Annotated in this window: 45 protein-coding genes (2 of these 45 only partly in view); 27 read left to right on the forward strand and 18 right to left on the reverse strand. The window is 40.4% G+C overall.

Annotation, left to right across the window (positions count from 1 at the left end):
* From HC246_RS17140 to HC246_RS17180, 9 genes are all read left to right on the forward strand, one after another.
* Window positions 1-422, forward strand: the 3' portion of a protein-coding gene (locus HC246_RS17140; protein WP_169364692.1) for a CIS tube protein. Its footprint begins 25 nt before the window's first position; only the last 422 of its 447 coding nucleotides appear in the window; the start codon falls outside the window, past its left edge; it ends in the stop codon at window positions 420-422.
* 87 nt (window positions 423-509) lie between these two features.
* Window positions 510-2,414: a VgrG-related protein gene (locus tag HC246_RS17145; protein ID WP_169364693.1), complete on the forward strand. Its 1,905-nt coding sequence runs from the start codon at window positions 510-512 to the stop codon at window positions 2,412-2,414.
* Window positions 2,415-2,456: 42 nt separating this feature from the next.
* Entirely contained in the window at window positions 2,457-2,849 is a 393-nt protein-coding gene (locus HC246_RS17150) for a DUF4280 domain-containing protein (protein WP_169364694.1), read from the forward strand.
* A gap of 24 nt (window positions 2,850-2,873) precedes the next feature.
* Window positions 2,874-3,281 carry a GPW/gp25 family protein gene (locus HC246_RS17155; protein WP_169364695.1) on the forward strand — a complete coding sequence of 136 codons (408 nt, stop codon included), beginning with the start codon at window positions 2,874-2,876 and terminating at the stop codon, window positions 3,279-3,281.
* Between the two features lie 470 nt (window positions 3,282-3,751).
* Window positions 3,752-5,983 carry a putative baseplate assembly protein gene (locus HC246_RS17160; protein WP_169364696.1) on the forward strand — a complete coding sequence of 744 codons (2,232 nt, stop codon included), beginning with the start codon at window positions 3,752-3,754 and terminating at the stop codon, window positions 5,981-5,983.
* A 171-nt stretch (window positions 5,984-6,154) separates the two neighbouring features.
* Window positions 6,155-7,240, forward strand: coding sequence for a phage tail protein (locus HC246_RS17165; RefSeq protein WP_169364697.1), 1,086 nt, complete (start codon window positions 6,155-6,157; stop codon window positions 7,238-7,240).
* Window positions 7,237-8,673: a hypothetical protein gene (locus tag HC246_RS17170; RefSeq protein ID WP_169364698.1), complete on the forward strand. Its 1,437-nt coding sequence runs from the start codon at window positions 7,237-7,239 to the stop codon at window positions 8,671-8,673. The genes HC246_RS17165 and HC246_RS17170 overlap by 4 nt, the downstream gene beginning before the upstream one ends.
* A 66-nt stretch (window positions 8,674-8,739) precedes the next feature.
* Entirely contained in the window at window positions 8,740-10,119 is a 1,380-nt protein-coding gene (locus HC246_RS17175) for a PDC sensor domain-containing protein (RefSeq protein ID WP_169364699.1), read from the forward strand.
* 12 nt (window positions 10,120-10,131) lie between these two features.
* Window positions 10,132-12,297 (forward strand): WD40 repeat domain-containing protein, encoded by a 2,166-nt coding sequence (locus tag HC246_RS17180; RefSeq protein ID WP_169364700.1) that lies wholly within the window; start codon window positions 10,132-10,134, stop codon window positions 12,295-12,297.
* Between the two features lie 217 nt (window positions 12,298-12,514).
* Here HC246_RS17180 and HC246_RS17185 read toward each other — a convergent pair whose 3' ends face one another.
* Genes HC246_RS17185 through HC246_RS17195 form a run of 3 tightly spaced genes read right to left on the reverse strand, consistent with a single transcriptional unit; the run spans window position 12,515 to window position 15,379 of the window.
* Window positions 12,515-13,912 (reverse strand): MFS transporter, encoded by a 1,398-nt coding sequence (locus HC246_RS17185; protein WP_169364701.1) that lies wholly within the window; start codon window positions 13,910-13,912, stop codon window positions 12,515-12,517.
* Between the two features lie 38 nt (window positions 13,913-13,950).
* Window positions 13,951-15,147 carry a serine hydrolase domain-containing protein gene (locus HC246_RS17190; protein ID WP_169364702.1) on the reverse strand — a complete coding sequence of 399 codons (1,197 nt, stop codon included), beginning with the start codon at window positions 15,145-15,147 and terminating at the stop codon, window positions 13,951-13,953.
* Window positions 15,148-15,193: 46 nt separating this feature from the next.
* Window positions 15,194-15,379: a hypothetical protein gene (locus HC246_RS17195; protein WP_169364703.1), complete on the reverse strand. Its 186-nt coding sequence runs from the start codon at window positions 15,377-15,379 to the stop codon at window positions 15,194-15,196.
* 175 nt (window positions 15,380-15,554) lie between these two features.
* Between HC246_RS17195 and HC246_RS17200 the strand changes: the two genes are divergently transcribed.
* From HC246_RS17200 to HC246_RS17230, 7 genes are all read left to right on the forward strand, one after another.
* A complete protein-coding gene (locus HC246_RS17200) occupies window positions 15,555-19,013 on the forward strand; it encodes an NB-ARC domain-containing protein (protein ID WP_169364704.1) in 3,459 nt (1,152 codons plus the stop codon).
* A gap of 26 nt (window positions 19,014-19,039) precedes the next feature.
* On the forward strand, window positions 19,040-19,183 hold the full coding sequence (locus HC246_RS17205) for a hypothetical protein (RefSeq protein WP_169364705.1): 144 nt from the start codon (window positions 19,040-19,042) through the stop codon (window positions 19,181-19,183).
* Between the two features lie 56 nt (window positions 19,184-19,239).
* Entirely contained in the window at window positions 19,240-21,528 is a 2,289-nt protein-coding gene (locus tag HC246_RS17210; RefSeq protein ID WP_169364706.1) for a DEAD/DEAH box helicase family protein, read from the forward strand.
* A gap of 134 nt (window positions 21,529-21,662) precedes the next feature.
* Window positions 21,663-21,872 carry an antitoxin gene (locus HC246_RS17215; protein WP_169364707.1) on the forward strand — a complete coding sequence of 70 codons (210 nt, stop codon included), beginning with the start codon at window positions 21,663-21,665 and terminating at the stop codon, window positions 21,870-21,872.
* A 42-nt stretch (window positions 21,873-21,914) separates the two neighbouring features.
* Window positions 21,915-22,229 carry a DUF4258 domain-containing protein gene (locus HC246_RS17220; protein ID WP_169364708.1) on the forward strand — a complete coding sequence of 105 codons (315 nt, stop codon included), beginning with the start codon at window positions 21,915-21,917 and terminating at the stop codon, window positions 22,227-22,229.
* Window positions 22,217-22,429 (forward strand): DUF2283 domain-containing protein, encoded by a 213-nt coding sequence (locus tag HC246_RS17225; protein WP_169364709.1) that lies wholly within the window; start codon window positions 22,217-22,219, stop codon window positions 22,427-22,429. Before HC246_RS17220 ends, HC246_RS17225 begins: the two co-directional genes overlap by 13 nt.
* Before the next feature lie 8 nt (window positions 22,430-22,437).
* The gene (locus HC246_RS17230; RefSeq protein WP_169364710.1) at window positions 22,438-22,725 is read left to right on the forward strand and encodes a hypothetical protein; all 288 of its coding nucleotides are present in this window, start codon (window positions 22,438-22,440) and stop codon (window positions 22,723-22,725) included.
* An 18-nt stretch (window positions 22,726-22,743) separates the two neighbouring features.
* On the opposite strand, the gene HC246_RS17235 is transcribed toward HC246_RS17230, so the two are convergent.
* The 4 genes from HC246_RS17235 to HC246_RS17250 form a co-directional block, all read right to left on the reverse strand.
* Entirely contained in the window at window positions 22,744-23,355 is a 612-nt protein-coding gene (locus HC246_RS17235) for a hypothetical protein (RefSeq protein ID WP_169364711.1), read from the reverse strand.
* Window positions 23,356-23,448: 93 nt separating this feature from the next.
* Window positions 23,449-25,947: a CHASE2 domain-containing protein gene (locus tag HC246_RS17240; RefSeq protein ID WP_169364712.1), complete on the reverse strand. Its 2,499-nt coding sequence runs from the start codon at window positions 25,945-25,947 to the stop codon at window positions 23,449-23,451.
* Window positions 25,948-27,147 carry a DUF1822 family protein gene (locus tag HC246_RS17245; protein WP_169364713.1) on the reverse strand — a complete coding sequence of 400 codons (1,200 nt, stop codon included), beginning with the start codon at window positions 27,145-27,147 and terminating at the stop codon, window positions 25,948-25,950. It abuts the gene before it with no gap.
* A 71-nt stretch (window positions 27,148-27,218) separates the two neighbouring features.
* The gene (locus HC246_RS17250; RefSeq protein WP_169364714.1) at window positions 27,219-28,637 is read right to left on the reverse strand and encodes a hypothetical protein; all 1,419 of its coding nucleotides are present in this window, start codon (window positions 28,635-28,637) and stop codon (window positions 27,219-27,221) included.
* A gap of 181 nt (window positions 28,638-28,818) precedes the next feature.
* On the opposite strand from HC246_RS17250, the gene HC246_RS17255 reads away from it, so the two are divergent.
* Window positions 28,819-30,426 carry an NB-ARC domain-containing protein gene (locus HC246_RS17255; protein WP_169364715.1) on the forward strand — a complete coding sequence of 536 codons (1,608 nt, stop codon included), beginning with the start codon at window positions 28,819-28,821 and terminating at the stop codon, window positions 30,424-30,426.
* A gap of 1 nt (window position 30,427) precedes the next feature.
* Here HC246_RS17255 and HC246_RS17260 read toward each other — a convergent pair whose 3' ends face one another.
* From HC246_RS17260 to HC246_RS17285, 6 genes are all read right to left on the reverse strand, one after another.
* On the reverse strand, window positions 30,428-31,168 hold the full coding sequence (locus HC246_RS17260; RefSeq protein WP_169364716.1) for an FkbM family methyltransferase: 741 nt from the start codon (window positions 31,166-31,168) through the stop codon (window positions 30,428-30,430).
* A gap of 138 nt (window positions 31,169-31,306) precedes the next feature.
* Window positions 31,307-32,740 carry a serine/threonine protein kinase gene (locus HC246_RS17265; RefSeq protein ID WP_169364717.1) on the reverse strand — a complete coding sequence of 478 codons (1,434 nt, stop codon included), beginning with the start codon at window positions 32,738-32,740 and terminating at the stop codon, window positions 31,307-31,309.
* 22 nt (window positions 32,741-32,762) lie between these two features.
* The gene (locus HC246_RS17270; protein WP_225903041.1) at window positions 32,763-35,261 is read right to left on the reverse strand and encodes a protein kinase domain-containing protein; all 2,499 of its coding nucleotides are present in this window, start codon (window positions 35,259-35,261) and stop codon (window positions 32,763-32,765) included.
* Between the two features lie 227 nt (window positions 35,262-35,488).
* Window positions 35,489-36,349 carry a cytochrome c biogenesis CcdA family protein gene (locus HC246_RS17275; RefSeq protein ID WP_169364719.1) on the reverse strand — a complete coding sequence of 287 codons (861 nt, stop codon included), beginning with the start codon at window positions 36,347-36,349 and terminating at the stop codon, window positions 35,489-35,491.
* Window positions 36,350-36,363: 14 nt separating this feature from the next.
* Window positions 36,364-37,095: a thioredoxin domain-containing protein gene (locus HC246_RS17280; RefSeq protein WP_169364720.1), complete on the reverse strand. Its 732-nt coding sequence runs from the start codon at window positions 37,093-37,095 to the stop codon at window positions 36,364-36,366.
* 403 nt (window positions 37,096-37,498) lie between these two features.
* Complete coding sequence (locus HC246_RS17285; RefSeq protein ID WP_169364721.1) at window positions 37,499-37,822, reverse strand: YiaA/YiaB family inner membrane protein; 324 nt, start codon at window positions 37,820-37,822, stop codon at window positions 37,499-37,501.
* A 303-nt stretch (window positions 37,823-38,125) separates the two neighbouring features.
* On the opposite strand from HC246_RS17285, the gene HC246_RS17290 reads away from it, so the two are divergent.
* The 8 genes from HC246_RS17290 to HC246_RS17325 all read left to right on the forward strand — a co-directional run bounded on the left by HC246_RS17290 (window position 38,126) and on the right by HC246_RS17325 (window position 46,305).
* Complete coding sequence (locus tag HC246_RS17290; RefSeq protein WP_211167836.1) at window positions 38,126-39,985, forward strand: CHAT domain-containing protein; 1,860 nt, start codon at window positions 38,126-38,128, stop codon at window positions 39,983-39,985.
* A 17-nt stretch (window positions 39,986-40,002) separates the two neighbouring features.
* A complete protein-coding gene (locus HC246_RS17295) occupies window positions 40,003-40,848 on the forward strand; it encodes a hypothetical protein (protein ID WP_169364722.1) in 846 nt (281 codons plus the stop codon).
* A 73-nt stretch (window positions 40,849-40,921) separates the two neighbouring features.
* Window positions 40,922-41,824 carry a hypothetical protein gene (locus tag HC246_RS17300; RefSeq protein ID WP_169364723.1) on the forward strand — a complete coding sequence of 301 codons (903 nt, stop codon included), beginning with the start codon at window positions 40,922-40,924 and terminating at the stop codon, window positions 41,822-41,824.
* A gap of 74 nt (window positions 41,825-41,898) precedes the next feature.
* Window positions 41,899-43,671, forward strand: a complete 1,773-nt coding sequence (locus HC246_RS17305) for a vWA domain-containing protein (protein ID WP_169364724.1) — start codon at window positions 41,899-41,901, stop codon at window positions 43,669-43,671.
* A 53-nt stretch (window positions 43,672-43,724) separates the two neighbouring features.
* Window positions 43,725-44,102 (forward strand): hypothetical protein, encoded by a 378-nt coding sequence (locus HC246_RS17310; protein ID WP_169364725.1) that lies wholly within the window; start codon window positions 43,725-43,727, stop codon window positions 44,100-44,102.
* Between the two features lie 207 nt (window positions 44,103-44,309).
* Window positions 44,310-44,645, forward strand: coding sequence for a hypothetical protein (locus HC246_RS17315; protein WP_169364726.1), 336 nt, complete (start codon window positions 44,310-44,312; stop codon window positions 44,643-44,645).
* A 22-nt stretch (window positions 44,646-44,667) separates the two neighbouring features.
* A complete protein-coding gene (locus HC246_RS17320) occupies window positions 44,668-45,840 on the forward strand; it encodes a hypothetical protein (RefSeq protein ID WP_169364727.1) in 1,173 nt (390 codons plus the stop codon).
* A gap of 141 nt (window positions 45,841-45,981) precedes the next feature.
* Window positions 45,982-46,305 carry a cupin domain-containing protein gene (locus HC246_RS17325; RefSeq protein WP_169364728.1) on the forward strand — a complete coding sequence of 108 codons (324 nt, stop codon included), beginning with the start codon at window positions 45,982-45,984 and terminating at the stop codon, window positions 46,303-46,305.
* Here HC246_RS17325 and HC246_RS17330 read toward each other — a convergent pair.
* Genes HC246_RS17330 through HC246_RS17340 form a run of 3 tightly spaced genes read right to left on the reverse strand, consistent with a single transcriptional unit; the run spans window position 46,302 to window position 47,839 of the window.
* A complete protein-coding gene (locus tag HC246_RS17330) occupies window positions 46,302-46,988 on the reverse strand; it encodes a hypothetical protein (RefSeq protein ID WP_169364729.1) in 687 nt (228 codons plus the stop codon). The two genes, HC246_RS17325 and HC246_RS17330, sit on opposite strands and share 4 nt — an antisense overlap.
* Before the next feature lie 11 nt (window positions 46,989-46,999).
* Window positions 47,000-47,497: a hypothetical protein gene (locus HC246_RS17335; protein WP_169364730.1), complete on the reverse strand. Its 498-nt coding sequence runs from the start codon at window positions 47,495-47,497 to the stop codon at window positions 47,000-47,002.
* Between the two features lie 3 nt (window positions 47,498-47,500).
* The gene (locus HC246_RS17340; protein WP_169364731.1) at window positions 47,501-47,839 is read right to left on the reverse strand and encodes a hypothetical protein; all 339 of its coding nucleotides are present in this window, start codon (window positions 47,837-47,839) and stop codon (window positions 47,501-47,503) included.
* A gap of 323 nt (window positions 47,840-48,162) precedes the next feature.
* On the opposite strand from HC246_RS17340, the gene HC246_RS17345 reads away from it, so the two are divergent.
* Window positions 48,163-52,689: a PAS domain S-box protein gene (locus HC246_RS17345; RefSeq protein ID WP_169364732.1), complete on the forward strand. Its 4,527-nt coding sequence runs from the start codon at window positions 48,163-48,165 to the stop codon at window positions 52,687-52,689.
* A 64-nt stretch (window positions 52,690-52,753) separates the two neighbouring features.
* Window positions 52,754-54,550 (forward strand): EAL domain-containing response regulator, encoded by a 1,797-nt coding sequence (locus HC246_RS17350; RefSeq protein WP_169364733.1) that lies wholly within the window; start codon window positions 52,754-52,756, stop codon window positions 54,548-54,550.
* Window positions 54,551-54,582: 32 nt separating this feature from the next.
* Here HC246_RS17350 and HC246_RS17355 read toward each other — a convergent pair whose 3' ends face one another.
* Together HC246_RS17355 and HC246_RS17360 are read right to left on the reverse strand one after the other, a co-directional pair.
* A complete protein-coding gene (locus HC246_RS17355) occupies window positions 54,583-55,044 on the reverse strand; it encodes a Crp/Fnr family transcriptional regulator (protein WP_169364734.1) in 462 nt (153 codons plus the stop codon).
* Window positions 55,045-55,047: 3 nt separating this feature from the next.
* Window positions 55,048-57,671: the 3' portion of a HEAT repeat domain-containing protein gene (locus tag HC246_RS17360; protein ID WP_169364735.1), read on the reverse strand. 415 nt of this gene lie beyond the right edge of the window; the window shows 2,624 of its 3,039 coding nt (coding positions 416-3,039); the start codon falls outside the window, past its right edge; the stop codon is at window positions 55,048-55,050.

Here is a 57,671-nt window from a genome sequence, read left to right on the forward strand (position 1 = left end):
TGCTCACCACTACCGATGCAGGGGCAGCAGCGATAAATTTTCAGTTTAATCCTACTGAACTCCAATTTCAGAGATCGGTTAGCCTCAATCGTTCGGCAGGCGCACGTACAGCCTCAGGACTACCCAAAGTTACCTTTGCCTATCCTGAGCCAGTCAGCCTATCGCTGAGCAATTTAGTCTTTGACACTTACGAATCAGGTACAAGCGTCCTTACCTTAATCGAGCCAATTATTAAGGCTACTGACTTTACAGGACAGTTAGAGCGTCCACCCGTATATGTTTTTGCTTGGGGGCAAACTCAATATCTCAAATGCTTTGTTAAACAAGTTAGTTATAAATTAACAATGTTTCTGGCTGATGGTACACCTGTAAGAGCAACTGTTGATATGTCACTAGAAGAAGTGGACAGTACCCAACTCTAAAAAATTAAGATTAATAAATAGCGTTACGAAGCAACGTTATTTATCTCCTTAGCGATCGCTCCAACTTTAAACTAATACCAGTTGACAATGCCCAAATATATACCAACACCCTTACTGCAAATTGAAGGAACTGCTGCTTCCGCAGATTTACTTAATGATATTTTGCAAATATCAGTGGAAGAGAGTCTACATCTACCCGGGATGTTTACCCTAATTATCAATAATGATTATTTCCCAGGGAATGGCGACACTACATGGAAACATCAAGCATCATTTGCGATCGGGAAGAAAATTAAAATTGGCTTTACCTCCAGCACCACTGAGGATGCTGATTTTTCTACTGAGGAAACTGGATATGTCATAGACGGTGAAATTACTGCGATCGAGACAGAATTCAACGAAAAATCACAAGCTCCAATTATTATTCGCGGTTACGATATCTCACATCGGCTACATAGAGGTCGCTATAATCGTTCTTTCCAAGATGTTACCGATAGTGATGTAGTTTCTAAAATAATCGGTGAAGCTGGCATTTCTTCTGGAACTGTAACCGCAACCACACTTGTCCATGAGTATCTTTTTCAAGAAAACCAGACTAACATGGAGTTTTTAAGGGAAAGAGCGGCTCGTGTCGGCTTTGAACTATATGTCCAAAATGGCAAGCTCAACTTCCGTCAGCCCACTCAAGACCAAGAATTAACCCTTAAGTGGTTAGAGGATATTCATAGCTTTAGAGTGCGTGTTTCTAGCGCAGAGCAGGTCAGTTCTGTAGAAGTAAGAGGTTGGGACTATGCAACCAAGAAGGCTATTGTTTCCACTGCATCAACAGAACAAGTCATTACTAAGACTGATAGTGGAAAAGGTAGTGCAGCCAGCACCAAATTTACGGTTAGCCCCAAAATGATTGTTGTTGATCAGCCTGTATTCAGTACAGGCGAAGCTCAGAAAATAGCGCAATCATTATGCAATGAATTAGGTGGAGAATTCGTCAATGCTGATGCCAAAGGCGAAGGAAATCCGAGCATTAGAACTGGTAAGGTTGTGAAGTTAACGGACATGGGTAAATATAGTGGTAGTTACTATGTTACGGAAACTCATCATTTGTTCCATGAACGCAAATATATTACTCAATTTAGTGTTAGAGGCTTAAGAAGTAGTGGCGATATCGTTTCTATCTTGTCAGCAAAACCACATCTAGAACCTGGGCAAACCATGCTGGTTGGCGTAGTAAGTAACAACAACGATCCTAAAGGCTGGGGAAGGGTGCGGGTAAAGTTCCCTACTCTTACAGAGGAGCATGAAAGTAATTGGGCGAGAGTTGTCAGCGTTGGCGCAGGTCCCACAAGAGGGTTTGATTGCTTACCTGAGGTTAATGATGAAGTGTTAGTAGCCTTTGAACATGGGGATATTCATCGTCCCTATGTAATCGGTGGCGTATGGAATGGAACCGACGCACCACCTGAAACAGTTGCTAATACCGTTGTCGATGGGAAAGTCCGCTTACGCACTTTTAAAACTCGTGTTGGACATAAGCTCCAATTTGTCGAAGAGGATAAAGATACAAAAAAAGGAGTGTATCTTAATACGATAGGTGGTCACAATCTCCGACTAAACGATAGTGATAAATTTGCAGAACTAGAAACTACTGGAGGACATAAGTTCCGTGCTGATGATAGTAGTAAAGAAATTAGCTTAACTTCTACAGGAAACATTACTGTTAAAACTGGTACAAGTGGTTCAGCAAATGATCTCACGATTAATGCAGCAAATATTACATTAACGGCTACTACCAACATTACGCTCAAAGTTGGTAGTAATAAAATCGTAATTTCTAACTCTGGAATTGATATTGAAGGCATCAAAGTCCAAATAAAAGCTTCAACAACAGTAAATGTTGAAGCGACGGCAACTAATACAGTTAAAGGTACTGTCGTTAATGTTGATGGCAGTGGAATGGCAGTAATTAAAGGTGGTTTAGTTAAAATTAATTAGTCTGTTCTGCTATAAACTTCGAGGCTAGAGGAGAAATAAGTAATGGGTCAACAAGTAGTAATGGGAGCAATGATGCAATGCAGTTTTGGTGCTGCTCCAAGTTCATTGATCGTCATTCCTAAAGGACCGCCTACTATGGCGGGAGGACCTTTAGCCGCAACGATCATGGACTTTGCGCCGATCGCTAATATTCCACCATTCGGCATGTGTAGCTCTATTGCTAATCCTATGGTAGCTGCGGCTACTGCTGCGGCTTTTGGAGTATTAACGCCTATGCCTTGTATCCCTGTAACCGTTGCTCCTTGGGTTGTCGGCGCACCAACCGTATTGATCAATAATTTTCCTGCTCTCAACAATTCCGCTAAATGTATGTGTACTTGGGGCGGTGTAATTTCGATTAATATGCCCGGACAATTTACAGTACAAGTTCCATAACTATCCGTCAGTAACTATCAAATTATGAGCAAATCAGATCAAGATTATATTGGTAGAGGGATTTCGTTTCCCTTAAGGGTGAGCGTTCAGGGTGGACTGAAAATTGATGGGGGCGATCGCAATTTAGAGGAATCGATCGCCACAATTTTGAATACAAAATTAGGTGAGCGGGTATATCGTCCTAACTTTGGTAGTCGTTTAGCAGATTTGACCTTTGCACCGATGAATCCACAGACGATTTTGTTGGCAAGGGTCTATGTGGAAGAAGCTCTGAATCGATGGGAACCACGGATTAAAGTGACGGGAGTTTATGCTGAACCCGATCCGATTAAAGGTCGTCTCGATCTCAAAATCTTATATCGCCTCAAAGATGGGCATGATACCCGCAGTATGGTTTATCCATTTTATTTGCTGCCTCCTAGTGAAAAATAATACTTATTAAGCCGTGGCACACGCGCAGCGTGCGCCACAGCTTAGGGACTTGACGAGAAAAAAGGTAGCACCGAGTTTGTATGGCTTCGACTTCGCTCAGCCAACGTTGGCTGAGCGAAGTCGAAGCCGTAGGTACTTTAATTAATCGCAAGTCCCTTAATAAGTAACGTCAGTTCGGGTTAAGTTGGCAAATTTTAAAAGCCCAAAAGTAAAAGCATTGCTACGCAATGCTTTTACTTTTGGGCTTTGAGAGAGGGTTTGCGTAGCAAACCCTCTCTCAAAGCTCGTTTCAAATTATCCCGAACTCGCGTTAAGTATTATTACTGGTGATCTTTGGGGTGAAAAGCGCCGATTGTGAAAGTTAAGCCAGTTAGGTTTAAGCTTTTTTAAATAATTTGGTAGTTCATCGTTAAATGCTGCTCTAGCTAGTAAAATTCGGCAAGGCATAATTCACTAGAGAGCTTTGTGTAATGACCAGAGAGTTTGATTTTCTCCCTAATTTGCCCAAATCCGATCTTGACGATCGCACTTTTGCGGAGTTAGTGAATGAATGTCTGCTGCGAATCCCCCGCTATTGTCCTGAGTGGACAAATTATAATCCTAGCGACCCAGGGGTAACGCTCATTGAGTTATTTGCTTGGTTAACCGATCAAATGTTGATGCGGTTTAACCAAGTGCCGCGCCGTAACTACGTTGCTTTTTTAGAACTATTAGGGATTCGGTTACAACCACCAGCCCCAGCTCAAACTGAAGTTACCTTTTATTTGAGTGCATCGTTGCCTGAGCCATATACGATTCCTGCGGGGAGTGAGGTGGCAACGGTACGCACAGAGGAAGAGGATGCGATTATTTTTAGCACCGATCAACCACTGGTGATTGCCAAGCCGCGCATTTCCCATCTTCTTGCAGCATCAACAATCGAAGAAAAGCCTGAATCTTTGAGGGATCTCTTGCAGGATATCTGGTCGGAAGACAATGAAGAAGAATGGTCAGGTCAAGAAATCGCTTTATTTGGTGATCCACCTCAGCCGAATAATTGTTTTTATGTGGTTTTTGATGAAGAGCAACCGATTGATGGAAATGTAATTGCGCTCAAGTTTAAAGGGGAATCAGCAACCACTACAGGCATCAATCCCAATAATCCCCCAAGGTATTGGGAGGCATGGGATGGCTATGTATGGCAACCAGTATTGCTCAAAGATAGTGACGATCGCACTAAGGGGTTTAGCTTTAGTGAGCTAGCCAATGAGGGGACAAATCCTTTACAAGGAGCCGAAATAATCTTTCATCTACCGCTAACTTGGAATGTGTCACAGTTTTCGACCTATCGCGGACGCTGGTTGCGCTGTAGCTATGTGGAGCCGACAGGTAATCAATCGGGATACAGCCGATCGCCACATATTATCGGCATGAGTGCCCGTGCGATCGGGGGAACAGTGAAAGTCACACAATGCTATGCGATCGCTAATGAAGTGGTCGGCGAAAGTAATGGCAAATCAGGTCAAGTGTTTTATTTACTCAATAAGCCTGTGTTACCCCGTCAAGAAGATGAATATCTCTTAGTTAGTCCACCTGTAGGCTTGCCGCAAATATGGCGAGAAGTGAGCAACTTTTCGGAGTCAGGAGCCAATGATTTGCATTATGTGATTGATTCTACTTCTGGCATGATTCAATTTGGACCTTTTGTACAAACTCCCAATTATCAGAGTCAGCATACATTGCAACGCATGAGGCTACAGGGGGAACCAATGCAAAGGGTAATACCTGATGGGACTAATGCGATCGCTCTCAATCCCGAAGCCGCAGCGATCGCTTCCCGTTCTAGTGGCATCCAATATGGCGCGGTTCCGCCCAAAGGCTCGATCATCCAAATGGTGAAATATCGCACGGGCGGCGGCTTTCGAGGCAATGTCCAGCGCGGTAGTATTCAAATTGCGAAAAATGCAATCCCCTATGTGGCAAGCCTCACCAATCATCTCTCAGCCTGCAATGGCGCAGATGCCGAATCCCTTGATGATGTTGCTATCCGTGTCCCCAAAATGTTAAAGACTCGCGATCGCGCCGTTAACCAAGAGGACTTTGAATATCTCACTATGCTTGCGGGGGAAGGGACGGTAGCAAGGGTTCTCTGTACACCTGCGAAGAGAAAGGAAGATGCAGGGATTGTCAAACTGTTAATTGTGCCGCGAGTACGTACTTTAGGTATCGATCAGGGAGAGGGAATTGCACCTGAGCAGTTTGTATTAACTCCGCAATTAAGCGATCGCATCTTGAACTATCTTGATGAACGCAAAATGTTAGGGGTACAGATTCAGCTCGAATCACCGAAATATGTAGGTGTATGCGTTCAAACAGAAATTTCCCTAGAAACTGCCTATAGTAATCCTCAAGTACAGCAGGATATCATTCGACAATTAAAGGTGATGTTATATCGCTTTCTCAATCCAATTACGGGAGGTGTGCAGGGACAAGGTTGGGAATTTGGTCGCCCCGTCTATCCCTCTGATATTGTCAAACTATTACAAAATGTTCAAGGAGTAAGATTTTTGGGGACAGTTCAGCTTTTTGAATTGCGCTATGAAAATGGAGAATGGGTAAGGCGACTCTCACCACAACCAATTATTGATCCAAGTCCCACGGGGTTAATTTGTTCTTGGCGCAGTCCAAGGTTTCGCTCTAGTCACGTCATTAACATCGTATAAGGCTCTTGAGGATAAACAATGTCCCACCAAAGTTATCTAGCTTCGACTTCGCTCAGCTAACGTTGGCTGAGCGGAGTCGAAGCCACAGATAAATTACCCTAACCATGCTGCCTACAGAAACATGATGATGCCAACTCTTAAACTTTACCGATAAATACCAATCAATTCTCTATGCCTCCCAAAAGTAAGCTGCAAGCGCTCAGTGTCCGCCTCATTTCTATGAAAACTCCCGATGCTACGGAGGAATCTCTGGCTAGCGCCGATCTCAACATTCAGCAACAAGGTGAGTCAAAGTTAAATGAAGTGCGATCGCCCAATCCTTGCAAGCTACTGATCCATCCTAATGAGCCTAGTGAAATCGTCGTTAAGCTCAAAAATTCTAGTAATCGATCGCTCCTAACTGATTTACGAGTCGAGGGAAATTTCCCTGAGGAATGGTGTCAAATTGGCATGGAAGGGAACGAACTCCCCCCCCATGCGGAAATGGAAGCAGTGCTATATTTCCAAATACCTGCGGATTTCTTTGAGAGACAAGATGCGATCGCACCAACTCAATCATTAACCATTAACTATCATGGAATTCTACAGGTTTATGGTGGCTATGCCCAAAGTGCAGATACTAATGAGGAGGCAGAAACAACATCAACGCTAGTTTCCCGCCTAGAACTATTTGATATTGAATCCTTCCGCCTCTATGTGCGACCGACTAGCCTTTATCTAGATTTCCTGCCTGATACCTATCGCGAAGTCGATTTTGTGGGGCGAATGCTCAAAATTTTTGAAGAATGCCTTGAGCCTGATGTCCAGATTTCCGATGCTCTGTGGGCGTACCTTGACCCCATGCTTTCTCCAGAGACGATGTTGCCATTTTTAGCACATTGGGTGGGGTGGGAATTAACACCCGCGATCGATATGCAGCGTCAACGCTATCTGATCAAGCAGGCAATGCAAATTTACCGTTGGCGAGGAACCCGTCGCGGATTACGTTTTTATATCCATTTATTCACAGGACTACCTCTTGACGAGCATTTACCAGAACAGGAAAAACATATTAGCGTTTTTGAAGTGACAGGACGAGGCTTTGTGCTAGGAGCAGCACAATTAGGACTCAATACATCGGCGGGGGGACGTAGACCTTTTCATTTCATTGTGAGGATTCGTAACGATTTACAAAATAGGCTCGATTTAGCCCTAATTCATCAGATCATCGAACGAGAGAAACCCGCATTCTGTACCTACGACTTAGAAATTATATGAATGACTTTCCCTATCCCAAAATTCAGTCCTTTGAACGCTTACAGGTATCCGATGGACTAATGATTAATAGTGAGCGCTGGCGATTAGCTCATGAATATCATCATCAACGTCAAAACGTCCAGTTTCAATCCCTATTTCTCCCCGGAATAATCTGTGGCTTAGGAGTTGTGCCGATTGAGCCTCCTGCGGACTTACCTGCAAAATTTCGAGATGGACGTTGGGTACAGATTCAAGCTGGTATGGCGATCAATCTCCATGGCAACTTTATCGTTGTGCCCACACCATTAGATTTTCGGATTTCCACATCAGCCTTTGAGCAAGAAATTGAAACGGTATATCTCGTACTGAGCTATGTTGATCCAAGCAAGCTCAAGAGATCAAACGGTAATGAAGTGATTGTGGAAACTTTTCGAGTTAACGAAAAATCCACTTCCCTTGCAGATACTGATATCGAAATTTGTCGAATTGCGATCACGCAAGAAACATTAGAAATCAAAAAGCCTGCGGATTTATTTGCGCCTGCTGTATCTGAGTTAGATCTGCGCTACCGTCTACAGGCTAAATTACGCCCACAAGATACGATCCACTTTGCTTGTTTTAGTGCAGGTGCAAACTCAGTCGCAGAGACTAAACAAAACTTCAAATTTCTAGGACAAGCCCTAACTAGCTTAGCTCCTAGCCTTGGGATGGTAGAAATAATTCCCGAACTAAATATCCAATCAGAATTTACACCCGATCAGATACTTCCCTATCACTTAATTTATTTACATAGTTCTCACATCAATGCTTTAAACGAAAGCACTCAACTATCTTTACGAGAATATGTTGCTAATGGAGGATCAATTTTGCTCGAGATCCCCATTCGAGATACCAAGCTAGAGGATTTACTTGCAATTCAGTCAGAACTCCAAAACGCAAGAGCAAAACTGAAAAAGAATTTACCTCCACAAATTACTCCTAGATTTACTGATGGCTCAGATCCTTCTTTACGGTCAGAGTTGCAGGAAGAGCTAGATGCGATCGCGATCGAAATCCGCTCTCAAACTGATGAGTTATTAAACTCTTTTAAAAGCAACTTACCCATAGAAGCACCGTTACTAAATTTTGCCGAACTAGAGCGCAGTCATCCCTTACGCAGTCAGCCATTCCTATTCTCAATCTTACCGATTATCCTTGAACATCCCATTCAAATCCTAGCAGGTGACGGCATCATCGCTGTATTTGGCTCTCTCCCTTCACTTTTCGGGGGGATGATTGATGGTCAGGCGATTTCTAGAGAAGACATTCGAGTTTTCCAAGAACTAGGTATTAATATCCTGAACTATGCAACTCAACGCTATGCTATGTCTAGAGCTATGCAACTCAACCCTCAATCCCGCAATGACATGGCTCCATCAAGCGATCAACGACGTACTACCAATATGTTGCTCTAGCATCCCTAACATCAGTTTATGACTGACTTATGACTGATTTATTAAGCTTATTTAAGGTATCTAACTATGTCATCTATTCGTCATGTTGTTCCAATTGTTATCAGCATCCAAATTGTAGTTGCAGTTGGGATTACGAATATAATTTCCTTCTATAGTAGTGAACATACAGTTCAAAAATTAACTAAAAATCTTTGTGACAATTTAAGCCATCGTGTCGAACAGAATATTAATTCCTATCTTAAGGATTCAGTACAGATCAACCAAGCCTTAGCTACTGCCTTGACAAATGGGAGTGTCAATCCTAATGACATCAACCAAGTGCAAAGAGAGATATTCAATAAATCTAGGGAATTTAACACACAAAATATTCTCTTTTTTGGTCATGAAAAAGGCTCAATGGTCGGGATTGAACGCCAAGCACCATCAAGTTCAAAATTCCTCTTGCGAATTCGAGATGAGAGTACGATCCCCAATCGACCAACCTATGAACTTAGCAGCAATGGTGAACGTGGCAAATTAGTCACGAATGAAGTTTACGACCATCGAAATCGACCTTGGTATGTGGCGGCTAAGCAATCGGGGAAAGCCATCTGGAGTTCTATTTTTGTGAGTACCACTGATGGTGAACTCACTACGACCTATGCGACACCGATCTATAATTCCGATGGAATTTTGCAGGGAGTAACAGGTATTAATATTTCCCTAAAGCAGATTAAGCAGCATATGCTAGCAATCCGTCCTACAGATAAGTGGCAAGTGTTTTTAGTAGAAGAGAATGGCAACTTAGTCGCATCAACATCTGAGGAACCAATCTTTAGCAACCAAGGTAATCGTGTCGAGCGCTTTGAGATCTCCCAAAGCAAGAATTCTAAACTTCAAAAAGCAGGTTTATCTATCAAGGAAAATTTAGGAGGATTTAAAAATATTCAAGAAGAAGCTAAAGTGATCGAATTTGAGGTTAATGGTGAGAAATATATTGTTAGCACCCATAAACTATCCAAAGATTCTCAGCTAGATTGGACTGTGGGCATAATTGTGCCCAAATCTATCTTTATGAAAGAAATTGATGATAACAATCGTGTCACATTAATTATTATCGTCATTATGCTAGGCATAAATATTCTGATTGGTTTAGCGATCGCCTCATGGCTACTGGGACCAATTAAAAACCTGATGATTGCCGCTAAAGAGATCGAAGAAGATTCCTTTAATCCTGAAGGTTTAGAAACAATTACTACACGTAAGGATGAACTGGGGCAAATGGCAAGGGTATTTCAAGAAATGGGCAGTACAATCGCTGAACGCAATCACGGGCTGAAAACTCAATTAAACAAATTACGCGAAGACAATGACGAAGCGAAAAAAGCAGCAATGAATTCATCAATGGGAAGCCAAAATTCATTAAAATCAATTTTGAGCCGTTCTAGAGCCGCTCGCAGCAAATAGGAGAATATATCAATGTCAGCAAATCAAATTGGCTTAGAGATCCCGCAAAAAGAATTAAGTTTTAAAATTGGCTCTGAAAAGAATTCTTTTTCTGTAGTTGTCGTCAATAACAGCGATCAATTTGCCAGTTTTCAACTTGAACTCATTGCGGCGGGAGCAGATGTCCAAACGGTTGGATATGAGTGGTATAAAATCTCTCCAGATGTAAGCGTAAAAATTCCTCCTGGGGATTTAGTAGAATTTGTCGTTTCGATCATAGAAACTCCAATCCCAGGATTTATGGGGATTATGAATGTGACCGTACAAGCAGTTTCGATGGAGTTGCGGGAAGAAAATCGTGAAATCATCCGCATTAATCTACAAGCAGGCGGTACGCGATCGCAATTAAAAGTCGAAATCCCCTCACAAAAGCTACAAGTTACACCTCTAGAAAGTGTAGAAATCCCAATCGTAATTGGAAACACAACCCAACAGAGTACAAATGTTACTTTAAATTGTCTAGGATTGCCTGAATCATGGTTTCCGAAGGGGCATATTCAACAATTTGCCATTAAGCCTGGGGGAATATTTAAAACATCATTTTTATGTACTTTACCCTTCGATCACGAGGCAGTCTCCAAAATTTATCCCTTCGCTATTGATGTCATCCATACAAATGGCTTGCCGTCTCACTCTGAATGTAGTTTAGAAGTACTGCCGAAAGGTTCGTTAGAATTTATCTGCTCTGAAAAAGTCCTCACTATTCCTCCTAAGTCATCATGGAAAGAATGGAAATCATGGTGGAAATTTTGGCAAGCACCACCCGCAATATTTCCTCTAATCGCAAAAAATGCTAGCAACATTGCCCACAAAGTTAATTTCGATATCGAAAATATTGCTACAACTGAAGATTTTTCCTACGAAGTCTCTCCTAATGAAGCAGAAGTTGAACCATTTAGTGAGATCGATTTTAATCTACAAATTGATAAATCGCGACCTTGGTTTGGCAAAGCTAAGAAGTTAAATCTATTAGTTAAAGCGAACTGGCAAGATCCTAGAGTTAATACTAACGACGAAATTCAGTCAGTTGAATTATCAATCAAACCAATCATTCCCTTTATATTCATAATAATCTTAACTGGATTAACTTTATTTGTTTCTTGGTATTTTTCCTTTCTCAATCCTTACAACCCATTTCCTCCCCATAAAGCCCCTGTTACCTCTGTCCAATATGACGGTAAGGGTACGTTTGCAGTTAGTAGCTCAAACGATCGCACTCTGCGGAAATGGTTTATAGAAGGATTTTATAACCCTTTACTCAATCAAGAGATGGGCGTAATCGCCAATCCTAAAAAGGCAATTCGGATTGCACGTTTCCGTCCCGTACATAACGATCTTGTAGCGGCTGGATTAGAAAATGGCGAAATTCAGATTTGGGATGCCAACAATGAGGTCAATCGACCTCTAGCAACTTTTAGCAATCAAGCTGACGATCGCGTATTTGGATTAGCCTATACCCTCGATTCCAGAACTCTCTTTAGCGGGCATGGCAGTGGCACTTTACTCAGATGGGATCTCCAAGATCTATTTACAAATCCACCAACGCAACCTACCCAAGCTAAGAAGTTTGATTTTGCGATCTCTTCAATCGCCTTAGTCGGTCAGGACGATAATGTTTTAGCGATCGCGGGACGTTATAACCAGCTATTGCTATGGAACTGGGTTAAAGATTCTGCTAAAACCCTTACCTATCCTCAGTTAGGTGGTCAGGATGATTACATTCAAAGTATTGCCGTTCCAGATCGCAGACGCAATTTACTAGCAACTGCTGACAATCAAGGTGCTATTTCCGTCTGGGATCTAAATGCTTGTTTGCAGAGTAATATCCCATGTCAAGTAATAGACAGTTGGACTGCTCATAGCGGGAAACCTGTACGCTCCGTTGCTTTTAGTCTAGAAGGTTGTTATTTAGTCAGTAGTGGTGACGATGGAATGGCAAAGCTATGGACTTTAACTCAAAATGGAAAAAGAACTGGCGATGTTAATGGCAAGATTCTAGAAACTCGTCCTGTCCCCATCGGTGCTGTAGATATTCATCTAACTTCTAAGGAAGTTTTGACTCTGACTGGCACAAATGCAGGAAGGGTATTGGGACAAAAAACAGATCGGATTTTTAATTTAGGCTGTGATAAACCCTAAAATCATTTCCAATAGATGAGTAACGACGCAAAGCGTCGCTACTCATCTATTGCTTAGCAATCACGATCAAGATATTGACACATCTCAAACATCTCTCAAAAGTGAGTCGAAGAGTTCTAAATTTGCCATCCTAGCAGTGGCATGGTCAATCGGCTTGGCTTGGATCACTAGTTTTCTCTTTTACCAAGGAGCAAGACTTTTAGGGTTTTAAAGTGCTCTATTTCTCTTGTCTTAATCTCAACAAAATCTCTTCGTGCTTAGCCTTAGTAATCGGATAAAGATAAGTAAGGATGAGACCACCGATGAGAATTACCGCAGGTAATAGAGACATCATCAAACGAATAGTCCAGAGCGCAGAATCGGGTTGAATGGGTAAAGGTTGTTGTGCATTTGTGGCGATAAATCCTGACCAGTCGAGAGACTTGCCCACTAGAAATAGAGTGATTGCAACACCTATTTTCGTTAGCTGCACCACAAATCCATAAAAGATTCCCTCTCGTCTTTGACCAGTTTGTAATTCATCAAGATCAATAACATCAGGGAGCATTGCCCAAGGAGCAAGATAGGCTACGGAAACACCTATGCCTGCTAGTACTGCCATCAAATACATCAAGCCGACTTGCTGTGGTTGTAGAGTCAATAAACCGATTTGAGCAATAATCCATAGCGGAATGCCCATGAAATATATTGCTCTTTTGCCAATGCTTTTGCTTAGCGAGTTCCAAACCAACATCATCAACATGGCAGAACCCTGCACAGCGATCGCAGCCTGAGTAAAATCTTGATCTGGTAAACCCATCCAGTTAACCACGTAATAGGGTAAAACCGTTGCGGTCACATTAACTGCGAGCCAAGAACAGAGATAGATTCCCATTAGTAGTACAAAGGGTTGGTTGCTGAAGACGATACGGATTTGCGATCGCAATGGTATCGATGCTGGCGGCTCTATCTGACGAGATCGATCTGGAAATGCTACGCGATGACGAGTTCCCCAGACAGAGAGATAAATAGCCACAATTGAGAGTAAGGCGCAGACTCCACCTAAAACAGCATATTTGAGATTAGGGTCAGCAACTTTAGAAAAAACTATTTGAGCGAGGAGCAATCCAAAAATGCCACCACCTAAGGCAAAAGAGGATTTAAAACTAATCAAGCTGGTGCGATCGCTATAGTCTTGAGTTAGTTCGGGAGCAAGTGCTGCTAGAGGGAGCGTGACTGCGGTAAAAGCGGTGTCGAAAAGTAGGGCAATTATCACATAGTAACAGAACAGGAGATTAGGCTCTGTAGTGGGTACAATCCATTGCAGAAAGAAAAATAAACCGAAGGGAATCGCACCATAGATCATCCAAGAATGTCGTCTGCCCCATCGTGAAGTTGTGCGATCGCTAAGCCATCCAATTACGGGATCGATGAAAATATCCCAAACTCTCCCGATTAACAGCACAATTCCTGCCGTAGTGCCACTCATACCCGCAACGTTAGTGAGAAAGAACAATAGAAAAAATGTACGAATATTTCCAGCCATAGAGGGAGCTATTTCTCCTACTCCATAGGCAAGCTTGGTAAGCAAGCTAAGTCTTCCTTGTTGATCAATAGGCAAAGATGAAGATGGCATGAAGACCTCTAAAGTGAGTAGTGAGTTAATGTGGTTAATTAGAAAGAATTCGCGATCGCCCTTAAAAGTGCTATTGTTTCTAACCTTATTTCACTATTTAAGGGCTTCTCTGCGGCGCTAGTTTTGACTATTACCACTTGATGCTTGGGATTGATGTAGAGAAACTGTCCGCGATGACCTAATGCGACAAAATCTCCATCGCTATTAGGTGGAATCCACCATTGATATTGATAGCCAAATCCAGCATATTCCTTGAAATCTGTAGCCCCTGCTTGCATATCTGGGCGATCAGGGATGGTAGATTCTTTGACCCAACTTTGAGGAATGATCTGCTTGCCATTAAGTTTACCTTCATGGAGATAGAGTAGCCCAAATTTGGCATAGTCTCGTAGAGTCGCATTGAGACCGCAAAAAGTAACTTCAGTACCATACAGATCGGTTAACCATGAAGCATCAGATTCGGCTCCGAGAGGTTGCCATAGCTTTTCTTGAAAGTAATCGGCGATATTTCTTCCTGTGACACGTCTGAGTAATAATCCCAATACGTGAGAATCTAAACTCATATAGTGAAAGTCTTTGCCAGAAGCCTTTTCTGATGGAAAATCAAATATAGTTTGATCCATCGGACGGGCATAGAGAAATAACTTAGGTAGAAGTTCATTAATATCAGACTTCGGATTGGAATAACCTTCATCAAAGCGAACGCCTGAAGACATTTGGAGAATATGCTTGATGGGAACGTTGTTATAGCCAGAATTAACTAGTTCGGGGACATATTTCGTGATTGGATCGTTGATGCTGTTGATTTTGCCTTCAGCGATCGCAATGCCGACCAGTGCTGATATAAATGATTTTGCCATCGACCAAGATGTATTTCGAGCGATCGCCGAGTTGCCTCGAAAATATTGCTCATAGACGATTACATCGTTCTTAACGACTAAAATACCAGTAGTAAAAGTGCGATCGAGTAGATCGGACATTGCGTGTTTTTTTCCATCAAATTTGTAGGAAACATTTAATTCGCGAATGTTTTCTTGAAGTTTGTAGGGTTGAGTAGATTTTGAGATCGGTCTGCTAGGAAAGATGCTTTCCATCGAGCGAAAGTTCTCAGCTATTTTCCCTGACTGAAATAAGGTCTGTTTAGGATAGAGATAAATTCTCCACCAACTAAAACCTGACACTGCTAGCAGAAAAATTACTAGAATAGAAACTATTTGCCATTTTTGTATTTGCATTTCGTCAATACTTTTGGGGTTTCTCAATATCTCATCATTTAATCAACTACCAATGCCAGCGCATTGCATTGGCTAAGTCGGCAATTGAGAAGGAATAAGCAGGTACGTTTGGAGTAGCATTGGCTTGGCGATCGCTAAAGTTTTGTGCCATGACGACGACTGGTAAGGCTAACGACAGCGAGATGATGATTGCTTTAACTTGAAAACCTTTGAGCCAAAAATTCTTGTTCATGTCTAACTCCGATTAGCTATGTATAACGCTTATCTAATAGGATGCCTGAGTTAATTTGTTTTAAAGGATCGTAGTTTGGATCAGTTAGAGGCTCAGTTTTTAAGCGATCGCTATCGCCTTGATCTGTAAAATAATGAAATAAAGCTTACTGAAATCTAGCTGAGCGTAAAAATTTATGGCAAGAGCAACTACGCAAGGTTTAAAAATACTTAACGAAGAGCTAAAAAATCGTAAGTGGACACAATTAGCAAGTGAAATAATAGGAATAGCTGGATCTGAAGGTGTTGCTAAGCGTTTTTGGGCTGGGAGAGCGGATATTCGCCTAGAGACTTTTAAGGCACTATGCGGTCTTTTAGATGTAGATTGGCAAGCCGTAATTGTTAGAGTTGCTCAAGTCGATTTAAAAGAGGCTCAGCAGGTAGGTAACTTCTATGGGCGTACTACCGAACTGCAACAGTTAGAGCAATGGGTAATCAGCGATCGCTACCAAATTGTGACCATTTTGGGCATGGGTGGCATGGGCAAAACTTCCCTAGCATCACAACTAGCTCATCAATTAAAAGAAGAATTTGAATTTACGATCTGGCGATCGCTCCGCAATGCCCCATCTTTTGAGAGCATCCTCACGGATATTTTGCAGTTTCTTTCCCATCCGCAACCGCTGGAACTTCCCGATAATTTACCCGCACAGCTTGACCTTCTGATGCGCTATCTAGATGCGCGGCGATGTTTGCTGGTGATTGATAACTGGGAATCAATTTTGAGCGATCGCTCTGGCTATCTCTCTGGCTATCGGTCTGGTTATGAAAGCTATGGCGATTTGCTGAGATATATCGGCGAACGTAGCCATCAAAGCTGTTTGGTGATGACTAGTCGCGAAGCACCACCTGAACTATCACGATTGATTGGAGACAAAGTGCGATCGCTGCATTTATCGGGCTTATCGCAGCAGGAGGGATTACAGATGTTTGCGAAAGAAGCTATTGCGGCAAACGATGTGGAATGGCAGGAAATCATCACTCACTATGCAGGCAATCCCCTCGCTCTCAAAATTGTCGCCGCAGGGATTCGCGATTTACTGGGGGGTGATGTTGCCCAAATGCTAGCCTTAATGCGAGAAGGAGGACTGACCTTTGGCGATATTCAGGATTTGCTGCATCGGCAATTTTTGAGGCTATCGGAAGCGGAGCAGGAGGTAATGTATTGGCTAGCGATTGCCCGCGAACCAATTTCGGCTCTTAGTCTTAAGGAGAGCTTACTATCGCGAGAATCCAAGCAAAGACTAATCGCAACTCTGGAATTATTGAAAAAGCGATCGCTGATGGAGGTTACTGCTAGCGGGTTTACCCTTCAGCCTGTGGTGATGGAATATGTCAATTATCAATTCATTGAAAAGATTTGTCAGGAGATTAACTGCGCTGAACAGAAGCTGAATTTGCTCCACAGTCATGCTCTCATTGAAGCTACAGCTAAGGATTACATTCGTGATGCTCAGACTCGCTTTATTCTTCAGTCTGTAGCAGATAAGGTGAGTTATCAAGCGATCGCGGTGGCGTTAACGAGACTAAAGGCAGAAATTCCACCAAAGCAAGGCTATTCAGGTGGCAATTTGTTGAATCTTCTCTGCTATCTGCATATCGATCTGACGGGTTACGATTTCTCTAATTTATCGATTTGGCAAGCCGACCTTAGAGCAGTGGAACTGCATCGAGTAAATTTCTCTAACTGCGATCTGGCTAAATCCGCTTTTCGAGTCACTTTTAGCAGTGTGATGGCGACTGCTTTTAGTCCCGATGGCAAGATTTTAGCCACTAGCGATGTCAGGGGCTGGATTTATTTTTGGCAGATAGCAGATGGCAGTCAACTCTTCACAACTCAAGCCCACAGCGAATTTATATTTGCGCTTGCCTTCAGTCACGATGGTCAGATGATGGCAAGTGGCAGCCTCGATCGCAAAATTAAGCTATGGAATGTGCAGACAGGAGAATGTCTGCTTGCGATGGAAGCCCATGCGATTGGGGTGGCAAGTCTTGCCTTTAGTCCTGACGATCGCCTGATTGCTAGTTGTGGAGGCGATCGCACTGTCAAGTTAACTGAAGTCAAGACGGGCAAATGCTTGATGATCTTAGAGGGACATGAGCAGATTGTGCGATCGGTTGCCTTTAGCCCTGATGGTCAAACGGTTGCTAGTTGCAGTTTAGATCGCACCATTAAGCTATGGAGCGTGTCAACGGGAGCCTGTCTGCGGACTATTGTCGATGCCAGTGCGGTCTATGCACTCGCCTTTGCGCCCCAAATCGAAGCGCAGAGTTCAGAAGTACAGCTTGCCAGTGCTGGCGAAGATTGCCTGATCAAGATTTGGGATGTTCATACGGGGCAAATCGTGAGTGCGATCGCAGGGCATCAGAAACAGATTTGGGCGATCGCTTTCAGTGCTGATGGTCAGATGCTAGCTAGTGCAGGGGATGATGAAACCGTAAAGCTGTGGTCAGTGAGTACGGGTGAAGTAATTAGAACTCTGTATGGTCACAAAAATCGGATTTGGTCGGTTGCCTTTAGCCCCGATGCGAAGGCGTTGGTGAGTGGCAGCGACGATCGGATTGTGAAGCTATGGGATGTGGAGACGGGGCAATGTATTAGAACAATTCAGGGCTATCACCGAGCGACGAAGCCTGTTGCCTTGAGTCACGATCGCGATCTTCTCTTCTCCTTTAGTTATGAAGAACAGAGCGTCAGAGTTTGGGATGTTGAGAGGGCAAAATGTTTGAGGAATTTCGATCTCGGTACATCGGGAGTGATGCAAGTTGCCTTTAGTCCTGACCAGCAAACCTTTGCCTGTGGGAACTATGACCATACGATCAAGATTTTTGACGCTAAAAATGGAATCTGTTCCCAAATCCTCCAAGGACATTCGACTTGGGTGAGATTTGTGATTTTTGCTCCTAATGGCGAGATGCTGATTTCAGGAAGTGGCGATCGCACGATTAAGCTTTGGCATCTGCCAACGGGAGAATGCTTACATACTTTATGCGGTCATACCAGTCCTGTTCAATCTCTCGCGATCGATCCCAATGGTGAAATCCTTGCTAGTGGCAGTTGGGACGGCACGATTAAAATTTGGGATCTGCGATCGCCTGAATGTTTGATCACCTTAGCGGGACATATCGATCGCATCGAAAGTTTAGCCTTTAGTGAAGATGGGATGTTGATTAGCGGCAGTATGGATTACACGGTTAAGTGCTGGGATCTGACAACTTTTGATTGTGTGAGAACGCTGCCAAGTCAATTTCCTGTTTGGACAATTGCCCTAAGTCCAACTTCGCCAATTCTGGCGATCAGTGGCAATACTTCAGAGATCAAGCTATGGAATTGGAACACTAATAGTTATTTGGAACATTTAGATGGAGAGTTCGGGATTGGCTACATGGGCGATCTGATTTTTAGTGCTGATGGACAGCTTTTAGCCAGTGGCGGCGAGGATGGAACTAATCGGCTTTGGGATATGCAAACTGGCAAGAGTTGCAAGTTATTGAAAATTCCTAAGCCCTATGAGGAGATGAATATTAATGGTGTCAAGGGTTTGACTGAGGCTCAAAAGTCTACGCTGATGGCATTAGGAGCAGTTGTTGAATAATTTCGAGATTTTGATCTTTAGGTCATATGGTGATCGCGTTGGGTGATGAAGGCGATCGCCAATGGGTGAAAGATTTTAGTGCAAGTAATAAAAGTCAAGCGGTGTATGAGTTGGCGACGTGGTTGGATAGTTTGGGGCTAAGGCTGACGGTGATGGTTAAACCGAGTTAGCTAAATTTCTTGTAAGATGTTTGTAGTAATTTTTTCGGATAATCCACAGGGCATCTATGGCTGAATACAGCTACAATTTACCGAAAATTGAAATTAGAGATTATCAACAGGAGGCGATTGATAAGATTTCTGATGCTTGGAATAGTGGTGTTACAAGGGTCATGTTCCAAATGCCAACGGGGACGGGGAAGACTGTTGTATTCAATCAAATTGTTAAACAGGAATTAGAGAAGAACTCTACTGTCTTGATCGTTGCTCACCGAGAGGAATTAATTAGACAGAATGTAGAAAGGTTGCGGGAACATTTTCGGATTGAAGCAGGAATTATTATGGGCAATCATCGTACAAATCCATCTCGACGTGTGCAAGTTGCTACTATTCAAACGCTTGATAATCGAGATTATTCATGGCTCAATCCTTCTTTGATTATTATTGATGAGGCGCACCATGTACCAGCACAAAGCTATGTCAGGTTATTGGATAAATATCAAAAAGCTAAAATACTTGGAGTAACGGCTACTCCTATTCGACTGAATGGTGAAGGTTTTACTGGTTTATTTGATAAATTAATTACTTCTAAATCCATTAAAGAGTTTATTAAGAATGAACATTTAGCAGATATTCGATATTTGGGTAGGAAGCAAATTTGGTCTAAGTTGGATCTAGGCAACATTAGCATAAATAATACTGGTGACTATGATTCTACTCAACTAAGTCGCATGATGCGGCAAGATTTTGTGATGGCTGATTTGGTTAAGAGCTATGTTGAATATGCTAAAGGGAAAAAAATGATCGTGTTTGCTGTGGATATAGAACACAGTAAGGATATTGTAAAACGCTATGAAGAAGCAGGATTTAGGGCTGCTCATTTAGATGGAAAAACAAAGAAATTTGAAAGAATGGAAATTATCAACAAATTTAAAGATGGCAAAATTGAGATTTTAAGTAACTTTGATATTGTTTCTGAAGGTTTTGATGTTCCTGATTGTGAGGTGGTACAACTTGCTCGACCTACCAAGTCTCTATCGGTGTATTTGCAGCAGGTTGGTAGGTGTATGCGTCCATCTAAAACTAAACCTCACTGCATTGTGCTTGATAATGTTGGATTGCATCAAGAGTTTGGCTCTCCTAAAGATGATAGACATTGGAAATTAGAATCAACTAAGGACAGTTCAAAAATTAAAAATTCTAGTTCAAGGAATTTTGAAGAGTTTACTAAAACTAATCCTGAAGAAATTGATGAAGAACTTATTGTATTAGAGGATGTTGATATGTCTGCTGAAAGTAAAACTATTTCTAAATCATTTCCTGAGATTGATGATGAATTAAAGCTAAGAATAGAAATTAACAATTCTCGATCAGAAGAAGAAAAGCAAAGTAAAGAACAAGAATTACAGAATTTAATACTTAGTCAAGAAGAACGATTACAAAAAATATTACCAACATTCCAAAGCCTTGTTGAAGATTTCTGTAATAATGACACTCACTGGAAGAATGAAGATGACAAGAAAATCTTTGCGTTGAGATTAAAGATATCCTATGATTTTTCAAAAAGCAGGGTCAAAGTTGATTTAGATGATAGAGAGAAAAAAGTAGATCAATATCTCGAAGTTACGGATGTTGATAATGAGCTAGATCTGAGATCAGATATTTTACAATTGACACAAAGCATTAAAAAGAAAAAACGAGATATAAAAGCACTTGAACAAAGCAACAATATTGATGATTGTGCTACACAAATCAATGAGTTACGTTCTGAGATATCAGAATTAGAACTAAACAAAGAGAACAAATCCAAAGAATTGCGAAATACAATATTCGATCAAGAATACCAATTGCAAAACTTTATCACAAATTTCCGAGCGCTTGTTTATGATTTCTTTGATAAAAATACTCAATGGGCAAGTGAAGATGACAAGAAGAATTTTGTATGGAGATTACAAGTATTTTATGACTTCGCAGACAGTAGAATCAAATTCAATTTAGATCGAAGATTCAAGAAAATAATTTCATATCTTGAAGTAATAGCCAATGAAATTTCTTGCTTCTCCTCTAGCAAAGGAATTGAAAACAATGCAGATTATCGTAGTTATTATGGTGATAATAATTTATATGATTATCAGTGTTTGAGGAAAGGTATTTCCATGATTAAACATCTTATTTTTGAGTATGTTTTTGAGTGTAAAAACATAAAAATATTATCAAGAGATAATATTTTTAACGAAGTTACAGACATATTTGAAAAATGTTGGCGAATAATATTTGGTGAATATTTTGAATTCAAAGAATTATGTTATTACAAGCTTGAGAAATTATTACATATTTCAACTACTGAAATCATCTGAATTAATTACCAAAATACAGAATTAAATATAATTATTTGATTTCAAAATTACTGATTTTGATCAAAGACTTAAAACACATTGATTTAGTTTACTTTTTAGAAACTTAATTAGAAGACAACTAGAAGGAGAAACCCATGAACACCGACAAACTCAGAATGCAAGGCAACGAACAACAAGCCATATTACCAGACGGCTTTCAACTGGTCGGCGAAGAAGTCTATATCAAAAAAGTCGGAAATGCGATCATGCTAATTCCAAAAAACAATCCTTGGCAAACCCTTGGGAACAGCCTCGATCTCTTCTCAGATGACTTTATGGAAATTAGAGAACAACCTCCATTATAAGAAAGAGGAGAAATATATAAATTTCTAAATGGATAAATCAAAATGGAGGAATTACTATTTGAAGTCCTTACACCGCTTAACTTCACAGTACGAGTCACCCAAGCCTATTGGGAAATCATCACCACCATCAAACATCCGATCATGCTCAACTGTGAAGCCGAAGTCCGCGAAACCCTCGCCCAACCCGATGAAATCCGTCGCAGTAAAAGCGATCGCGATGTTTACCTGTTCTATCGTGCCAGAAACCAAAAACGCTGGGTCTGTGCAGTCACAAGGCGACTCAACGGCGATGGCTTTCTGATTACCACCTATCCCACCGATGCAATTAAAGAAGGAGAAAAACTATGGCAGAAGTAAAAGTCTACTACGACAAACTAGGAAACACCCTCACCGTCTGGTTTGGCGATCCTAACCAAGAGTATATCTGTGAAGAAACAGGCGATGAAGTAATCCTGATGAAAAATAAATCTGGTGTAGTTATTGGCTTTGAAAAACTCAATTACAGCCTTCAAGAATCATCTAATCTCAGATTTTCCTTTGAAACACTTGCAGCCTAAAACACACAATGACCACATCATCAATCACGCCAATCATCACATTACCTAAAAATCTCCCCCTTGATGGCGCGATCGCTATAACACTGCAAGACGGAGTAATGATGTTTCGTGCATCGCAAAACATCCAACAACGCATCGAGAAACTACTCGATAAACGCGAAGAAACCCCACTTACTGAAACAGAAGAACAAGAACTAGATGATTTTGCAGCGATCGATGACTATCTCAGTTTCGTCAATCGGATGATTCGCAATATGCCTGTCGGCACAATCTCCATCGCAACAAACCAAGAATGAATACATCTAAACATGAGGCTATGGAAAACTCTGAAAACTAGAAAAAAGAGCAAGCAAATTTATGAGGTCTAGCTGATTTTCAGGTCGTCTTGATAGCTGAAACTTTTCTTGAATAATCTGCGAACTCATAGAAGGTTTGCAAACAGCCATGCCTACAATTTTATTACCATCGTCACTAATATTTCCAGTTAAAGTGATTGTGGCTACTAAGAAGGTTTGAATAGTTGAAAATTGACTAAAGACAATTCTATCTTTGGTTACAGATCCTGAGCTGAAAACATTAAGATAGATATTAGGGCTAGATTGGGATGTCAGTTTTACTTGAGGTGATATCAAAGAATTCCCTTTTTGAATTATGAATAATGAATTACCATCAACAATTTTTCCATTTGGATAGGTCGCTTCTATCTGATTAGCCTTAAGTCGGTTGCTGACTGTACAGGAATAAGGAGTAATTTCAAAAACAAGTGAGTAGTCATCCGTCCAAACGCCTGTTAAACCTTGATTATTCTTGACATAATTTTCCCCACCAACTTCTTTACCAAAAAGAAATATAAGCAGACTAAATACTATAGTAAAGATTGATAGGGAATTGAACTTTGATAAAGAATAAGAACATAATGATTTCATAGGGCTACTCCTAATAGTGCTGACATTTCTGCTATTTGCAATGAAAAAAGGTAATTGCTTGACAACCTAATTTCTTGTATTGCTAGTCAGCACTTAGCTATGCAAAAATCTTGCTATTTCCCCCGCATTTCCAGATGAGCGCAAGAGTTTAGGTAAACAGTAAACGATCGCCACAATTGCAGGAGAGACAATCGGCAAAAGCAACCCACCTGAAATATAAATCTCGATACTCGCTAAGGTATATAGGCTAAGGGTTATAGTCATTACCAGATAAACCTGCCGATGCGATCGCGGCTGCCAAAAGCTGACGAGAATCGTCCCAGACGCTAGAAATAAAATCATCATCCACACATCGGGAATGGGAACTACATAGCGATCGCGTAGAAAATGATGGATTGCATAGGTTTGTACTTCTCCACCTGTGTAGCTTTCCCTCTGCTTAGTTGATGGTGATTGCTGGAGCCAATAACGAATTGCTGATGGCTGAGCGAAGGAGTCCTCCCCCTGCTTAAATACTCCCGCTTCGGAATAGTTAGCGGAAATGAGAATGATTTGTGAGTCGGAGATTTTGGGAGGCTCCTGTAATAATTGCCATGCAGGGATCGTTTGGTAAATGCGATCGGGGGGAATCGAGAAATCGACAATTGGATGGAACCATGCTTGACCAAATTTATCTTGAGCAAAATCTGTGATCGGCCGTATTTGCGCTTTAGGATCAAGCAAACTGCGGAAAGTCTTATTCTGCAATCGTAAGGTATCGGATATTTGCGTAAAGAGGCTGTCGTTTTGATTTAATGGCGATCGCCAATTTTGCGATGATCTCAGTCGCTGAAGACCTGCCAATAGATAGGAAAAGGGCAATTTAGGCACATCAGCTTGCACTAGGGGCAAATACTGCACCGACATATGAATATGACCATCGATGCTGCCATTTTTACTAGCAATTTCGGGCAAAGTCTCTAGCCAATTCCCTTCGCTATAGACAGAAGCCAACACAAACCAAGTTCCATTTTTGCTGTTTGTTTGTCCATTTACAGCATTTTGAATCGCCTGTCCTAAAATGCGATCGCTAGTGTGATCGCTTTGTCCACCATCTTTGCCATCCTTGCGATTACGATGGGAGCGATCGAGTAAATAGTCCATACCGATAATCTGAGCATTTTGGCTAGCTAGGCGATCGACTAATTGAGCGAGATAATTTCTATCCATGGGATGCGGATCAGCGATCGCCGCTTTTTGTAAGGACGCTTCATCAATTTGTACTAAAAGGACGGGAGGCGATTCCTGAGGAATGCGTTGTGTCTGTTGGCGATAGATCGCCTGTAGCCAAACGCGCCGATCAAGCATCCATTCTTGAAAGGAGGGAATAAGGCTCATTGCCAGCAAAGTACTAAGGGCGATCGCTTGTAATGGCGTTGGTAAAACTCTCTTTATAAAGGCACTGAGGCTCTTAGGAGGGATTTTAAATAAAGGTGCGTCAGGATGGCGAAATAGTGAGGGAATCAGATAAACCGAAGGAAAGGTTAAACGTTCTTCTTGTAAATAGCGACAGGCGGCAAACATGGATGTATGAGCATCTTTATGTTGGGCGAGATTTTGGAGAAACTGGACTAAAAAGCTCTGGGCAGCCTGATTATGGATGGGTTCACGCATGGCGATCGCTTGTGGTATGCCGACTTTAGAGACTAGCCATGTAGCGATCGCAGTGCCATTGCAGGAGTTGAAAATCGCAATTTGTAATCCTCGTTCTTTGGCTTGCAATAGATAGGGATCTAAATCGCTCATGGTCAGCGAACTATTGGGTGCAACCAGTAACTTCCCTCCTGTTAAATTAGTTTGGTCGCTATGTCCTGCAAAAAAGAGAATATCCCAGCCCTGCGGATCAGCGATCGCATTACAGATCTTCTGCTTTTGATTGAGGCGATCTGATGGTGCAGCATCCCAACAAATCGTCTGGATTTCCGCTAATGCCGAGAGAATCTGCATTGCTTCACGATCATTTTGCAAATCTAAACCTGTCTCATCACCAAAAATTGCTAGCACCCGAGGACGGCGACGCGATTGCGGCGGCGAAATTTCGGTGCTTGAGTAAATTGCTCTAGCAATGCGTACAGTATCTAAAGGGACAAATTCATCCTGTAGTTTCCATGCTTCCCAAGGTAGGCACAGCAAATCTTCGGAACAAGTAATCAGTAAATCAATATGGATGCTCTCTAAATCCGATGCTTTAGATTGAGTAGATACGAGACGGGATGAACGCTTCACCTCTTCCCATAGTTCATAAAGCTCTGGACTTCGCAACCAAAAGTTCAACTCCCGAATTAACTTCTCCTCGGCTTCACGCAGCTTCTCATACCAATCAACATTCGAGAGCGAAAAACTACCACTTCCCTGCACTCTTCCCCGTAAAGAGTTCTCCATGGTTACATGACGATAGTAGTTGAGATAGGCATTCTGCCATTCACTATAGCTATTAGCCAGTTTTTCAGGATAGGCGATCACTACTACAGGTAAGCGCTGATTTTTTCCCCATTTCAGCAGAAATCGGCATTGGCTTTCGATCTTCTCAACTTCTAGATAGTAAGTCGGCATTTAAAGCGCATTTGGATGAAATGCAAAGGCTGGTAAGGTTAACATAACACCACTGGGCAAAGAAATCGATACCGAAAATGTTTCAGTGCGATCGCCAGTGACGCAGGCATAGAGATAGAGATCTTGACTTGTCTTGTCTAACTGCCGATCAATCAACACATTCTGTTGATCGCGAACCCGCATTCTCACCCCATAGGGAATCTCGCCGATCACTTGGCAACCAAGGACGAGTAGTAATGACCATTCAGGATTTGCTTCAAGATTTGTGAAGTAATTACCATCAGCCCACACGGTTGCATAGAGGCGTAAGTGGCGATCGCCTAATTGAAAATCTTGATAGGCAGCCTTAGCGGAAGGGGGAACCTGCACATTCAAATGGGTCAATTCACTAATTATGGTTTCTAACTCCATTTCCGAAGAACGTAACCCTAAAGAACGCATTCCTAATCCATAACTAGGTTGCCAAGTCGGTAACAGATGCCAAGCTAAGTTTTGGGCGATGTCATCCAATTGCTCTTGCAACCATAGTCCTGTATTCAGGATTAGCTCCGTGATATTAACGGATGATTCCGTAACCGTCTCTAGTGGCAATGCTTTGATCGGTTCTAAATTTTGGAGATACAACAGCAATCGCTCAGGTTCATCATCGAATAGAGATAGCGGCACTTGGTAAGTATTCTCAAGGCGATCGCCTTTTAGTTCAGCAACTAGATCCGCAAGATGTTTGACTAAGTGCAAATGGCGACTAAAGCCTAAAATTAGAGCCTGTGCAATCTCTTCATAAATTTCGACAATAACGATAAAAGTATTGCTCGAATTATGATTATTCTCACCCTTTGAACTTTGTGGTTGCAAAATATTGGCAGGTATTTCCACCATGTCCCCCGATGATGGTGTTATTCCTAAAATATAAAGCGTAAAGCCATTCACCTCTAGATAATGAAGATTTCCTTGTCGATTAGTGATTTCTTCAGAATCGCGAACAGAATCAAGATTTGGTGAGCGCTCATGTAACCATTCACATATCGTCAAATAGGCGATCGCATCTAGATAAGTCTGCCATTGGTTATCAGCCTTTTGGGATAAACTGATCGCTTGCTGCATAATTTCATCGGATAAAGCGATCGCATCAATAGGTATCGTTTCAAATTCACTAAGCATTGTCTTTCCCCCAGTATTGAGTAAATTGAGTGTCATCATTATTTTGATTATCTCTGTTAATTCGTTGTCTATTCATAGCGCTAGTTCTCTGTAAGTTATGCAAAGGGTAGTTAACATTGATGGACTTTCTGTAAATACTGACAAAGCTTCATGGCAAAACGACTGCGGAGAGGAATCCCCTTGCTCTTAATACTTTCAGCCTCGGCACGTTCCATTTCTTCAGCTACTAGTTCTTCCAGAATAACTTCTAACTTTTGATCTAACTGATCTAATTTGGTAGGGTCGGTATAGAACTTAACTAATTCCATCACCTGCTCGCGTAAATTTCCTAAAATCTCTCGCCGAATATCCGCCCGCAACTCCTTTAATTTTAGCAAGCGTGTCACCTGATATTGAGCCTCTAAACCAACCGCAGTCGCAATTTCTGACATGGTTTGTCCATGACAATGGAATAAACTTAATCCCGTTAGAAAATTTTGATTATTTTCAGGCGATCGCTGCTGGATTTTGCTAGAGCGGATGTCAATAACTTTAGCGATCGCTTGCTCTAGACTTTGCTCAAACTGTTGACGATAAGCATTTAAGAAAGTAAACGCATCATTTTCTTCTTCAGATTGGGCAAATAAACGTTCAGGTTTAATCGTTAAATTCGGCTGATCTAAGGAAACTTGTGTTGGTTTACCACCCCTAGCCTGAATCCGATATTGACGGAGCTTGCTTGCCATTTCCTGCAACCTATACAAAGTATTAGCTGGGGCTAAATATTCACGATGGTTCTCTAGATATTCGCTTATCCTCTGTAATTGTTCAGTAGTTGGTGGAGGGCATTGCCCCTTACTTCCATTTGATCGCGTATTTAATCGCGTATCTAATCGAGACTGTAACCGATCTAATCGATAGACTGCATGGTAGGCTTCCAATAAAATTTTTGATTGTTGAATCGAATATTGAGCAGTTTGATAGAACTCTGTGTAAATGCGCTCTAATTGCTTTGGACTTGTATCATTGAGAATCGCCCAATCACTGACTAGATAAACGCCATGCTCTAGTAAGAAAGCATTTAATTCTCGATTTTGCTTAACTTTGCGATGCGTCCAAGTTGCGAGATTACTAAGTTCAGGATCAAAACCATCGAGAATTTCACGAGCAACAGAGATGAATGTACTTTGGTTTGCTTGGCGATCGCGTTGACCGACAATCACATCGTTCAACACAAAAACTAATAAATCGTTATGCTTAAATCCATGCTCAGTACCAAACTGATTGGCGATTTGATAGCAGGTTTGCTCAACTTGATTAGAAATAAAGCACCGCAAGCATAGTTCGGCATTTTCGCGCTCATGGCGATCGCTACTTTGCCGCGATCGCCACAACTGTTTCTGCACTTGCGAGTCCGTTAAATCAGCATCACCATCATCTATGGCTGGAAATTGTGCCAACAAAAATTCTCTAGCCTCAATGCTAGTTTCACGGATACATAGCCCTGTCGCCTTTAACTTTACAAATTGCCAATAATGGCTTGCTCTCATAACGATTTATGTCCCTATTTCAGTCTATTCCTATTACTTCTCAAGGACTTTGACCTATGCAAAAGTTAAGGATGAGTGACGCTTCACTTCGCCCATCCTTACTTTTGCATTTGCAAGTATTTTACTCAATCTTTTGTTACACTGCTCTCATCTTTGTTCATGCCCTGTCTCCCCATTATTGATGTCCAGCACACTGAAAGCTTCAAAACAAGGACTTGAAATAGTCGATCGCGCGAGGCGGCGACGGGGTTGGACTAAGACTCGGACATTAGCATGGTGGCAAGGCGCACATACTTCACAGGCGACCCTCAGACGATTCTGGCGCAGTATTGCCATTGATCGCGATGCCTTTGCTGCCATTTGTTTGACTGTGGGAATAAGCGATTGGCAGGCGATCGCCGAAAATACTTTCTTAGCAAATGAGAATATCCTCTCGGCAAAACAAACGCATTCTCTCAGTCAGCAAGATTGGAGTCAATCTCCTGATCTGATTGATTTTTACGGACGTGAAACGGAATTAGCATTACTGGAAACTTGGTTGATAGGCGATCGCTGTAAAGTCATATCAATTTTGGGAATTGGTGGTATTGGGAAAACCTCCTTAGCTGTCGCTTGTGCCGATCGCTTGCAAGATAAATTTGACTATTTAATCTGGCGATCGCTACAATCCATGCCTACGCCCATTGAATTTTTGCAGGATTTACTGCAATTCTTTGATAGCGAGCATCAATCAGTAAAAATTGATAGCTTACAACAGGGAATTAATCTCCTTCTCAATTATTGCCAGAAATATCATTGCTTGTTGATCATTGATGGCTTAGAGGCAATATTCCTGAGTAGTGAGGGGAAAGTAAAGCCACAAATAGGCTTCTATCAGCAAGGCTATGAGGGCTATGGAGAAATAATACATAGGTTAATAAGCGATCGCCATCAGAGTTGTTTGTTAGTAACTAGTCGTGAAAAAGCCGCCGAAGTTGCTATGTTTGAGAACGAATCTGGCTCTTTACAAAATCTAGTACTGCGCGGTTTAGAACTTCCAGAAGTCACTGAGTTATTTGAGGCAAAGGGTTGTCAAGGTAGTGAGAGAGAATTGCAAGAAATCACATCTCTCTACGGAGGCAATCCCCTTGCTCTAAAAATCATTGCGACTATGATTAGCGAGGTATTTAGAAACAATGTGAGAGCCTTTTTACAGGAAAATACGATCGTCATTGGCGATCGCTTAAAGTCTTTGCTAAAACAGCAAACAGATCGCCTATCTGAATTAGAAAAAGAAATTCTCTACTGGTTAATGCTTGAATCTAGCCCAATGAGCCTATCAAGGTTACGCAGCAATTTACTAATACCTCCAACTTTTTCGCAGATTTTGGACATTCTGTCTGCGCTGGAAAGGCGATCGCTAATTGAGAAAATTGTTGACGAGGTTGAGGTCTGTTTTACGCTTCAGCCCTTTTTGATGAAATATCTACAAGAGGAACTTGCGGAGCAAATTCTAGATGAGTTTTGTGAAGCGATCGCAGATCAGGATATTGACTGTTTAAGGCTATTTCGCACTTGTAGATTAGTAAGTGATCATCAAACTCGCCTACTGCTACGCCTCAAAAATGAGATCTTCCGAACCTATCGCAGTGAGAAGAAAATTCAATTGATTTTCGATTTCTTCGTTCCTCAGTTAGAGCATAAGCCAGATCTGGATATTGGCTATTTGGGTAGCAATTTTCTTGCCTTGATTGAGGCTTTTGGGTTGGAGCGCGATCGCTACAATTGGCAGAATATTTGCCTAAGGTGATTTAGCACCAACTAATTTCACCTCCTTTTATGGGAGCTTCTGCAAAATAACCATTCATCGTCGCATAGCCAATCAGTTTGTAATTGTTGACTGTTAAATACTCATAGATCTTACTTGAGCTAGGGTTAGTCAAGTCAAAGCCATGCATTTCGATCACAATTAGTTTAGGTCGATAGATATTAAGGTCTAGAGATGTCAAGACCTCATAATCATGTCCTTCTACATCAATATTGAGTAAATCAAAATTTGATGGCACTTTGCAATCATCTAAAATACTGTTCAAAGATGTTGTTTTAACAACCCTCTGCTCTTTGATCTTTCTACTTTTCATCCATTCACTGACATGTTCTACATCAAGTGATGAGACTAAGGAATCTTCAAAATCTGTGAAGATAACTTCCTGTTCTTTGTCTGAGATGACTGCACAAATGCTGCGATCGCGCTTTCTTAGTTTTTGATGTTGCTTGATTAGTTCAGGACAAGCATCGATAGTGATTCCTGTCCATCCCTTTTTATAAAGTGAAAAGGTATTAGAATAATATTGAGGATGGTTGCAGCCAACATCAACATAAAACCCAGATTCACCTAACAAATGTTCAATTATGCGATCTTCTCCTGTTTGAGAGTAACTAGTTATTTTGAAAGGATCATAGATTTTACGATTGACTTCGGCATAGAGATAGCGAATAGCATTTAATGTTCCAAATTGACGAAATAGAGTTTTGATTTTGGCAAATTTCATTAGAGTTATTTCAACTATGAGTTAGCCAGTTAATTTAGATAAAAGCTAAAAATTAGAACAACTTTTGCTTTTAGGATGCTTAACTTGCTATTGGGTAACTCTACTTAGTTCTATCAACTAATTAGCTATGCAAAAAATCTATTCTTCCTCTAGTTTCAGTTTTTGTCTTTCTACAAAGTCTTGAATTTCTTCAATTAACCATTGTTTTTCTTCTTCTGAAAGAAATGAGGCAAAGCGAATATTACGACGTTTAATAGTCAGATTGCAAACCATAATTGGGGAACCTCGTCTTATAGATAGCAATGTATTTTTGAGATTTACTTGTAATATTTTCCCAATTTTTCCTATAACTCTTGTATTTTGAACCATCCAACCGAATATCTCGCGCCTAAATAAAATAGAGGTTGCATCAATTTCTATATATATCTTGGATACACAGGCTATTAAGAACAAAAAAATTATCCATATGTTTATAAATACAAAAACTGCAAGAAAAGCTAGCCCACCAAGAGAGATCCCATTAATGATAGAGGCAAAATCAATAGTTTGGAAAACTATCCATAAATAGAAAAATAGGAAAACATTCCAAATTATTGGGATAGACAGAAAAAAATAACTGTAATTACTGCGTAGAAAAATTTGTGGAATTGAAATAACTAGTTTGTTACTAATCTCTTTTATAACGATCTTGCTCGTTGCAGGACGAGCTTTTCTTTGGTTATTGTAACTCGTATAAGTTTTTTCTCCTCGTAAAATGGCTAATGCTTCCTCTGCCGATCTAAACCTTTCCTCGATCGCAGGCTCAATCATTCTATCTAACCAAGTCTCGAAATGTTTGCCTAGTTTTCCTTCCTTAACTTGCGATCGCCAATCAATCTTTAGTTTCTTTTGTGGTAGTTCGGATGGATGCTGATGCGTTAACAGGAAAATTAATGTTGCTCCAAGTCCATATAGATCGGTACTAAGTTTTGCTTGACCTCGAAACTGTTCAGGAGCCATGTAGCCATATGTACCAACAATCGTACTACCACCTGTAAGTGAGTTATGGTAGGTATCTTGCACTGCACCAAAATCAACTAGAAAAATTTTTTCTTTATCTTGAAAATCAAGATCTCGATTGTAAATAACATTTTGAGGTTTAATATCTCTATGAATTACAGGAGGGATAATCTGCTGAAGATAGATTAGAATCTCCAAAAATCTCACAGCAATTTGCTTTACTTCTAGTTCGTTAGGATTCCATCCATTTTCAATAAGGTTAGCAAGATTCTCTCCTTTAGCTAACTGCTGGACTATATAAAAAATACGTTGTCTTGGTCTATCAATTTGAAAATAGCTAATATATTTAGGAATAGAAACATGAGACAACTGAGCTAACACTTTAGCTTCTCTCTCAAAAAGTTCAATCATTTTAAAATTTTCAACTTTCTTTAAAGTAATAGCTTTAATAGCAACCGTTTGATTTACTTGAATATTTTCAGCAAGATAGGTAGCAGCAATCCCACCTTGTCCAAGAAATTTTGTAATACGATATTCATTAACTATATCTCCAATATTATGAATTAATTTCATTCAGTGTCATCTAGTAAATTGATTATTTTGCACCTTTTGCAATTAATAACTGTGCTATCTCGTTATTAGCTGATAATGACAAAGCAGTTTTACCATTATTATTTATAATATTAACATCTGCATTATTATCAATCAATAATCTAACTATTTGCATATCTCCAATACTAGATGCATAATGCAAATAGGTATGACTATCACTACCCGTTATATTAACATTTGCACCTTTACTAATTAGGAGCTTTGCAAAATTAAAATCCTTGTTATAAATTGAATGTGAAAAATAAATTTGTATGTCTTGATGGCTAGTATTATTAATATTTGCACCTTTGCCAACAAGATAATATATTATAGACATCTGCCAAGAATCTTGGATATGTCTTTTATATTCTTCTTTATATCTTTTGCTGTATTTAATATATGATTCAAGTAGAGAAATATATTGAAAGCAATAGTCTAATGGAGTATTTCCATTATTATCTTTGGAATTGACATCTGCCCCATTATTAATTAGCAATATAGTCTTATTTGTTTTGCCAAACATAGGATTGGTTTGAATAAACATTTGTTCATTGGTCTCTTTTGTTTGGATACATTTATAGCTTTTCCTGCTGAGCAAACATTGAAATTGTGACTTGCCAATTAAGTCTATAATTGAATAATGTAATGGAGTCGCTCCATTGATATCTTTTATATTAATTTTTGAGCCCGATTGAATTAGAAAAATAACAAGATTGGAGCTTTTGGGGATTATAGGAGTATCTTCATTATTTATCATATAGCGCTTATCTCCTTTTACTAAAGTATATTCTTCACGACCATTTTTTCTTGTTACAAGATATTCTTCTTCATGACCATTTTGTTCTTGTATAATATGTTCTTCATAATTATCTTCTTTTGTTACAGCATAATGAAGTGGTGTCAGTCCAAGATTATCTTGATTATTAATATCTGCACCATTTTTTATAAGTTTTTTTATGATGTTTATATTCCCATCATGATATAAATAGTTTAACACTGCAATAGATAGTGCTGTTTTGTTGCTTTTATCTTTGCTATTAATATCGACTTTTTTTGACATCAGCCAATCAATTACTTCTTCTGATTTTGTCGATAATAGAAGAGCCTGATAATCTAACCTATTCCCATGTTGACTGAGAAAATTAAGTGTTTCTATATTTAGATTTGCTGTTACACAACGATCACCCTCAGTGTCTTGATTTGGGAACTTATTAGACAATCTTTTGTTTTGTGTAACGTAGTCTATAAGCTCCTTGATATCTTCAGGGTTTTTATCTTTTTTATTGGTTTTACAAATTTCGGGATATATATCGTAAAAGCTTAGAATTAACCATTTGTTAGTAATTGTACAGACTGTCAAAATACTGCTTATACTAGCGATCGCTAACCAAGCCTGCCAAGAAAGATTCCTTTGAGGAAGCCAGACAATTTGTTTCTTTTGTAATGCCACCAGAGACTCTCTCGCAGAAGCAAACCTAGTTTCTATCTCTGGCTCAACCATTTTCTGCAACCAATCAGCAAACTGTTCCGAAACTTGAATCTTAGAACGGAAGTTATAGCGCAAACGCTCTTGGGGCAACTCCGAAGGAGAACGATGGGTGAGAATAAATAGAATCGTTGCCCCCAAAGCATATAAATCTGTTGCTGGTACTGCCTGACCGCGAAACTGTTCAGGAGCCATATATCCAAACGTACCGATTACAGTACTTCCTCTCGCCATCGTACTGCGATAAGTATCCTGCACCGCTCCAAAATCAACTAATGACACCTTGCCGTCATTGCTGTAAATCAAGTTATGCGGCTTAATATCGCGATGCACTACAGGAGGTTTCAGACCATGCAAATAAATCAAAATATTTAAAACTTGCTCAATGATTTTCCTTACCCCCTTCTCATTAGTGCGCCATCCTGCCTCAACGAGTTTTGCTAGATTTTGCCCCTGCGCCAACTCCTGCACGATATAAAAAGCTCGGTCTTCATCTGTATCAATCGTAAAATAATCAAAATACTTGGGAATTGCAGGATGATCGAGTTGAGATAGTACCTTTGCTTCCCTTTCAAAAAGCTCGATCTGCTTCCAATCATCCATATGCCGTAGTGATAGAGCTTTAATCGCCACCTTTGTATGTTGTTGTAAATCCTCAGCAGCATAGGTAATGCCATTACCACCCTGACCTAAGACCTCTAAGATTCGATAGCGATCGCGAATTACATCACCAGTTTGATGTAAACCATCTTTTGGCTCTTCATCCTCATCTTCTAGAGCCAAAGATAGATCTAGCTTGGGTAATGGCTGAGGATACTCCAAATCAAACTCCGCTTCCCACAAAAAAAACTTTTGATTCTCCTGTGTCGCCCTTATCTGCACTTTGGTAATACTACGGGCTTCCAGAGCAGTTAATTCTTGACACACTAGTTCTACTACAGTTTCGCGATCGCCAACAGTTTTGACTGCGATCTCTAGTACCAAACATTCCTCATTACGCTTAGCTTGGGTTGTCAAGCAGCGATCGCTCAACTTGTCATTGAGGTATGTTGCGATCGCATCAGGCTCGCCCTGCTGGGCTAAATAAAAGCTGTCATCATCCATAGCTTCAAGTATGATCCTGTTTTTAGTATGTATCTCTATCCATTAATTAGGTATGCATTAAAGCTCTCAGTTCCCTAATTTTTTTAGCCATGATGACGTTCCACTCTTAAAGAGGCGCATCATCACTTATCTGGACTACCCTAAAGCTTTGATATCGCGACAATCCATTGAATGCCATTAATTAAATAAAATCCTCCCATTAGGATTAAGCCAGCGCTGCCAATGCGCGTAATTATTTCAGAATATTGCATTAGCGATCGCGCCTGCTTTGCTAAACCCGTAAATAAGCTTGCCAAGAAAATAATAATGGTGTAGCCCAATGCATAACTGACCATCGCTAAAACACTATAAAGCTGAGAACCCGACGTAGCGGCAGCAGCTAATATAGAAAATAAAATTGGACTCGTACAAGGAGAACTTAACAAAGCAAAAGTTAGTCCAATTCCATAACAACCTAAAGCAGGAAATCTAAAACTCTTTTGTGGTAGAGGCAAACGAAAAACTCCCCATAAACTCAAGCCCATTAAAAGGATTAAAGTTCCAACTATTGTATGAATATATCCTTGATATTTGAGCGTGATTAAACTGGCAATGGAAGAGAAAAGTCCAAGGATACTAAGAACAGTTACCACTCCTAATACAAAAGTACCTGCCTTAATCAAAGCTTCTCTTTTGGATGTGATTTCGCGAGTTCCAATATAGCTAAGATTGACTGGTAGTAACGCTAATACGCAGGGAGAAATACTAGCAACCAGTCCACCTATAAATGCAAGTGGGAGTAATAAAAATGGATTAGTGATTGATTGTTGGCTGAACCAATTGTGATATTTATCATCTGTCTCAAAGACAAAGTTTTGAAATGGTTGAAACAGTGATGTCCAGTTAACTCGACTCAAGCTAAAGGCTGCAATTATAGTAGCAATACATAGTAGAAATGGAATAAGAAATCTACCAAAATAAGTCTTTGATGAAACCTGTATGAACTTCTTAATGCGTGACATAGTTCTGATTCTCTCTAGTTGCGAGAACTTTGGTAGCCTGATATCTCAGCTAGAGATCTGAGATCGTAACTACCTGTATAAGCCTTGCCTTTAATTTGCCAAGTAGGATAACTATGAACTCCAAAGCTATTACAGAGGTCTGGTCGGGGATTACTTCCTCTAGGATCACACTCAACATATTGAATTTCACTAATCGCATCTCCAAAAGCCTGTTTTTGTCTATCACAGTATGGACACCAATAAGTACCGTATAAAACCGCTCCAATCTTTTTGAGATGTCGTGCAAGTAACATTTCTTCGCTTTCAGGAGTTATCTTTATAGCAGACTGATTTGGTAAGGGGTTGGGAGCTGTAGGCTTCGGTTCTGGTGCTGGCTGGCATGATTGCATTGCCTTATCTATCACAGGAGGAATCTTGCCCCCTGTTTTAAAAGCTTCTCCAGCCTTATCAAATTCATCTGGGGTTAGTGCTACTTTAATTTTGCCAATAAAGCAATTACAGTATTCCTGTGTACCACCAGATGCTTGACAACCATTAATATATGCTTTGACAAGTTCAGGAGTGAAGGTTCGTTTAGGTTGATTTTGGCTAGTATTTGCTACAGGGGAAGCAGTTGGTGCGGGAGGTGGGATATTTGCTGTTGTCTTTGCTTGAGATACTGACTGACTGCATCCCGACACATTAGCTAATGTAAAGCATGTGAGGAAACAAGCGATCGCTAAATTATGCTTCTCTATAAATCTCATAAATCTTTTGGATAAATATGAATCAACTATCAAGACATATATCTGGAAATTAGGCAGATATGCAAGGATTGTTTTTATTTTTAACTTAGCTCTAGCTTAGAATAATTTCACGGTTATAGTGAATCAAGATTGAATCTACAGCAATTACCGATCAAAAGAATCCCAAGAAGAATTTTGAAAGCGTTGCTTTGCAACGCTTTCAAAATTCTTCTTGTTTGGGTTTGAGCGCAAAGCACTTGTCAATAAGCAAGTTTCAATACCAAGAAACTTCTCTTTACATCAACAGACTGTAATCAGAAAACCTTACAAAGTAAGGTTTTCACTTATTTCCAATTAAGCCTAGAGATAGCTGTCATGTAATTACCTAGAGGCTACTTACTTTGAGAAATCGATTGAATCACAATCACTTTGAGATTTTGGGGTTTTCAAGTAAATCGATGAGAGGATGATTTTCAGTAATAACTTTATCGGTGATGATTGCATCAATGAGTGCTTGGCGTTTCCTCGCTTCATGATTATCGCGAATGGTCTTAGTCAGAGAAACACTTGCGCTAATGGAAAATACATAGCTAATCCCCAGTTGACTTCTGACTACATTATCCATAGGCAGTAAATAGAGGCTAGCTGCAAAAGATCCAGTAGAGATGACAAAAGCCGCATAAACCTGAAAAATCCAAGCAGTTGTATCTTTTTGGTTCAACATAGGATCGATTGAATTCAAACGCATAGTAGCCTCCAATTTATTATGTAGATTTACTGACAAAGAGTTCGCTCAATAGGTGTGTATTTTGAAATCAAACACACCAAGTTTAGTCTATGTATTTCTAGTCAGCAAAAAACTATGCGATAAAGTTTAAGTTTTGTTAATTACTGCGTAAGTTAGCTGCTGAAGCCTGATGAGTAGATAAATGGTTGAATTTGTACTGCATAGTTCAGCGATCGCTAGCGCTATTTGTATGTAGTCAAGCAACAATTTTTAATTTGCTTTTTATCTTTACATAGGTGACTTAATGACAAATCTAAATAAAATGTGCATGATGGGTCTGTAGATATTTTTGATGGAGCGATCGCCATTATGGGGAAGCTAGTAACCCTTAAATTTAATGACGGTAATTTCGAGCAGGGCTTTGCAGTAACAATTCAGATTGGTGAAGAAGGAGCACTTCCATCATCAGAAATTGCTGCAAATTTGCCTCCATCAAAAGAGTTGCCTTTGCTATATGACGCATGGCAATCTTTCTATCTAAAAATAGGCGCAACCACGCGACTCTCAGCAGATGCCAATGCTGTTACTAACGTTTCCTTTCTTGAAGATTGCTATGATGCTGCCGAAAAACTTGCAGAACATCTCAATCAATGGTTGCGATCGCAGTCTTTTCTCCCTGCGAGGGAATTAGTCTCCGATAATATCTACAGAAGCGATGAAGTGCGGGTACTACTGCAATCGGGAAATCCCTATTTACAGAAGATGCCTTGGCACTTGTGGGATTTATTTGATCGCCGCTTTACCAAATCAGAAATTGCGATCGCTGCTCCTGCCTACTCCAGTATCGCTCCTACTAAAAAGCATTCTGATAAGATTCGGATTCTCGTAATTCTTGGCAATAGTGAAGGTATTGATATTGATGCTGATCGCGCCATGCTAGAACAATTACCCAATGCCGAGGTAACTCTGTTAGTAGAACCGAAGCGCCAACAACTTAATGATGAGCTATGGCAACAGCAATGGGACATTCTCTTTTTTGCAGGGCATAGCTCCACTCAACAAGATATCGGTCGGATCTATATCAACGAAACGGAAAGTCTAAGGATGGAACAGTTGCGCTATGCGCTGAGAACGGCTGTATCTAATGGGCTGAGATTAGCGATTTTTAACTCCTGTGATGGTTTGGGCTTGGCGCGATCGCTATTTGATTTGCATATTCCCCAAGTAATCGTGATGCGTGAACCGATCCCCGATGAAGTAGCGCAGAAGTTTCTCCGCTACTTTCTCGAAGATTTCTCAAGTGGAACCTCTTGCTATTTATCAGTACGTCGCGCAAGAGAGCGCTTGCAAGGTATTGAAGACCGCTTCCCCTGTGCGACTTGGCTACCGATTATCTGTCAAAACCCCGCCGAAACACCTCTAACATGGTCAATTCCTAAGGATGAGAAAGTGACAATACCTCTACCAGCACCACCAAAACAATCAGTACCAATAGTATCGCCAATGATAGAAGCGTCATCTCCCCCTCCATCTAATCGAAGAAATCAAAGGACAAAGTTATTCCAATTGCCACAAACCTATATGCTTTTGGCAGGAACAGCTTTGGGTTTGGCTTGTTTTGTGGCGGTACTGCGTCCGCGTCCAATTGTGATCGCGAGTGGTGGGGCGATCGCCGCGATCGTCATTGGTGCGTGGTCATGGCAAGTTAAGAAGGAATTTGCGTGGTTGAACGAGAATAATTTGCTCGATCGCTATGTATTTGCCTCAAAACTGGACGGCTTAGAACGCAAGTCTCTGGCTACTGGGATGCAGTGGCGGAGGGCGAAGGCATGGGCGAGGGAGATTCATGCTTATGCTGAAAAAATAGTTGAGAAGGAACCAGATATGACGGTGGATATCTTAGAGACTTTGATCACTGTTTTGGATTTAGCGGGACAGGTCTCTGATGCGATCGCTACTATTGGTCAGGTGAAGTCTGAGAATTATCGTGTGGTTGCCCAGCGACGTTTACAAGCAAGTTACGATCGCCTGCAAGCTACTCACGAACTTTTGCAAAACCTACAAGATCAAGTTCTATTACTTTCGCTAGACCGCAGTAGTTCTAATCTCAAAATGGAGCTTCCTGCTCAGTTAAGATTAGCGATCGATACAAACAAAATTACTTTACAAGCAAATGAAAATTAAAAGTAAGTAAGAAAATCATGAATAGTCAACCTGCAAACAAGCTTATCTTTCTAAATACGTCAATAGTTCGTATTTTAGCCATAATACTTAGCTTGCCTCTTATGTTTTTTGTGCTATGCATTCTGCTATATGCTACATTTGGAAACTTAATTTTCTCTCTTGGTCAATTGCATAAAGCAAGCTTAAATTGTATTCGATATAAAAGTGAAATATTATGCTCACTTACTGGTACAAATTGGTATGGCAATATTGAGCAAGCCCTATCTCCCAGACACGAGCAATTAATTGGAATAAGGACAGAGATTTCTAATCAAGATTATCTAACGAATGCTTTGATAATTTTGGTAACAAATAAAAAAGAAATCTTTTTGTTAACACCCAAAACTATGATTAAAGATCAAACAGATCTATTAAATAGTTTCTTAGATAACCCTGCACAGAATTCAGTAAAGATAGAGACAAGGAAATCAGATGAACTGAATATTTTATCAGCGTCATTTTTTGGCTTGGTTTATTTCAACTTAGTTTTTGGATCGGTTACCATATCATTTCTAGTGTCAATTTTCAAAAATATAGTCGATTTTAAAAAATATATTTTTGATAAGGAAAGCAATAAGATTTTAATTAAGAAAATTTTTAGAAAGGATTTATTAATTGAGTTTGACTTTGAAAAAATTAACCAAGTACATTTGATTCGTTTAATCAAAAATGATGAATTCAAAGGTGAAAAAATATTTCTTATTGATAGCTATGGTTCTATTTTACTATCAATAAATCTATATGGAATATCTGGTTCTGAAGTTGCTGATTTAATATGTTCTTTCTTACAACTTAAACCTTATCAAATGATAGTTCCACCTTAATATTTCTCAAGCAGTTTATAGGATGTTATATTTTTCAAGAAAAATCAATTTAAAAACTAATGAGAATAATATTATGTCTACAAACGTACCTTCTTCTTCTAAATTTATTAAAAATGAAGAAAGCAAACTTACTATTAAAGTTTATTTTCCTCGTCTATTTGTCATAGCTATAATTATTTTATTGACTATTTTTGATATATTTTACGGAGCAAATTTGCCAATCTCTTTAACTTTTTTCATTGCAGAAGAGATCTCGATATTACCACAAGCTTTAAATTCTTCAAAATTAAACTGTAATAGAATAGAAAATGAAATTATATGTTCTTTGTCTGGGAATACTCTATTTGGTAATATAGAAAAAGTGTTCAATTCAAAAAATCATAGCAAATTGATTAAAGTGTCGAGAAAAGATAACATCTTTCGTGTGACACCATATAGAAATGATTTATTAATACTTATAACTGAAACAGAAAAAATTCCTATTTATACTTCAGAAAGTTTAATAGAAGACCAATTTTCTAGATTAAACAAATTTCTAGAAGATAAAGCAGAATCTAAAGTGTTTATTCAAACACAAAGATCTTCTCAATCGCAAAGAAAATCAGATTTTTTAATAGAGGAATTAAGTTATACTCGTCTTATTTTTCTCTCAATAAGTTTTTATTTGTCAATATTTGTCGTTTTAGTAGCTTCTAAAAAATATACTTTTGACAAAGAGATTAATAGAATTACGATTAAAGGAATTTTAGAAGAAGACTTATCCATTGAGATTGAATTTATTAAAATTAAAAGAGTCCACTTGGTGCTTTGGAGAATAGGTAATTTAATTCAGCTTGAGGAAATACGTCTCATTGACAATGACGATTCTATTTTGCTGACTATATACCTTAACGAGGTAACTGGCTCTGAAATTGCTGATTCAATTTGCTCATTTTTACAGTTAGAACCTTATCAAACGATAGAAATCCCACCTTAAATATTTTTTAAAAAATCTTACGGAATTTTTTGTAAAAAAGATTTGTTTATAGACTGATGAGAGTAACAGCAAACATGTTAAACAAAAGATTAAGAGAATTAAATTTTCACCTATTCAAAAATCTCAAAACGCTGAGATCGCTTTGGTTTGTGATCGGGCTTAGCCTGACACTACTTGTCGCTTGTGGAACGATCAAAATTGACTCTTTTGAAACAGCCACTAAAGCAATTCAAAACGATTTTTTACCTAAGATTAAGATCGAACAAGTCTTAGTGTCTGATGCGGCGGCGGCGCGATATTCTACGGATAGCATTAAAGAACCACTGCCAAAGATTGAAGACTTCCCTTTGTATGCTGCTCAGCCGACCAATGATCCCAAACAAGTCTATGTTGAGATTTATAGCTCTGCGGAAAAAGCTAATGCCCAAAGACAAGATGAGCGCTGGCTAGTTGATGTTGCTGAATCTTTTAACGCGAAAAATGTCACTTTAAAGTCAGGGCAGGTAGTCCGAGTAGGAGTTCGGAATATTGCATCTGGTCTAGCCGAACGGCTGATCTCTTCTAAGACGATGAAACCTGCTGCCTTCAGTCCATCCAATGATTTGTGGATTGAAATCCTCAAAAGTGATGGTGTCCCAGTCAAAGTAATTTCTCCAGCATTACAAATCAATGGTACTGGCTTTGCAGTAAGAGGTGACATTTACCAAGAATTAGCTAAAGGTGGAGAAGTAACTTTCGTTCGTTTGCTTGATGCTATCACCACAGGGAAAATGTCTATTGGCTATCCCAATCCCTATTCAAGTTCAACAGCACTCAATCTTCTCTATACAATTCTTTGGCAAGCCGCAGGACACGATCGCGATAAGCAACCCCTCACAGTCCAAGATTTAAAGGTTCCTCAAGTTAGTTCTGTATTTGATGCTTTCCAGAAGCAAGTGATCGTCACATCAGTTACAACCTTAGAACTGAAAGATATCTTTGTACGCGATCAACAAAAGATGCAAGCTTTCCCTCTTGATGGAGTAGCTTTTACAGCTTTGAAAAAGCTCCCAGGGTTTGAGCAAGTTGCCTATATTCCCTTTGGAATACCTCATAATGCCCCTTTAGTAGGTTTTGATTGGAATACACCTGAACAACAAGAAGGATTACAACAATTTGCCGAATTTGCAACTTCTGAATCCATGCAGAAACTTGCTTTTGCGGCTCCTGAAGTATTGGAATATGTTAAGCAAAAGAACTTTCCTGCTATCCCTTCAGGTGAAGTTCTCAAAACTGCACTCACTTTCTGGAAACAGCGTAAAGATGGTGGTCGTACTGTTTATATGATGATGGTGATTGATACCAGTGGCTCAATGGCAGGTGATCGCATCAAAGCTGTTAAAGAAGGCTTACGCATTGCTACAAAAGAAATCAATGCTGGTAATCAAGTTGGTTTGATCACTTTTAGCGATCGCGTCAAGAATGTGGTTAATCTATCTCCCTTTGATGCATTGCAACATAAGCGTTTACTCGCAGCGATCGATGCCCTTGAAGCGGATGGTAATACTGCTCTCTATGACGGTGCGATCGCAGGTTTAGCCCCTCTCATGGAACGCCGCAAAGCCGATCCTATGGGTGTATTTCGCTTGCTGTTATTAACCGATGGCGAAGTGACTACAGGATTGAAATTTGAAGAGGTCAAGGATTTGATGAAGTTTAGCGATGTGCGGATTTATCCGATCGCCTATGGCGAAGTCAATCAACAAGAATTAAAAGCGATCGCTACTCTCCGCGAGTCTACAGTGCAAGTCGGCACACCTCAAAACGTGCAGAACCTACTCAAGGAAATCTTTCAAACTAATCTGTAAACATGAGGATAGGTGGCGCTTCGCGCCGCCTATCTTTAACTATATAAAAATCTATGAATAAACTTGATCGTAAACTTATAACTACTCTTGGTTTGGGATGGTTAGGATTTGGCATTGTGGGCGGGGCGATCGCCTTTGCCTTACCACCTACGCAAATTACCATTCTCATTGATCGCAGTTTTTGTCCTCAAGATAAATGGCAAGCGATCGCCTCTGCCTATAACGATCTGTATCAACAACACCAAAATCGCGATCTCCAAATTAAGGAAGTGATCACCTTTAGCGATATTGGACAAGAGATTGTATCGACAATTCCTGCCCCCGATGCTGTGCGATCGCTCAATACCTATGGGCGATCGAATCAAGAGCGTCTGAAACAACTGCAATCTACTTACCCACAAGTAAAACTTCTCTCTTGTCAATTGCAATAGTGTGCAATCTCGCAAACCATCTAATCTCCCAAATGATGATCTGGTGCATAACACGATGATTCCGAGAAATATAAGGATTCAGTCAGTTGAAATGATTTGAGTCAGGTTTGGAGGAAGTTCAATATGTATAGACAACTATTTCGCTCTCTTTTTGCCCCGATCCTAGCAACAGTTTTAATATCATCTTGTGGCTTGATGGATCAACTTATGAAAGGTAAAGCAATTGCTGAAAATGCAGTTGTAGAATTCCACAATCGTCTGAATGCTCAGCAATGTAATGAAATCTACGAGCAATCAGATAATCGCTTCAAACAAAAACATGGAAAAAATGATGCAATCAATGCTTGCAAAACTATTCACAAACAATTTGGGCAAGTAAAAAGCTCTAGCTTATTAGAATACAAAATCAATTCTACCCCTACCGAAACTTTAGCAACTCTAAAATATACCACTGAGTTTTCTCAAGTCAGTATCTCGGAAGAATTTGTGTTTGTTATAGAAGGCGATCGGGCAAGAATCCTAGAATACAGCCTCATTCAATAATCTACAGCAAAGAATAAATATTATGAAAATACTAGAACATAGCTCTAAAAGACTAGTCATCTATAGCAGACCGATAAGATTATGGTTAACTTCTGTAGTCTTGCCTATAATTGGTTTTTGGGTAGGAAGTTTTTTCCTAGAAGTCAACTCATTTAACTGTAAACGCAGTGCAACAGATCCTAATTTTTGTCAAAAAGTTGTTATCCAAACAAGACGCACCCAGCTAATAGGTGTTGAGATTAGGCAAAATGAGGCAATGTATAAACTTAAATTCACTACAACCGATCAATATTTAGAATGGTTAAGTTTAGTTTGGTTTTTATTTTGGATGACTATTAGTTTGTATGTGTTGTTAAGAGTACTTCATACTAGAACTTGTATCTTTGATAAGAATATTAATCAATTAATAATTGAAACCAAGGGATTATTGGGTAAAAAAATTGTCGAATACTCACTTAGTGAAATTATAGACATTGTTATCAGTGGAGGTGGATTCTCAGTTAATGAAGTTCCTATAGAACCAGTTGATTTAATGCTGAAATCAGATAAAAATGTTTCAGTTTATATAGATTTAGATGTAAATTCCCCTAGTAAATGGTATCAAAAAGCTTATGATACTGTTGATTTAATTCAATCTTTTCTAGGTTTAGTTACTGAGACTACTAGTATTCAAGATGCACTAACCCATAGCTCTACTAAAAAGTTTCAATCTTGCCGAGTTATCTACTGTATGGGCTATATCATTGCTATTGGCAATATACCTGTCAAGTACAGTGATAAGACCAATATGTGGGGGATTCGTAATATCTCTTCTATTGGAGATATTCCTGTCGAGTATGGAAAAATTGGGCAATTAGGCTCCTCTAAACAAATTATTTCGATAGGTGATGTCTGCATTACCTATCGCCCAAAGTTTTGGCAATTGAGACCTTGCATTGATAGCATTGGTGATATGGCTGTCCAATATAATTCTGACAGACAGATCATTTCCATCGGTGATATGGATATCCAATATGATCGCGCTGGTCATATAACTGCCATTAGTGATATGAATGTTCAGTCAGATTCATATGGACGGATCATTGAAATTCATAGTAATGGTGGCTTTAATCTAAAACAGTTTGTAGCTTTATTTTTATTAGTATTATCTAAAAATACCAACAGAGATAGAGAGGGTGGTGGTGGTGGAGAGTGATGAAGCGATCGCAGTTTTAGTCCTCAAGATAAATGGCAAGCGATCGCCTCTGCTTGCAACAATATTTATCAACGGATAAAGCAAAGAATTGCGATTAAGCATTGTGATAAATGCTCATTTCTGTAATTTATGCCTAAACTTATGCCTAATATTTACAATCTACCTTCAGATTTACAGCCAGTAGAAATATTTGAAGCGATCGCCTCTAGTTCAGATGTGTTAATCGAACGCATTATTTCTACAGGACAAACCACACCCATCGGACAATGGTATGACCAAGATAGTAATGAATGGGTGATTTTACTGCAAGGTGAAGCAGAGATTACCTATATCGATGGCTCAAGGATTAAACTAAAATCTGGCGATTATTTAATGATTCCTGCACATCAACAGCACCGTGTTGACTACACCAGTAGTGAACCTCCATGCATCTGGCTAGCAGTACATGGCAATCTATTGACCTAGCTAATCCAGATCTCCCTAGAGTCGTAAAATCCGCCGCGCTGCTCTAAACAAAATCCTCCTAATAGCAAACCTAACCAGACTTCGACCATTGGTAACTTGAGAGCCTGCTGTAATCTGGTTAAGCGTATTGGTGTTTCATTATCTGATAGATAAGCTGCGATCGCCTCAACCCATTCAGACACACTTTCTCCATGAGCAGTGCTAATTACCTGCTCCAACTCTTCCTCTAAACTCAGTAACTTGAATGGTTCAACATTATCTTTTAAATCTTGTTCTAACGCCTGAAGTAAAACTTCCTTATCCACATCTCCTACTAGCGAATTACTCTCTTTATCTCGCTCCGATACTTTGCGTGGCAAAGGTTGCAATGGTTCTAGAAATTGTTCAAGATCTATTACCATTGATTGACGGACATAACGATCAAAAGCGTCATTTGGCATAATCGGTCCCTCATCTGTGGATTTAGCCTGTAACTCCGCAAACAGAATATTCGTGCGATCGCAAAATAAATCAGCAATTTGACAAACAGCATCTCCTGAAATGCGTAACTGTGAGTAAGTATCCAGATCTACTAAAGTCTGATCTAATACATTAAACATCATCACTAAATTTGCTTCCTCAGGAGTCTGTCGCGCCGAAGAAATCACATTCCACAAATCTAACTCAAGCTGCTGAACTGTCAAGGATAATTCCTCTATGGGAAACTAGGACGACAAGAGCATGGGCTGAGAGGACAGAGCCAAGGATCAAGTCTTTCTTGACTAGCAAATTTGTTAATCGCATAATTTGATTCTAGCAATACCAGCATTTTCTGGACATAGGCATGTACCTGTGATGCAGTCATACCTGCACAATGAATTGGAGGAATTGCCGCGAATTTTTCCTGTCCTTTCCAAATCTCTGAGGCGATCGCATGAATGGGTGTATCAGTTCCTGAACGTCGATAAACTACCAACACTGCCCAAAAAATATCCGTAAATTCAGTAAAATCGACCTTTAATTCAGGGTTAGCTTCACTGCGATGACGCGAACGAATGAGCTTGCGGCGATCGTGATGGCGAGCATAGGAACGGCGACTATAACAAACTTGAGGATTCCAGCAACCATCACCATGCGTCCCATGTAATTCCTGAGCCTGTGCTGCCGAAAGCATTGCACATTTCTTACATTTTTCGGGAATTGCCTTAACCATAAATCAACTGATATTTGTAATTTCGTTATATACGCGATCAAAAATCTTTCTCAGAAGAATTTTCTCCGCCTCGAATACATTAGGTTCTATATCAATCTCATCTAAAGAATTGCTATCTAACAATAGGCAACTCTCGCCATCATTCATTAGCCACTCCATTTGTAGCAATTCGTCGCGATCGCCTAATTCACTATGAATCGCCTCGCGAAATTCGAGAACTACGTCGGATGCATAGCCTTCAACAGGAATATATCCAATCAGTTTCGTCCGATAGCGGGGATTAGAGTCAACATAGTAACCAAGATTGATTAACGCCTTTTCTACCTGCAAATAAGTAGCCATACTTCAATATATCTACATAACTATCCCTAAAATCATACCTTGTCACATATATCCCTTACAGCAGATAAGGCTGTCGTTAGTTGTTTCAGGGTGCCTTCTTCTCCGAATAGTTCGGGGGGCGTTTAGTCCTAAATTATTTGTAGATTTTTGAGTTTGTGGAAGCGCAACCCTTCAGGTTGCGCTTCCACAAATCATTTAGGATTGCTATATTATGCCTAGCTGTTTGGTACTTTAAATCTGTAATCGATTTGGTACGTTTTAATTTGTTAGTACTGTTGTTGGAGACTCCAAAGAATTTAGGTACAATGATTTAAGTTGTTTTTATGATTACGCGCTTGCTACTATCAGACATCTTTACTAAAAAGCGCAATTTGTCACTGCAATGCCTTCTGATTTGCCAGTTTGTGATTTTGATTGTGGGAATATCAGGAGTACTGGCATGGCTATCTTGGCGGAGTGAACAGGAGACGATCGCGAATTTAGTGGGACAACTACAAAATGAAATTAGCGATCGCATTGAGCAAAAACTTACTTCTTATTTGGAAACACCACATTTAATTAATAAAATCAATGCTGATGCTGTGCGACAAGGCATCTTAAAGACTCAAGGTCGATCTAGTGAAATCTATCTATGGCAACAAATCCAAAATTTCCCTACGGTTTCTTGGATTTATTATGGAGGGGAAAAAGACGGTGAATTTGTAGGTGTTAACCGCTTAGAGATAGAGAATAGCGACAAGAAAGAGTCATCAACTAATGGGAAGGAAAATCCAAGTTCATCTCTGCAACTAGCAATTAATCTTAACGGGTTGCAGCGCTATTATTACAGCCTTGATCAACAGGGGAATCGCGTTGAAAAGCGAGGTAAGCCAGAGTTTTATGATGCTCGTCAACGCCCTTGGTATCAGGCTGCATTAAAAACTAATCAGCCAATTTGGAGTTCCATTTATCAAGACTCTACCTTGCCTGAGCAGGTGATTACCGCAAGCTTGGCAGTCTATAACGCTCAAGGCGATCGAATTGGTGTGTTAGGGGCTGATCTTTCTTTAGAGAATCTATGCCAATTTTTAAGGGGATTACGGATTGGTAAGTCGGGGCAAGCTTTTATTATTGAGTCTTCAGGCTTGCTAGTTGCTAGTTCAACCATGGAAAATCCCTATGAGATTGGGAAGAATCCCCAAAAGCCAGAGAGATTATCAGTTAAAAATATCGATCAACCGATGATTCGGGCGACAGTTGGACAGTTAGAGCAACAGGTGGGGAGTCTATCACAAATTAAAAGTGAGCAAAGGTTACAGTTTTGGGCTGATGGGAAACATCTATTTCTGAAGGTAATACCCTACCAAGATCCACGTGGGATTAACTGGTTAATTGCTGTAGTCATGCCTGAAGCTGACTTTATGGAGCAGCTCGATGCGAAGCGACAAACAACAATTTTACTTACTTGTATAGCCTTAGGAAGTGCGATCACCTTAGGAGTTTTAACTACTCAATATATTAATAAATCACTGCTGAGACTAACTCTAGCAAGTCAAGCTTTAGCAAATGGGGAGCTAGAAAGGGAAGTCCCTCCTGTGCAGATCAAGGAACTCAATCTTCTTTCTCAAGCTTTCAATCAGATGGCAGTTCGTCTCAAACAAGCATTTACAGACATAGAGAAAGTTAATGAGGATTTGGAAACTCAGATCGCAGAGCGGACATCAGCATTGCGTGCATCGGAAGAACTCTTCTCTAAGGTCTTTTGGGCTTCGCCTTATCCCATTACAATTTCTAGTCGCCTTGATAAAAGAGTTATCGCCTTTAACGAGAGCTACTTATCGATTACGGAATATCTTAGAGAAGATTTGGATGGTAAGAAAGTTACAGAATTACCAACTTGGGTCAATTCTAAAGATCTTGCTCACATTGTCCAGACGTTAGATGCAAATGGCTCATTGCGTAACTATGAGATGAGTTATCGCAAGAAGTCACAGCAAATTTGCACTGCTCTGATCTCTTGTGAAACGATTACATTGAATGGGGAAAGCTGTGTTATTACTGTATTTAACGATATTAGCGATCGCAAACAAATAGAAAATGCTTTAAGTACAAGTGAAGAGAAATTTAGAAGTCTAGTTGCGAATCTCTCAGGAATTGTCTATCGCTGTGCCTGTAATCCTGAATGGAAGATGGAATTTCTAGGGGGAGCAGTTACGGAAATGACAGGCTATACATCAGAAGATTTTATCAATAATCAAACTCGAAGTTGGATGAGTATTATCCATCCTGAAGATCGTGAGATGGTTGAGAGAATTGTTCATGAAGGTTTAATTTGTCGAGAACCCTTTATTTTAGAATATCGGATTATTGATGCTCATGTGAATATCCGTTGGTTTTATGAAAAAGGGCAGGCAGTCTTCAATCGTGAATCTGAATTACTGTGGCTTGATGGCGCAATTTTTGATATTAGCGATCGCAAACAAGTTGAATCAGAACTATTAGAGAGAGTGCATTTTTCAATTTTAATGGCAGAAATTGGGGCTGCATCCAATCAACTAGATTCCTTAGAAGAAGTGCTGCAATCCTATGTGGAATCTCTATGGCGACATATGAATGTTGATTTTGCCCAGATTTGGACAGTCAATACCCTTGGTACTAATTTAGATTTACAGGCTAATGCGGGTCACTATAATCAAGAAGATAGCGATCGCTTAAGTAATTTAGTAGCTAGGGAAAAGATTTGGTCGATTACTCAAGGTAATTTTCAGCCACTTTTAACAGAGCAAATTTTAGCGGATTTGACGGATACTGAGCGAGAATGGCTAGATCAGCAAGGCATCATTTCCATTGCGGGATATCCTTTGCTATGGAGAGATAGAGTGATTGGGGTGATGCTCTTGGTTTCTCAGTCCCATTTAGATACTGATATCCATGCGATCGATTCCATTGCCAATGCGATCGCTCTAGGGATTGATCATAAACAGGCTGAAGAAAGACTCAAAGTAACCAATGCGGAAATGCGCGCCTTGTTTGCCGCTATGGATGAAGTGATATTAGTACGCGATCGCCAAGGTCGCATTCTCAAGATTCCTGAGACGCGCAAAAAACTGGGCTGGTTAACACCTAGCCAAGTAGTTGGTAAGCTTCCTTCAGAAATACTCAGTCCTGAACTATCGGATTTATTTATAAGTACAATCCAAAATGTTTTAGCAACCCAACAGACATTAAGTATCGAGTATAACCTCACAGATACGGAGCAGCCGATTTGGTGGAATGCCAGTATTTCGCCAATCGATCAGGAAACAGTGGTTTGGGTAGCCCGTGACATTAGCGATCGCAAACTCTTTGAACAACAACTTAAACAGGCAAAACAAGCTGCTGAAGCGGCGAGTCAAGCTAAAGGACAGTTTTTAGCAAGCATGAGCCATGAATTGCGGACACCCCTAAACGCTATTTTGGGATTTGCTCAACTCATGGCTCGTGATTCCTCCCTCAAAGATACCCATCACTCCTATCTCAAAATTATTCACAACAGTGGAGAGCATTTACTGGAATTAATTAACGATGTGCTCGATATGTCCAAGATTGAATCTGGAAGGATCACTCTAAATTTAACCAGCTTTGATCTACATCACCTCCTCGATACACTAGAAAAGATGTTTCGCCTTAGAGCCAGTGATAAAGGACTGCAATTAATCTTTAAGCGATCGCCACAGGTTCCTCAATGGATTAATGCAGATGAAGGTAAACTCCGACAGATTTTGATTAATCTCTTGAGCAATGCCATCAAATTTACTAACTATGGTTCTGTATTACTATCTACTGAAGTTAGCGAAATTGCTCAAGTAGAGCGAACAAGCCTAAGTGAAACCATCAGTAGCACCATAGAAACTAGTAGCGATGCCATCGATTCTCAGTCACAAAGTTTATTGAAATTTACCGTCGAAGATACTGGCGAAGGTATCCCCGCAACCCATCTAGAAAAAATATTTGAAGCTTTTGAACAAACGGAGCTAGGACGGCAAGCTAGCGAAGGTACTGGCTTAGGACTACCGATTAGTCTTAAATTTGCCCAATTTATGGGTGGCAAGATCTTAGTCAGTAGTAAATTAGGGCAGGGCAGTATTTTTCAAGTTGAACTGCCAGTCCAAATTCCTAAAACTTCGGGGATATCCAAGAAATTGCCCGATTTTTATATTATTGGCTTAGCCCCAAATCAGCCCGAATATCGTATCCTCGTTGTCGAAGACCGTTGGGAAAGTCGGCATTTTCTTGTGAAATTATTAGAGGCTGTGGGCTTTCAAGTCAAAGAGGCTGAGAATGGAGCAGAAGCGATCGCCATCTGGGAGGAATGGGAGCCGCACCTAATTTGGATGGATATGCGGATGCCAGTGATGGATGGTTATGAAGCTACGCGCCAGATTAAATCGCATTTAAAGGGGCAAGCAACAGTAATCATTGCCTTAACTGCTAGTGCCTTAGAAGAAGAAAAAGCGATTATCCTATCGGCAGGTTGTGACGATTTTGTGCGTAAGCCTTTTCGAGAAGCAGTCATTTTAGACAAACTCGCGGAATATTTGGGCGTAACCTATCTATACGAAACGGAAGACGATCACGATAATAGAAATAGCAAAAAAAATGATCTAGATACTTTAGAAGCCAATCTTAAAAATAATTTATCCCAAATGCCCGATGACTGGATTAGGCAACTGCAACAAGCAGCAACTCTTGCTGATAATGATTTGATTGCAGATTTAATTAAAGCTATTCCTATAAATAACACCGTTTTAATTCAGTCTTTAATCAGCCTTGTTGATAATTTTTGTTACAATCAAATTATGAATCTAGCGCAACAAGGTCTAGAAAAATAAATGCAAATCAAATTCTAGTCATTTGCATCAGCTTTCAAAAAATTTTATGGATATAGCTAACTAAATGACTAGGGAATACAGCGGTGACATCTTAATAGTTGACGATACGCCCAATAATCTACGTTTTTTATCAACAACCTTGACAGATCAAGGATATAAGGTGCGTAGTGTTACCGATGGTTTGATGGCGTTGACCGTGGCTCGGGCAGCAAAGCCCGATCTAATTTTGCTAGACATCATGATGCCAAATATTGATGGCTATGAAGTTTGTCAGCGACTTAAGGCAAATGAGCAAACCTGTGATATTCCTGTAATTTTCCTGAGTGCTTTGGATGAGGTACTAGATAAAGTCAAGGCTTTTACTGTGGGTGGGGTGGACTATATCACTAAACCCTTTCAGTTAGAAGAAGTCTTAGCACGTATTCAAACCCATTTAAGTTTAAGAGCTGCTCAAAAAGAAATTAGTCAGTTAAATGCAGAACTCGAACAGAGGGTCAGACAGAGAACTGCCCAACTAGAAAAAGAAATTGCTGAGCGATTACAGGCTCAAGAGCGGCTATTGCATTTAGCCCTGCATGATGTCCTGACGGGCTTGCCAAATCGCACTTGGTTTATGAAACGACTAGAGCAGCTACTGCAACAGGTCAATCAAAAAACAGGCTCACATTTTGCGGTTTTATTTTTAGATTGCGATCGCTTTCAGTCGGTGAATGACTCTTTAGGGCATTTAGTGGGCGATCAGTTACTAGTATCAATTGCTCGCCGCATTGAACTATGTTTACGTTCAGGCACGATGCTTTGTCGTTTAGGAGGAGATGAATTTACCGTCTTACTTCAAGATGTCAATGGCTTTGCTGAACCGATTAAAGTTGCTCAAGATATCCTGCGTGAACTAACGCCACCATTTCAAATTGGCGATTATCAAGTATTTACCAATGTCAGTATTGGGATTGTCATGGGCAATGACCTATACAAACAACCCGAACATATTCTGCGTGATGCCGATACGGCGATGTATCGGGCTAAGGCAAATGGGAAAGCTTGCTATCAAGTATTTGAGCCAACGATGCATTGCCATGCCCTCGACAGTTTTCAATTGGAATCTGATCTGCGGCAAGCCTTAGATCGCAATGAATTTGTGGCTTACTATCAGCCGATCGTTAACTTATCAACTGGCAAAATTGCTTCCTTTGAAGCTTTAGCACGTTGGCTCCATCCCGAAAAAGGTATCGTTTATCCCGATAAGTTTATTCCGCTCGCCGAAGATATGGGGCTAGTCATGGCGATCGATTTGTTTATATTGCGACAAGCTTGCCAGCAGTTGCATAATTGGCAAAGTTTAGGGCTAGCGGATCAATCGTTAACTGTAAGTGTGAATCTTTCGGTTAAGCATTTCATGAGTTTTAATTTGCTAGAACAGATTGAGCTAATTCTGCAAGAAACTGGCATAGATGGGCATTTCCTAAGATTAGAAATTACGGAAAGTGACATTATGCAAAATGCTGAATTTGCGGGCAAAATTATTGAGCAATTACAAAGGCGACATATTCAGCTAAGTATTGATGATTTTGGTACTGGCTATTCTTCATTAAGCTATCTGCATCGTCTACCGATTGATCACCTCAAAATTGATCGTTCTTTTGTGATGAGAATTGGTAAAAATGGCAAGAACACGGAGATTATTCGCGCAATCATTGCCCTAGCTAAAAGTTTAGGAATGTGCACGATCGCGGAGGGTGTAGAAACGCAAGAGCAGCTCGATCAAATTCGAGATTTAAACTGTGAATTTGGTCAAGGCTATTTGTTTTCTGCGCCTGTAGAAGCGGAAGTTGCTAAAGATTTGTTGAAAAGTTTAGGATAAGAAGTAATTGCAACCAACCTGACCTTAGATTATTACTTAGAAGCTTGCAAAGCATTAAGCTGATCATTTTGTTTATTTAGTTGATCATTTTGGCTACGGATGCGCCGTGATAATAGGCGAATAATATTAACAGCAATGTCAGGCGTTTCATCGATCGCCTCATACAACTGCTGCTGTGTGAGCACCAGACAATCACAATTAGAGATCGCCGTTACCGAAGCCGATCGCGGCTCGGCATCGAATAGTGACATTTCCCCAAAGCAACTACCCTTATCTAAAATTGCCAAATCCTTATCGCCAATATGCACGCGCACCTTACCCGCAACCACAATATATAGCGATCGCCCCTCTTGCCCCTGAGCAAAAATCATTTTGCCAGATGGGTATGACACCTCATTCATGATTGAAGCTAAACGCACCAAAAAATCGTCCCGTAATTCCTTGAAAATCGGAACGCCCCTTACCAATAACAACCGCTCAATACTGGTTAGCATTGCCTAAGACTCCCCATAACCACGTGGTTTGCCGCCGCTCATTCTGGCTCTAATCTCTGTATCTATGTCATGACCCTCTTGGGAATTATCACTTAGATTTAGGATGTTTTTACCATTATTTTGAAAATAATAGGAAATAGCCCTTGCTTGAGCCAAAACCAAGGGATCGCGATCTTTTAATAGCCGAGGCAAAATTTTGATTAGCGATCGTGGTGAAGCCACTTGCAAATAAGAAATCACTGCTTCCCTGACAAATCCCGTGGGATGTCCTAAACCCTTTAACATTGACTCCGCAGGTAAACTCCAGAATTGAGTTCGAGCCAAATGAAAGCAGCAAGCTAATGTCCAATCAGACAAACAATAGCTTAAATCTACAAGCTGCTGGAGTCGCTTAATCGGTGTTAATGGCCTGTAGGGATGAATCGTCCCCAATATGCTCAACTTATCGGATATGGAGCGATTGTCCACTACAGACAACAAAATTTGCTTAACACTCAAGTCAACCGTATTGTCCAAGATTTCCATACCGCGAGCGAGACTACTTTTCGTGCCAGAGATGATATTAAAGGAAGCAGCTTGAATTGCCGACGGGGGATATAGCAATTTCATGAGTAGGAAAATACGCTCTAAGCTGTCGATCGCCTCATTTTGCAAAGACTCTAACAATAGCTCGGTTTCTGGGGTCTCCAATTGTCTGAGTGAAATGTCCTCAATTCCTGACCAAGCCTCAGTCATGACTCCCAATTCTTGAATCACGATTTTTTCAATCCCACTGCGCCCGATCAGTTCCAGAATTGATTCAATACCTTGATCTTGGGGTATACGAATCAAGGCACGCAAAATTTGTCGCCGATGTTTGCCCCAAGACTTAGATAAATTACTAGCAAGGACAGAAATAGAAGATTGCGTCCCAATTTCTCCGAGAATGTCCCATGCTTGAATCCGCACATTGACAGGACTGCGATCGCTATGGGCAAGCTCTAGTAATGAACTAATCCCATCATCACCAAGATTGACTAAGGCTTTATAGGCGGCTTTCCGAGTAGCCTTGTAATGTAAGCCACGAACAATCGATGGAAAATATTCACTAGTACGGGTCGCAGCGATCGCCCTTAGCAAAGCACAACGCACCTCAATAGAAGGATCTTGTAATAGCTGCGGTACATAAAAGCGCAGAGACTGCATAAAAGCAGCTTCGGCAAGCGCCCGACAACCTAGTACCCGCTCAGGTTGTGACGAGCTAGTGATCATGTGCCGCAAAGTATTCGTAGCTTCAGCCACCTGTGACGAAGCTCCTAGCCGCATCATCAATGCTACGGCTGTACTACGGATAATCGGATTTTGTTCAGGACCCAAATAGGTGCGAAGACTATCAATATCGCGATTCTTTTCATCAGCTAGTAGGACATAACGTAAACACAAAGCTTGCACCTGTGGTGAAGCATTGGGAGATTGCATCACTTCATTGATATAGGGCAAATACTTAGGCTCAGGATTTTCCAGCATTGCCTCAATACTCTGAGCCTGCAAATCAGGAGTCATCTGCGACAGCATGGGGGCAAGGGATTCACCTACAGCTTGTGGCACAATTTGAGTTAAGAGATCAATACAAACTGACTGCTCTGTCTGAGTCTCGGCTCGAGTCATAGATTCAGACAATGCGCGTCGCAGTTCACGAGTATCAACCGTCAATAAACTAAACTGTCCTCTCTCCACACTTTGGATTAATAGTTCTAGGTATCCCCTTCTTAGCAACCAAATCACAGTTACCCAAATCAAGGCAACTATCACAATTACTGCCGCAAACCAATGGGAGGAAATTTCCGTTTCAATTCCTCCTTTTTTAAAAATTTCACCAACAATCCAGATCAAGATCCCCGCGCCGCCAGTGGCTAAGGGGTCGGCGATACCACGCACAAAGGATTGAATCCGACTCCGAAATTGATCAGGGATCGCCTGAAATAAAGTGGGTGCGGTTGCCGCCACAATCGTAAAACGAAACAATTCATCAAAGAACTTGAGGACTACAAATCCGATCAGTAATCCGAAAGGGGCAAATCCTGCTAAAGTCCCTGTGACAATAATCCCAATGGGGGGCATTAAAACCGCAAAAAACACGCCAATCCGCTCGATAATGCGGCTAGAGCCAAAAAGCTGGAGTGCTAACTTAAAAACCCCCATGATGCCGCCAAAAATGCCCAAAAAGCTGCCGATCGCTTCTTCAGTTTTTAGATGAATTTCTAGTTGAGTCTGATACTGAAACTCAATCATGAAAAACAAGACTTGGGCAGCAATAAAGAAGCCAAAGAGCAGCCAGACGTACTTGAGTAAATTGCCCTGTAGAGAACGCGCAGAAATATCACTATCTTCGTCAATGTTATAAACAGAGTTAGGAAAGGCTTGGCGATAGCGAGTACTCAAATAAAATAGCAATGCGGAGCCAATCAAGAGCATCACGCAAGTGGCAAGGGTCATATTGGGGACTCCCCCCAAACTCACCAAAAATGGATAGGAAAATCCGCCAACAATTTCGGCGACGATAATGCCTGTGGTAATCAGTGGGAATGCCCGTTTAATTTCACGAATATTAAATAGCTGATTTGCCGCGATGTCATTATTGATATTGC

It is taken from the genome of Pseudanabaena yagii GIHE-NHR1, assembly GCF_012863495.1.
GTDB lineage: Bacteria > Cyanobacteriota > Cyanobacteriia > Pseudanabaenales > Pseudanabaenaceae > Pseudanabaena > Pseudanabaena yagii.

Coding starts and splice junctions, on each gene's coding strand:
- HC246_RS17145 (WP_169364693.1), top strand. CDS start 510: ATGCCCAAATATATACCAACACCCTTACTGCAAATTGAAGGAACTGCT.
- HC246_RS17150 (WP_169364694.1), top strand. CDS start 2,457: ATGGGTCAACAAGTAGTAATGGGAGCAATGATGCAATGCAGTTTTGGT.
- HC246_RS17155 (WP_169364695.1), top strand. CDS start 2,874: ATGAGCAAATCAGATCAAGATTATATTGGTAGAGGGATTTCGTTTCCC.
- HC246_RS17160 (WP_169364696.1), top strand. CDS start 3,752: ATGACCAGAGAGTTTGATTTTCTCCCTAATTTGCCCAAATCCGATCTT.
- HC246_RS17165 (WP_169364697.1), top strand. CDS start 6,155: ATGCCTCCCAAAAGTAAGCTGCAAGCGCTCAGTGTCCGCCTCATTTCT.
- HC246_RS17170 (WP_169364698.1), top strand. CDS start 7,237: ATGAATGACTTTCCCTATCCCAAAATTCAGTCCTTTGAACGCTTACAG.
- HC246_RS17175 (WP_169364699.1), top strand. CDS start 8,740: ATGTCATCTATTCGTCATGTTGTTCCAATTGTTATCAGCATCCAAATT.
- HC246_RS17180 (WP_169364700.1), top strand. CDS start 10,132: ATGTCAGCAAATCAAATTGGCTTAGAGATCCCGCAAAAAGAATTAAGT.
- HC246_RS17185 (WP_169364701.1), bottom strand. CDS start 13,912: ATGCCATCTTCATCTTTGCCTATTGATCAACAAGGAAGACTTAGCTTG.
- HC246_RS17190 (WP_169364702.1), bottom strand. CDS start 15,147: ATGCAAATACAAAAATGGCAAATAGTTTCTATTCTAGTAATTTTTCTG.
- HC246_RS17195 (WP_169364703.1), bottom strand. CDS start 15,379: ATGAACAAGAATTTTTGGCTCAAAGGTTTTCAAGTTAAAGCAATCATC.
- HC246_RS17200 (WP_169364704.1), top strand. CDS start 15,555: ATGGCAAGAGCAACTACGCAAGGTTTAAAAATACTTAACGAAGAGCTA.
- HC246_RS17205 (WP_169364705.1), top strand. CDS start 19,040: ATGGTGATCGCGTTGGGTGATGAAGGCGATCGCCAATGGGTGAAAGAT.
- HC246_RS17210 (WP_169364706.1), top strand. CDS start 19,240: ATGGCTGAATACAGCTACAATTTACCGAAAATTGAAATTAGAGATTAT.
- HC246_RS17215 (WP_169364707.1), top strand. CDS start 21,663: ATGAACACCGACAAACTCAGAATGCAAGGCAACGAACAACAAGCCATA.
- HC246_RS17220 (WP_169364708.1), top strand. CDS start 21,915: ATGGAGGAATTACTATTTGAAGTCCTTACACCGCTTAACTTCACAGTA.
- HC246_RS17225 (WP_169364709.1), top strand. CDS start 22,217: ATGGCAGAAGTAAAAGTCTACTACGACAAACTAGGAAACACCCTCACC.
- HC246_RS17230 (WP_169364710.1), top strand. CDS start 22,438: ATGACCACATCATCAATCACGCCAATCATCACATTACCTAAAAATCTC.
- HC246_RS17235 (WP_169364711.1), bottom strand. CDS start 23,355: ATGAAATCATTATGTTCTTATTCTTTATCAAAGTTCAATTCCCTATCA.
- HC246_RS17240 (WP_169364712.1), bottom strand. CDS start 25,947: ATGCCGACTTACTATCTAGAAGTTGAGAAGATCGAAAGCCAATGCCGA.
- HC246_RS17245 (WP_169364713.1), bottom strand. CDS start 27,147: ATGATGACACTCAATTTACTCAATACTGGGGGAAAGACAATGCTTAGT.
- HC246_RS17250 (WP_169364714.1), bottom strand. CDS start 28,637: ATGAGAGCAAGCCATTATTGGCAATTTGTAAAGTTAAAGGCGACAGGG.
- HC246_RS17255 (WP_169364715.1), top strand. CDS start 28,819: ATGTCCAGCACACTGAAAGCTTCAAAACAAGGACTTGAAATAGTCGAT.
- HC246_RS17260 (WP_169364716.1), bottom strand. CDS start 31,168: ATGAAATTTGCCAAAATCAAAACTCTATTTCGTCAATTTGGAACATTA.
- HC246_RS17265 (WP_169364717.1), bottom strand. CDS start 32,740: ATGAAATTAATTCATAATATTGGAGATATAGTTAATGAATATCGTATT.
- HC246_RS17275 (WP_169364719.1), bottom strand. CDS start 36,349: ATGTCACGCATTAAGAAGTTCATACAGGTTTCATCAAAGACTTATTTT.
- HC246_RS17280 (WP_169364720.1), bottom strand. CDS start 37,095: ATGAGATTTATAGAGAAGCATAATTTAGCGATCGCTTGTTTCCTCACA.
- HC246_RS17285 (WP_169364721.1), bottom strand. CDS start 37,822: ATGCGTTTGAATTCAATCGATCCTATGTTGAACCAAAAAGATACAACT.
- HC246_RS17295 (WP_169364722.1), top strand. CDS start 40,003: ATGAATAGTCAACCTGCAAACAAGCTTATCTTTCTAAATACGTCAATA.
- HC246_RS17300 (WP_169364723.1), top strand. CDS start 40,922: ATGTCTACAAACGTACCTTCTTCTTCTAAATTTATTAAAAATGAAGAA.
- HC246_RS17305 (WP_169364724.1), top strand. CDS start 41,899: ATGTTAAACAAAAGATTAAGAGAATTAAATTTTCACCTATTCAAAAAT.
- HC246_RS17310 (WP_169364725.1), top strand. CDS start 43,725: ATGAATAAACTTGATCGTAAACTTATAACTACTCTTGGTTTGGGATGG.
- HC246_RS17315 (WP_169364726.1), top strand. CDS start 44,310: ATGAAAGGTAAAGCAATTGCTGAAAATGCAGTTGTAGAATTCCACAAT.
- HC246_RS17320 (WP_169364727.1), top strand. CDS start 44,668: ATGAAAATACTAGAACATAGCTCTAAAAGACTAGTCATCTATAGCAGA.
- HC246_RS17325 (WP_169364728.1), top strand. CDS start 45,982: ATGCCTAATATTTACAATCTACCTTCAGATTTACAGCCAGTAGAAATA.
- HC246_RS17335 (WP_169364730.1), bottom strand. CDS start 47,497: ATGGTTAAGGCAATTCCCGAAAAATGTAAGAAATGTGCAATGCTTTCG.
- HC246_RS17340 (WP_169364731.1), bottom strand. CDS start 47,839: ATGGCTACTTATTTGCAGGTAGAAAAGGCGTTAATCAATCTTGGTTAC.
- HC246_RS17345 (WP_169364732.1), top strand. CDS start 48,163: ATGATTACGCGCTTGCTACTATCAGACATCTTTACTAAAAAGCGCAAT.
- HC246_RS17350 (WP_169364733.1), top strand. CDS start 52,754: ATGACTAGGGAATACAGCGGTGACATCTTAATAGTTGACGATACGCCC.
- HC246_RS17355 (WP_169364734.1), bottom strand. CDS start 55,044: ATGCTAACCAGTATTGAGCGGTTGTTATTGGTAAGGGGCGTTCCGATT.